Origin of the sequence: Pantoea sp. At-9b, assembly GCF_000175935.2 — a bacterium.
Classification (GTDB): domain Bacteria; phylum Pseudomonadota; class Gammaproteobacteria; order Enterobacterales; family Enterobacteriaceae; genus Pantoea.
This window is the reverse complement of sequence record NC_014837.1, coordinates 1614802-1671978: the sequence shown is the minus strand read 5'-3', so window position 1 is coordinate 1671978 and position 57177 is coordinate 1614802. Positions and strand designations below refer to the sequence as shown.

General features: G+C 54.6%; 62 protein-coding genes (2 of these 62 cut by a window edge). 21 read left to right on the top strand and 41 right to left on the bottom strand.

The annotated features are described in order from the left end of the window. The 7 genes from PAT9B_RS07620 to hinT all read right to left on the bottom strand — a co-directional run. On the bottom strand, positions 1-33 hold the 5' portion of the coding sequence (locus tag PAT9B_RS07620) for an NAD(P)/FAD-dependent oxidoreductase (RefSeq protein WP_190274645.1). Its footprint begins 1272 nt before the window's first position; 33 of the gene's 1305 nt are visible here — the first part of the coding sequence; it begins with the start codon at positions 31-33; its stop codon lies off the left edge, out of view. Positions 34-245: 212 nt separating this feature from the next. Further along, entirely contained in the window at positions 246-788 is a 543-nt protein-coding gene (gene ycfP / locus PAT9B_RS07615; RefSeq protein ID WP_013508676.1) for an alpha/beta hydrolase YcfP, read from the bottom strand. Positions 789-827: 39 nt separating this feature from the next. Continuing rightward, positions 828-1871, bottom strand: coding sequence for a beta-N-acetylhexosaminidase (gene nagZ, locus PAT9B_RS07610; protein ID WP_013508675.1), 1044 nt, complete (start codon positions 1869-1871; stop codon positions 828-830). 17 nt (positions 1872-1888) lie between these two features. Then, positions 1889-2704 (bottom strand): thiamine kinase, encoded by an 816-nt coding sequence (gene thiK, locus PAT9B_RS07605; protein ID WP_041525759.1) that lies wholly within the window; start codon positions 2702-2704, stop codon positions 1889-1891. Further along, positions 2691-3287, bottom strand: coding sequence for a penicillin-binding protein activator LpoB (gene lpoB / locus PAT9B_RS07600; protein ID WP_013508673.1), 597 nt, complete (start codon positions 3285-3287; stop codon positions 2691-2693). Before lpoB ends, thiK begins: the two co-directional genes overlap by 14 nt. Before the next feature lie 10 nt (positions 3288-3297). After that, entirely contained in the window at positions 3298-3663 is a 366-nt protein-coding gene (locus tag PAT9B_RS07595; protein ID WP_013508672.1) for a YcfL family protein, read from the bottom strand. 19 nt (positions 3664-3682) lie between these two features. After that, positions 3683-4033, bottom strand: a complete 351-nt coding sequence (gene hinT, locus PAT9B_RS07590; RefSeq protein WP_013508671.1) for a purine nucleoside phosphoramidase — start codon at positions 4031-4033, stop codon at positions 3683-3685. Between the two features lie 352 nt (positions 4034-4385). Between hinT and PAT9B_RS07585 the strand changes: the two genes are divergently transcribed. Together PAT9B_RS07585 and PAT9B_RS07580 are read left to right on the top strand one after the other, a co-directional pair. Beyond that, positions 4386-5978, top strand: coding sequence for an MFS transporter (locus PAT9B_RS07585; RefSeq protein ID WP_013508670.1), 1593 nt, complete (start codon positions 4386-4388; stop codon positions 5976-5978). A 9-nt stretch (positions 5979-5987) separates the two neighbouring features. Next, complete coding sequence (locus tag PAT9B_RS07580; protein WP_013508669.1) at positions 5988-7127, top strand: glycoside hydrolase family 105 protein; 1140 nt, start codon at positions 5988-5990, stop codon at positions 7125-7127. A gap of 49 nt (positions 7128-7176) precedes the next feature. Here the strand turns inward: PAT9B_RS07580 and ptsG are convergent, their stop codons facing one another. The 14 genes from ptsG to yceD form a co-directional block, all read right to left on the bottom strand. Then, positions 7177-8610, bottom strand: coding sequence for a PTS glucose transporter subunit IIBC (gene ptsG, locus PAT9B_RS07575; RefSeq protein ID WP_013508668.1), 1434 nt, complete (start codon positions 8608-8610; stop codon positions 7177-7179). Positions 8611-8898: 288 nt separating this feature from the next. Next, a complete protein-coding gene (locus PAT9B_RS07570; RefSeq protein ID WP_013508667.1) occupies positions 8899-9690 on the bottom strand; it encodes a metal-dependent hydrolase in 792 nt (263 codons plus the stop codon). A gap of 18 nt (positions 9691-9708) precedes the next feature. After that, on the bottom strand, positions 9709-10698 hold the full coding sequence (holB, locus tag PAT9B_RS07565) for a DNA polymerase III subunit delta' (protein ID WP_013508666.1): 990 nt from the start codon (positions 10696-10698) through the stop codon (positions 9709-9711). After that, positions 10695-11330: a dTMP kinase gene (tmk, locus tag PAT9B_RS07560; RefSeq protein WP_013508665.1), complete on the bottom strand. Its 636-nt coding sequence runs from the start codon at positions 11328-11330 to the stop codon at positions 10695-10697. The genes holB and tmk overlap by 4 nt, the downstream gene beginning before the upstream one ends. After that, positions 11320-12339: an endolytic transglycosylase MltG gene (gene mltG, locus PAT9B_RS07555; RefSeq protein ID WP_013508664.1), complete on the bottom strand. Its 1020-nt coding sequence runs from the start codon at positions 12337-12339 to the stop codon at positions 11320-11322. The genes tmk and mltG overlap by 11 nt, the downstream gene beginning before the upstream one ends. Further along, entirely contained in the window at positions 12336-13151 is an 816-nt protein-coding gene (gene pabC, locus PAT9B_RS07550) for an aminodeoxychorismate lyase (RefSeq protein WP_013508663.1), read from the bottom strand. The genes mltG and pabC overlap by 4 nt, the downstream gene beginning before the upstream one ends. A gap of 120 nt (positions 13152-13271) precedes the next feature. Further along, a complete protein-coding gene (fabF, locus tag PAT9B_RS07545) occupies positions 13272-14513 on the bottom strand; it encodes a beta-ketoacyl-ACP synthase II (protein ID WP_013508662.1) in 1242 nt (413 codons plus the stop codon). 87 nt (positions 14514-14600) lie between these two features. Continuing rightward, a complete protein-coding gene (gene acpP, locus PAT9B_RS07540) occupies positions 14601-14837 on the bottom strand; it encodes an acyl carrier protein (protein WP_013508661.1) in 237 nt (78 codons plus the stop codon). Between the two features lie 153 nt (positions 14838-14990). Continuing rightward, the gene (gene fabG, locus PAT9B_RS07535; RefSeq protein WP_013508660.1) at positions 14991-15725 is read right to left on the bottom strand and encodes a 3-oxoacyl-ACP reductase FabG; all 735 of its coding nucleotides are present in this window, start codon (positions 15723-15725) and stop codon (positions 14991-14993) included. Between the two features lie 10 nt (positions 15726-15735). Next, the gene (fabD, locus tag PAT9B_RS07530; protein ID WP_013508659.1) at positions 15736-16668 is read right to left on the bottom strand and encodes an ACP S-malonyltransferase; all 933 of its coding nucleotides are present in this window, start codon (positions 16666-16668) and stop codon (positions 15736-15738) included. A 15-nt stretch (positions 16669-16683) separates the two neighbouring features. After that, the gene (locus PAT9B_RS07525; protein WP_013508658.1) at positions 16684-17637 is read right to left on the bottom strand and encodes a beta-ketoacyl-ACP synthase III; all 954 of its coding nucleotides are present in this window, start codon (positions 17635-17637) and stop codon (positions 16684-16686) included. Further along, positions 17638-18678 (bottom strand): phosphate acyltransferase PlsX, encoded by a 1041-nt coding sequence (gene plsX, locus PAT9B_RS07520; RefSeq protein WP_013508657.1) that lies wholly within the window; start codon positions 18676-18678, stop codon positions 17638-17640. It abuts the gene before it with no gap. Between the two features lie 26 nt (positions 18679-18704). Continuing rightward, a complete protein-coding gene (gene rpmF, locus PAT9B_RS07515; protein ID WP_013508656.1) occupies positions 18705-18875 on the bottom strand; it encodes a 50S ribosomal protein L32 in 171 nt (56 codons plus the stop codon). A 14-nt stretch (positions 18876-18889) separates the two neighbouring features. Then, positions 18890-19411, bottom strand: a complete 522-nt coding sequence (yceD, locus tag PAT9B_RS07510) for a 23S rRNA accumulation protein YceD (protein WP_013508655.1) — start codon at positions 19409-19411, stop codon at positions 18890-18892. Positions 19412-19551: 140 nt separating this feature from the next. On the opposite strand from yceD, the gene PAT9B_RS07505 reads away from it, so the two are divergent. Next, entirely contained in the window at positions 19552-20136 is a 585-nt protein-coding gene (locus tag PAT9B_RS07505; protein ID WP_013508654.1) for a nucleoside triphosphate pyrophosphatase, read from the top strand. 11 nt (positions 20137-20147) lie between these two features. On the opposite strand, the gene rluC is transcribed toward PAT9B_RS07505, so the two are convergent. Further along, entirely contained in the window at positions 20148-21104 is a 957-nt protein-coding gene (rluC, locus tag PAT9B_RS07500) for a 23S rRNA pseudouridine(955/2504/2580) synthase RluC (RefSeq protein WP_013508653.1), read from the bottom strand. A gap of 573 nt (positions 21105-21677) precedes the next feature. Between rluC and rne the strand changes: the two genes are divergently transcribed. Next, complete coding sequence (gene rne, locus PAT9B_RS07490; protein WP_013508652.1) at positions 21678-24923, top strand: ribonuclease E; 3246 nt, start codon at positions 21678-21680, stop codon at positions 24921-24923. Between the two features lie 149 nt (positions 24924-25072). Here the strand turns inward: rne and flgL are convergent, their stop codons facing one another. From flgL to flgB, 11 genes are all read right to left on the bottom strand, one after another. Further along, positions 25073-26035 carry a flagellar hook-associated protein FlgL gene (gene flgL / locus PAT9B_RS07485; protein ID WP_013508651.1) on the bottom strand — a complete coding sequence of 321 codons (963 nt, stop codon included), beginning with the start codon at positions 26033-26035 and terminating at the stop codon, positions 25073-25075. A gap of 19 nt (positions 26036-26054) precedes the next feature. Then, complete coding sequence (gene flgK / locus PAT9B_RS07480; RefSeq protein ID WP_013508650.1) at positions 26055-27698, bottom strand: flagellar hook-associated protein FlgK; 1644 nt, start codon at positions 27696-27698, stop codon at positions 26055-26057. A 120-nt stretch (positions 27699-27818) separates the two neighbouring features. Then, positions 27819-28760 carry a flagellar assembly peptidoglycan hydrolase FlgJ gene (gene flgJ / locus PAT9B_RS07475; protein WP_013508649.1) on the bottom strand — a complete coding sequence of 314 codons (942 nt, stop codon included), beginning with the start codon at positions 28758-28760 and terminating at the stop codon, positions 27819-27821. After that, positions 28760-29866, bottom strand: coding sequence for a flagellar basal body P-ring protein FlgI (locus PAT9B_RS07470; protein WP_013508648.1), 1107 nt, complete (start codon positions 29864-29866; stop codon positions 28760-28762). Before PAT9B_RS07470 ends, flgJ begins: the two co-directional genes overlap by 1 nt. A 9-nt stretch (positions 29867-29875) precedes the next feature. Further along, positions 29876-30586, bottom strand: a complete 711-nt coding sequence (locus PAT9B_RS07465; RefSeq protein WP_013508647.1) for a flagellar basal body L-ring protein FlgH — start codon at positions 30584-30586, stop codon at positions 29876-29878. Positions 30587-30648: 62 nt separating this feature from the next. After that, positions 30649-31431, bottom strand: coding sequence for a flagellar basal-body rod protein FlgG (gene flgG / locus PAT9B_RS07460; RefSeq protein WP_013508646.1), 783 nt, complete (start codon positions 31429-31431; stop codon positions 30649-30651). 16 nt (positions 31432-31447) lie between these two features. Continuing rightward, the gene (locus PAT9B_RS07455) at positions 31448-32206 is read right to left on the bottom strand and encodes a flagellar basal body rod protein FlgF (protein WP_013508645.1); all 759 of its coding nucleotides are present in this window, start codon (positions 32204-32206) and stop codon (positions 31448-31450) included. 20 nt (positions 32207-32226) lie between these two features. Beyond that, complete coding sequence (gene flgE, locus PAT9B_RS07450) at positions 32227-33447, bottom strand: flagellar hook protein FlgE (protein ID WP_013508644.1); 1221 nt, start codon at positions 33445-33447, stop codon at positions 32227-32229. Positions 33448-33473: 26 nt separating this feature from the next. After that, complete coding sequence (flgD, locus tag PAT9B_RS07445; protein ID WP_013508643.1) at positions 33474-34148, bottom strand: flagellar hook assembly protein FlgD; 675 nt, start codon at positions 34146-34148, stop codon at positions 33474-33476. 12 nt (positions 34149-34160) lie between these two features. Continuing rightward, entirely contained in the window at positions 34161-34565 is a 405-nt protein-coding gene (gene flgC, locus PAT9B_RS07440; RefSeq protein ID WP_013508642.1) for a flagellar basal body rod protein FlgC, read from the bottom strand. A 2-nt stretch (positions 34566-34567) separates the two neighbouring features. After that, complete coding sequence (gene flgB, locus PAT9B_RS07435) at positions 34568-34981, bottom strand: flagellar basal body rod protein FlgB (RefSeq protein WP_013508641.1); 414 nt, start codon at positions 34979-34981, stop codon at positions 34568-34570. A 154-nt stretch (positions 34982-35135) separates the two neighbouring features. On the opposite strand from flgB, the gene flgA reads away from it, so the two are divergent. From flgA to flgN, 3 genes are all read left to right on the top strand, one after another. Continuing rightward, positions 35136-35795: a flagellar basal body P-ring formation chaperone FlgA gene (gene flgA / locus PAT9B_RS07430; protein WP_013508640.1), complete on the top strand. Its 660-nt coding sequence runs from the start codon at positions 35136-35138 to the stop codon at positions 35793-35795. Between the two features lie 105 nt (positions 35796-35900). Continuing rightward, positions 35901-36206, top strand: coding sequence for a flagellar biosynthesis anti-sigma factor FlgM (gene flgM, locus PAT9B_RS07425; protein WP_013508639.1), 306 nt, complete (start codon positions 35901-35903; stop codon positions 36204-36206). Between the two features lie 5 nt (positions 36207-36211). Then, complete coding sequence (gene flgN, locus PAT9B_RS07420; protein ID WP_013508638.1) at positions 36212-36643, top strand: flagellar export chaperone FlgN; 432 nt, start codon at positions 36212-36214, stop codon at positions 36641-36643. A 74-nt stretch (positions 36644-36717) separates the two neighbouring features. Here flgN and murJ read toward each other — a convergent pair whose 3' ends face one another. From murJ to rimJ, 4 genes are all read right to left on the bottom strand, one after another. Continuing rightward, positions 36718-38256 (bottom strand): murein biosynthesis integral membrane protein MurJ, encoded by a 1539-nt coding sequence (gene murJ, locus PAT9B_RS07415; protein ID WP_013508637.1) that lies wholly within the window; start codon positions 38254-38256, stop codon positions 36718-36720. 121 nt (positions 38257-38377) lie between these two features. Further along, on the bottom strand, positions 38378-39298 hold the full coding sequence (locus PAT9B_RS07410) for a Gfo/Idh/MocA family protein (protein ID WP_013508636.1): 921 nt from the start codon (positions 39296-39298) through the stop codon (positions 38378-38380). A 1-nt stretch (position 39299) separates the two neighbouring features. Further along, a complete protein-coding gene (locus PAT9B_RS07405; RefSeq protein WP_013508635.1) occupies positions 39300-39938 on the bottom strand; it encodes a DUF480 domain-containing protein in 639 nt (212 codons plus the stop codon). A 17-nt stretch (positions 39939-39955) separates the two neighbouring features. Continuing rightward, on the bottom strand, positions 39956-40546 hold the full coding sequence (gene rimJ / locus PAT9B_RS07400; RefSeq protein WP_013508634.1) for a ribosomal protein S5-alanine N-acetyltransferase: 591 nt from the start codon (positions 40544-40546) through the stop codon (positions 39956-39958). A gap of 247 nt (positions 40547-40793) precedes the next feature. On the opposite strand from rimJ, the gene mdtH reads away from it, so the two are divergent. The 10 genes from mdtH (at position 40794) to PAT9B_RS07350 (ending at position 48520) form a co-directional block, all read left to right on the top strand. Next, entirely contained in the window at positions 40794-41996 is a 1203-nt protein-coding gene (gene mdtH / locus PAT9B_RS07395) for a multidrug efflux MFS transporter MdtH (protein WP_013508633.1), read from the top strand. A 73-nt stretch (positions 41997-42069) separates the two neighbouring features. Further along, the gene (gene grxB, locus PAT9B_RS07390; RefSeq protein WP_013508632.1) at positions 42070-42717 is read left to right on the top strand and encodes a glutaredoxin 2; all 648 of its coding nucleotides are present in this window, start codon (positions 42070-42072) and stop codon (positions 42715-42717) included. A gap of 110 nt (positions 42718-42827) precedes the next feature. Then, positions 42828-43391, top strand: a complete 564-nt coding sequence (locus PAT9B_RS07385; protein WP_013508631.1) for a lipoprotein — start codon at positions 42828-42830, stop codon at positions 43389-43391. 146 nt (positions 43392-43537) lie between these two features. Then, positions 43538-44584 (top strand): dihydroorotase, encoded by a 1047-nt coding sequence (gene pyrC / locus PAT9B_RS07380; RefSeq protein ID WP_013508630.1) that lies wholly within the window; start codon positions 43538-43540, stop codon positions 44582-44584. Between the two features lie 68 nt (positions 44585-44652). After that, complete coding sequence (gene dinI, locus PAT9B_RS07375; RefSeq protein ID WP_013508629.1) at positions 44653-44898, top strand: DNA damage-inducible protein I; 246 nt, start codon at positions 44653-44655, stop codon at positions 44896-44898. 142 nt (positions 44899-45040) lie between these two features. Further along, positions 45041-45310 carry a hypothetical protein gene (locus PAT9B_RS07370; RefSeq protein WP_013508628.1) on the top strand — a complete coding sequence of 90 codons (270 nt, stop codon included), beginning with the start codon at positions 45041-45043 and terminating at the stop codon, positions 45308-45310. Between the two features lie 288 nt (positions 45311-45598). Then, a complete protein-coding gene (gene bssS, locus PAT9B_RS07365; protein WP_013508627.1) occupies positions 45599-45853 on the top strand; it encodes a biofilm formation regulator BssS in 255 nt (84 codons plus the stop codon). Positions 45854-45959: 106 nt separating this feature from the next. Then, positions 45960-47075 (top strand): N-methyl-L-tryptophan oxidase, encoded by a 1116-nt coding sequence (solA, locus tag PAT9B_RS07360; RefSeq protein ID WP_013508626.1) that lies wholly within the window; start codon positions 45960-45962, stop codon positions 47073-47075. Between the two features lie 292 nt (positions 47076-47367). Further along, positions 47368-47943, top strand: a complete 576-nt coding sequence (locus PAT9B_RS07355; RefSeq protein WP_190274655.1) for a cytochrome b — start codon at positions 47368-47370, stop codon at positions 47941-47943. 1 nt (position 47944) lies between these two features. Next, complete coding sequence (locus tag PAT9B_RS07350; RefSeq protein WP_013508624.1) at positions 47945-48520, top strand: YceI family protein; 576 nt, start codon at positions 47945-47947, stop codon at positions 48518-48520. 39 nt (positions 48521-48559) lie between these two features. On the opposite strand, the gene PAT9B_RS07345 is transcribed toward PAT9B_RS07350, so the two are convergent. Further along, positions 48560-49615 (bottom strand): rhodanese-related sulfurtransferase, encoded by a 1056-nt coding sequence (locus PAT9B_RS07345; RefSeq protein ID WP_013508623.1) that lies wholly within the window; start codon positions 49613-49615, stop codon positions 48560-48562. Between the two features lie 266 nt (positions 49616-49881). On the opposite strand from PAT9B_RS07345, the gene PAT9B_RS07340 reads away from it, so the two are divergent. The 3 genes from PAT9B_RS07340 to PAT9B_RS07330 all read left to right on the top strand — a co-directional run bounded on the left by PAT9B_RS07340 (position 49882) and on the right by PAT9B_RS07330 (position 52144). Beyond that, the gene (locus PAT9B_RS07340; protein ID WP_013508622.1) at positions 49882-50805 is read left to right on the top strand and encodes a Kdo(2)-lipid IV(A) acyltransferase; all 924 of its coding nucleotides are present in this window, start codon (positions 49882-49884) and stop codon (positions 50803-50805) included. A 560-nt stretch (positions 50806-51365) separates the two neighbouring features. Continuing rightward, positions 51366-51632, top strand: coding sequence for a hypothetical protein (locus PAT9B_RS07335; protein WP_013508621.1), 267 nt, complete (start codon positions 51366-51368; stop codon positions 51630-51632). Positions 51633-51745: 113 nt separating this feature from the next. After that, on the top strand, positions 51746-52144 hold the full coding sequence (locus PAT9B_RS07330) for a MysB family protein (protein ID WP_013508620.1): 399 nt from the start codon (positions 51746-51748) through the stop codon (positions 52142-52144). A gap of 3 nt (positions 52145-52147) precedes the next feature. Here the strand turns inward: PAT9B_RS07330 and PAT9B_RS07325 are convergent, their stop codons facing one another. The 3 genes from PAT9B_RS07325 to PAT9B_RS07315 form a co-directional block, all read right to left on the bottom strand. Next, positions 52148-52387, bottom strand: coding sequence for a YceK/YidQ family lipoprotein (locus PAT9B_RS07325; RefSeq protein WP_013508619.1), 240 nt, complete (start codon positions 52385-52387; stop codon positions 52148-52150). A 170-nt stretch (positions 52388-52557) separates the two neighbouring features. Next, positions 52558-55110: a glucans biosynthesis glucosyltransferase MdoH gene (mdoH, locus tag PAT9B_RS07320; RefSeq protein WP_013508618.1), complete on the bottom strand. Its 2553-nt coding sequence runs from the start codon at positions 55108-55110 to the stop codon at positions 52558-52560. Then, complete coding sequence (locus PAT9B_RS07315) at positions 55103-56638, bottom strand: glucan biosynthesis protein G (RefSeq protein ID WP_190274654.1); 1536 nt, start codon at positions 56636-56638, stop codon at positions 55103-55105. Before PAT9B_RS07315 ends, mdoH begins: the two co-directional genes overlap by 8 nt. A 267-nt stretch (positions 56639-56905) precedes the next feature. Between PAT9B_RS07315 and mdoC the strand changes: the two genes are divergently transcribed. After that, on the top strand, positions 56906-57177 hold the start of the coding sequence (gene mdoC / locus PAT9B_RS07310) for a glucans biosynthesis protein MdoC (protein ID WP_013508616.1). Its footprint extends 853 nt past the window's final position; 272 of the gene's 1125 nt are visible here — the first part of the coding sequence; the start codon lies at positions 56906-56908; its stop codon lies off the right edge, out of view.

Sequence of the window (57177 nt, the reverse complement as noted above, 5' to 3'; positions counted from 1 at the left end):
GACAATCACAATTTTTTTCATAGATGTAGTCAACAAAGACCCCCTCAAAGTTGTAAACCAAAAGTTAATTAATGGTTACTAAAAACCTTAATAAACATAGGGTTGGCGACATTAAATCGCGAGCTGAGGGCAGAATATCATGGCGGGATCGGGATATCACAACAAAATTGATGTACATCAATCTTTCAATGGCATTATCGGAATGTTACACAAACATTGCGCCGCAGGACGCGGCGCAGGCAGGATTAACCCAATGTTTTGAAGGCTTTTATGCGTTGAAGATGCGGTGCGATGTTGCTGAATTTATGACTGGCTGCTTCATCCCAGACAATCTCATAGAAGTGATGTAACTGCGCGGCACTGCGTTGATTATCCAGCGCTTCATCATGGCGTGACAGAATGGTCAGGCAATGATCGCGGTTTTTTTCCCGAAAGTTACTGACGCATTTGGTGGCGATGTCCGCGTACTCCTCCGGGCGATCAATTTTGCCTTCCATATTCTCTTCCGGGAACAGGTTCGGATTAAAGATCACCTGGCGAATGCCACACAGAAAGCCGATACGCTCGGCCCAGTATCCCCCCAAGCCGACGCCGCAAATCAGCGGTCGGTCATCGGCCGCCTGATGCAGCAGCTTGTCACACTCTTTGAGCAAAAACTGCATATCGTGTTTTGGGTGGCGGGTGCTGTAACTGATCAGCCTGACGTCCGGGTCAATAAACTGCAATTGCAGCACCTTTTCATGGTTGCCCGGACTGTTGGAATCGAAACCGTGCAAATAGATGATCATGATTATCCTCAGCGTGGTGAACGTTCCGGGCAGCGGCCATTATCTGCCCGACGCTTTATGTGCCAGCCAGCGGTGTTGCAGCTCACTGAGCTGGCGCTGATTTTGCTGCCAGCGCGTGCTGGCCTGTAGCGTGTCTCGCGTGAATCGTCCCTGATGGTATAACTGCGACACCCGTGTCGCCCCGATCGGGATCAAATTATCCAGCACGCTGATGGCACCCTGACGATGGTTACACACCAGAATCATGTCACATCCGGCGTTCAGCGACTGTTGTGCGCGTTCGGCATAGCTGCCCATCACCGCAGCCCCTTCCATCGACAAATCATCGGAGAAAATCACCCCGTCAAAGCCCAACTCTTCCCGCAACACGGTTTTCAGCCAGTAAGGCGAACCGCTGGCAGGCAACGGGTCCACCTCAGTATAGATAACGTGGGCAGGCATCACCGCATCTAACGCGCGCTCGTCAATCAGTTGCTGGAAGATCGCCATATCATGCTGGCGCAGGGTCGCAGCATCACGCGGATCGCGTGGCGTCTCTTTGTGGGAATCGGCACTCACCGCGCCATGGCCGGGGAAATGTTTGCCGGTGGTTTTCATGCCCGCTTCATGCATGCCCGCAATAAAGCGACGCGCGACTTGCAGCGCGATTTGCGGATCGGCATGGAAGGAACGATCGCCAATTGCGGCACTGATATGGCCAATATCCAGCACCGGAGCGAAGCTGATGTCGATATCCAGCGCAATCATCTCTGCCGCCATTTGCCAGCCAGCCTGCTGCGCCAGTTCTCCGGCAGTGGACAGATCGTGCAGTGCCGCGAATGACTGCATCGCCGGTAGCAAGGTGAAACCCTCACGGAAACGCTGTACGCGCCCGCCTTCCTGATCGACGGCGATCACCAGTCGGCTATGCGATGCCGCGCGGATCTGCCGCACCAGCTCGGCCAGTTGCGCCGGGTCATGATAATTGCGGGCAAACAGAATCAGCCCGCCCACCAGCGGATGTTGCAAAATTTCCCGCTCCTCGGCGTCAAGCTCGTAGCTTTCGACGTCAAGCATCAGTGGTCCGGGGTTATTCATCGTCATCATATAATCCTGTAAAATCAAAGGTCTTGCCAGCTGGCACGCGCCAGTTGTTCCAGCGTGTCATCCTGGCTCTGCTCGGCGCGCAGTTGATACCAGCTGGCCATGAGCAGTTGTAGCCAGGGTTGCCAGCGTTGTATGTGTTGATGTAACACCGCAGGGATCAGCTGTGCTGTCTCTGCGTAAGCGGCAATCCATGCGTCAGCCTGTGGTGGATCGACCACACAAATTGCAGCCAGTTCCAGTGCAACATCGCCGTCTGCGGCGTATTCCCAATCAATCAGCCGCAACCCGTTGGCGGTGACAAGCAGATTGCCGGGATGCACATCCATATGGATCGGTGCCAGACGCAGCGGGCGCGGCTCTCCCCGCGACAGCAGTTGCCGCAGCCGCCGCTGCCAGCGCCAGTTTCGCTGCTGACACAACTGCCAGTAACGCTGCAACAACGGCGCAAGTGACAGGCGATAGCCCGTTAGCGGCTGTTGATGCAGATGGTAGAGTAAGTGAATCACCGCCTCACGCCGGGCGCTAAAGGCGGCGGGCGGCAATGTTTCGCCTGGCAACCATTCAACCAGCAGCCAGGGTTCACGCCAGCCCAGTGCCCGTGGCGCCAGTTGCGAAACCTGTAGTTTATGCAACAGGCGAAATTCACGTTGACGATCAACAAACGGAATCGGTGCCGCGGGTGAACGTCGCGCCAGCAATACGCCTTGCTCGCCGGTGATGCGCACACTCTGCCCGCTCAGTCCAGGCAACGTGAAAAAATGACCGCCAGCTTGCGCCGTCGGCCATTGTTGTTCAATCAGATATTTCAGCTGACTATCAGGGCTGTGCAACACCGTTACCTGACCAGATGATTTCGCCGGTCTGTACCAACATCAGCTGCATTTGTAACGTCGGCGCTTTCACATCACCCGCCGCGTTGCTGTACAACACATATTGCGCATTAACGTTACGTGCCAGGCCAATCGCTTTGCTGCGCGAGTTGAGGCTGTCATCCGCCGATAAGCCCAACGCCTGTTTTGCCTGAGCCAGTTGCTCCGGCGTCACCAGCGTAAACTTGCCGTTGTTCGCCAACGCATTTTGGATAGCATCGGTGGCTTTGTCGCTCTGCAACGCGCCATTGGTGCTATTTTTGATGCGATCCACCATCAGCACGCTGCCCGGAGTGACCCCGGCTGATTGCACCATGTTAGCCACCAGCGGTTGTACACTGGCGCTCCAGTTGATGGTTTTCAACTTCGGCGGCTGCGGTACCGTTTCCGGCGGCTGTTGCGGCTGGGTCGGCGGTGGCACCGGCTGGGTGGGTGTGGTCGGCTGGGTCGGTTCGACCGGTGCCGGCGTTTGCTGTTTAATTACACAGCCGGTCAGCATCAGCGCAAATAATAGCGCGCCGGAACGTTGTAAACTGCGAATCACGAATTACTCCTCAGAGATAAAGATAGAGCCGCACCTTGCTGGCGGTCAGATTGCCGATTTGCGACGCGGCTTCCACGCTGCCATGCGCAGGGACGGTGAGCGTTTGTGCCGGTTCACGCGGGGTGATTTCCAGCCCTTTATCGTCGTACCAGTAATAACGATAGTGTAGGGTAACCGGCGTTTCGCGTTGATTATAAAGCACGCTGGAGGCACGCAGTTGCCCATCATTGCCCGCCAGCTTCGGTTCATCGGTGATGATACCGGCCGACAGCACTGATGATTCCATCACCAGCGACTGCGAAGTATTGATCATCGGCTTGTCACTGCTGCACCCCGCCAGGGTCAGCAACAACAGGCCGCTCAGCCATTGACGCATAGCAAGTCCTGCCTGAGGTTTAGTCAACCAGCATCGGACCCAGCGGTTTGCCGCCGACCAGATGCATATGAATATGGTAAACCTCCTGGCCGCCATGACGGTTGCAGTTCATGATCAGACGATAGCCATCTTCGGCGATCCCTTCATCACGGGCGATTTTCGCCGCCACGGTAATCATGCGCCCCAATGCCTGCTCATGTGCGGCCTGCACGTCATTCGCAGTGGGAATCAGCACGTTAGGGATGATCAGAATATGCGTGGGTGCTTTGGGCGCGATATCGCGGAAGGCGGTAACCAGTTCGTCCTGATAAACCACGTCAGCGGGGATTTCGCGACGGATGATTTTACTGAAAATGGTCTCTTCAGCCATGATGCATTTCCTTAAACCTGGAGTTTAGTCAGGCAGTATGCGGGAGGAATTCTATTTCTTTCAACCTCAGGACCACTTTTCTTACATTAAATGGCTGCGTTTACACCACTTTTCCACGCGAAAAATCGCGCGGCTACACAATTTTGGCATTTTCCCCACCACTAAAATGAAACGCTGTTTTATAAATTAGATTTATCACCCGCGTTTCTTTGTGATTTTGCCACTTGTGCAGCGAACCTTGCTAAATCGCGAAGGTTTAGCCCGGCTTCCCGCTCTACTTTCTAACCAATCCGAGCCAGCTGTCCGGAAGGATGAGGGATGTACACCACATTTGTCTCAGGGAGTACCTGCAATGCGCTCACGTAAGATTGGTCTGGGCCACTATCTGGCCTATGGTTCCGGGGATTTCCTCGGCGCTGGCACCACGGCACTGACTGCCGCCTGGTTGCTCTATTTTTACACCACATTTTGTGGGCTGACACCGATTGAAGCGACCTTTATCTTCGCCGCCGCACGCGTGCTGGATGCGCTGGTCAGCCCGTTAATGGGTTTTCTCACCGACAACTTCGGCTCCACCTGGCTGGGTAAGCGCTTTGGCCGCCGTAAGTTCTTTATCCTGCTCGGTATTCCTTGTGTCTTCAGCTATAGCCTGATGTGGATCGCCGACATGAGTTTCTGGTGGTATCTGCTGACCTACCTGCTGTTCGATATCGTCTACACCATGATTCTGGTGCCCTATGAAACACTGGTACCGGAGATGACCGATGATTTTAAACAGAAAACCCGCTTCTCGGGTGCACGTATCGCCCTGGCGCAGCTGTCAGCGATTCTGGCGGCATTTCTGCCGGGCATCCTGATTGCCTGGTTTGGCAAAGAGAATCCGTTGTCGTTTTTCTATGCCAGCCTGGTGTTCGCGGTGATCTGCGCACTGGTGCTGACGCTGGTATGGCGCTTTACCTGGGAGCGCCATCCGGATGACTTCTCAGCGGAATCACTGCGTGCCGAGCAGCAGAAATCCGGCCTGACGCTGTGGCAAAGCCTGAAACGCCTCTACATCGAACTCGGTTCGACGCTGCGCATTCGTATCTTCCGCCAGCATCTGGGCATGTATCTTGGCGGTTATATCGCGCAGGATGTCTTTAACGCGGTGTTCACCTGGTATGTGGTGTTTGTGTTGATGCAAAGCGCGCAGATTGCTTCCAGCCTGATGGGCACCATGGCCGTACTGCAATTTATCGCGGTGATGGTGATGATCCCGCTGTGTATCCGCCTCGGACCGGCACCGGCCTATCGCCTGGTGGTGGTGCTATTTGGCCTGAGCGCCCTCTCCTATGCAGGCTTGTGGTACACCGGCATGAACAACAGCATGGCGTTGCTGGTGCTGATATCTGGCTTTGCCGGGCTGGGCCGCGGGGGTATCAACTATGTCCCGTGGAACACCTATACCTATATCGCAGACGTGGATGAAGTGATCACCGGTCAACGCCGTGAAGGCATCTTTGCCGGCATTATGACCCTGACGCGTAAAGCCTCGCAGGCCGGAGCCGTGATGCTGGTCGGCATCGTGTTGCAACTGGCGGGGTTTGTCTCCGGTCAGGCCACGCAGGTACCGGCAGTGAGCCATACCATTTTGGCGATCCTCAGCATTGGCACCGTCTGCGTGCTGACCTGCGGTTTTCTGGTATCGCTGCGCTTTAAACTCAATTTACATACTCACACCGTGCTTCGCGAAGAGACGCTGAAGATGCGGGATGCCGGACGTCCGCTGCCGGAGCGCATCACGCCGCAGGCACGTGAGATTGTCGAAACGCTGGCCGGTATGCCCTACGAAAATTTATGGGGGAACAACAACGTTGGCTACCTCAATCGCCTCAAGCCTGCTGCACCGCCCCTGCCGCGCAGGCCTGGTGAGCTACCCCCTCTCCCTGCCCCTTCAAAACGATAGGAATAGACCATGACCGTATTTCCGGTAAAACAGAGTGACCTGTTACGTCAGCCCGAGTATCTGCTGCCACGCAAGGAATTGGTGCAGTTGATCCATCAGTTGACGCACAACCTGGTCAATATCAGCGACGAAAGCGGCGAGTTTTTGCTGCGCCTCGACGATGGCCGCGTAATTGATACCAAAGGCTGGGCCGGATGGGAGTGGACACACGGTATCGGACTGTACGGTATGCTGCATTTTTACCAGCAGACGGGTGATCAGGCCACGTTACAGATTATCGATGACTGGTTCAGTACCCGGCTGGCGGAAGGTACGCCCACCAAGAACGTCAACACCGTCTGCCCCTTTCTTACCCTGGCGTATCGCTATGAAGAGACAGGCAACGCCGCCTGGCGACCGGTACTGGAGCGCTGGGCTGAATGGGTGATGTATGAGATGCCGCGCACGGAAAACGGCGGCTTGCAGCACATCGTGTATAACAACGAGAATCCCCAGCAGTTGTGGGACGATACCCTGATGATGAGCGTGATGGCACTGGCGAAGATTGGGCAGTTGCTGGAACGGCCAGAATTTGTCGAAGAGGCCAGTTTCCAGTTTCTTCTGCATACCCAGTATCTGATGGATCGCCAGAGCGGTTTATGGTTCCACGGCTGGAATTTCAACGGTCGCCATAACTTTGCCGAAGCCCGTTGGGCGCGTGGTAACAGCTGGGTCACCATTGTCATCCCGGATTTTCTCGAACTGATGAACTGGCCTGAACAGCACGCCACCCGTCGTTTCCTGTTACAGGTGCTGGAGAGCCAAGTCAAGGCGTTGGCAGGCTGCCAGCACAGCAGTGGCCTGTGGCATACCCTGCTGGATGATCCGCGCAGTTACCCTGAAGCCTCAGCCACTGCCGGTTTTGCCTACGGTATTTTGAAAGCAGTGCGGAAACGTTATCTGTCACGCGACTATTTACCTATCGCGGAAAAAGCGTTGCGTGGGGTGATTGCCAATATTGATGAAGACGGCGAGTTGAAACAGGTGTCGTTTGGCACCGCGATGGGCAGTGATTTGGACTATTACCGTCAAGTGCCCCTGACCTCGATGCCCTATGGTCAGGCGATGGCGCTGCTGTGTCTGACCGAGTATTTGCGGGTGTATTTATAACAAAACGGCCCCCAATATGGGGGCCGTTCTTCATCGTTCGACGATGTGATTACATATTACGGATGTAATCATCCATTTCAGTTTTCAGGTTATCGGACTTGGTGCCGAAGATGGCCTGAACACCAGAACCTGCCACCACCACGCCACGCGCGCCGAGGCTTTTCAGTTCCGTCTGGTCAACTTTAGCCACATCCGCCACGCTGACGCGCAGACGGGTAATACAGGCATCAAGGTTAGTGATGTTCTCTTTACCACCGAATGCGGTAACCAGTTTACCGGCCATCTCGCTACCGGTGGCGCTGCTTTGCTCAACCGCAGAATCTTCACGGCCCGGCGTTTTCAGGTTCAGTTTGGCGATCAGCACGCGGAACACGGTGTAGTAGATCAGACCGTAGATGATACCCACAATCGGGAACAACCAGATTTTGCTGCTGTTGCCACTCAACACCACAAAGTCGATCAGACCGTGTGAGAAGCTGGTGCCATCACGCATACCGAGCAGGATACAGATCGGGAATGCCAGGCCAGCCAGAATGGCGTGGATGACATACAGGATCGGTGCCACGAACATAAAGGAGAACTCGATCGGCTCGGTGATACCGGTCAGGAACGAGGTCAGCGCAGCGGAGATCATGATACCGCCCACTTTGGCACGGTTTTCCGGTTTTGCGGAGTGCCAGATAGCGATCGCAGCGGCAGGCAGACCGTACATTTTGAACAGGAAGCCACCAGACAGTTTACCCGCAGTCGGGTCACCCGCCATATAACGTGGAATGTCGCCATGGAATACCTGGCCCGCCGCGTTGGTGAATTCACCAATCTGCATCTGGAAAGGTACGTTCCAGATATGGTGCAGACCAAACGGCACCAGCGCGCGCTCAACCACGCCGTAGATACCGAAAGCCACTACCGGGTTCTGATAGGCTGCCCACTGTGAGAAGTCCTGAATTGCGGTACCGACCGGTGGCCAGATGAAGGACAACAGCACACCCAGCACGATCGCCGCCAGGCCAGAAATAATCGGTACAAAGCGTTTACCGGCAAAGAAGCCGAGGTATTCCGGCAACTTAATACGGTAAAAGCGGTTAAACATATATGCCGCGATCGCACCGGCGATGATCCCGCCCAGTACGCCGGTATCGGCCAGATGTTTCGCTTCGATTTCAGCCGCAGGCAGATGCAGTACCAGCGGGGCCACTACCGCCATGGTTTTCACCATGATGCCGTAAGCCACCACCGCCGCCAGCGCGGAAACGCCGTCGTTGTTGGTAAAGCCAAGCGCCACACCAATGGCAAAAATCAGCGGCATGTTGGCGAACACCGAACCACCCGCTTCGGCCATTACATGCGAAACGACGGCAGGCAACCAGCTAAAGTTAGCTGAACCAACACCTAATAAAATACCGGCAATCGGTAATACCGACACCGGTAACATCAGCGATTTACCTACCTTTTGCAGGTTCGCAAATGCGTTCTTGAACATAGCGTGAAGCTCCTGAGTATGAGTGCATTTCGCGCAGTGCGCGTGGCCGAGGGGGGAGGACCCTCAACCGGGATGACGCTGAGCGTCTTTTGATTTATTACGAAGAGTAAAATAAATCGATTTTTCTTACTTTGACGGCTATCACGTTTCGCTCATGCGGCCGTCTGGCTTTCAGGTAATTCTGACTGACTTGCTGCTATTTACGACAATAAACAACTGGCTGTGCCCTTTCAGGCACAGCCAGTCTGATGAATTTCTGATTAATTACAGAGTTTGAAATAAAGTGCGTTAGCCGCCAAGACGGCTCATCGGCACATGAAACAGGCGGGAGAAATTCTCCGTAGTGGCGGCGGCCAGGGTTTCAATGTCGACGCCTTTCAGCACCGCCATATAATCGGCAACGTCGCGGGTAAACGCGGGTTGGTTCTCTTTACCACGGTGCGGTACCGGAGCCAGATAGGGGGAGTCGGTTTCCACCAGCATCCGATCGAGCGGAACATAACGCGCTGCATCGCGGATTTGCTCAGCGTTGCGGAATGTCAGGATACCGGAAAACGAGATATAGAAGCCCATATCCAGCAGTTTCTCCGCCGTCTCGCGGTCTTCGGTGAAACAGTGCAGCACGCCGCCGCACTTCTCCACCTGCTCTTCACGCAGGATCGCCAGCGTATCGTCACGCGCATCACGGGTATGCACGATAATTGGCTTATTCAGCGCAATACCGGTACGGATATGCTCACGGAAGGAGGCCTGCTGCTGCGCCTTGGTTTCCTGCTGATAGAAATAATCGAGGCCGGTTTCGCCCAGCGCAATCACACGATCTTCCGCCGCCAGACGACGAAACTCTTCCACATCGTAAGGCGTTTCCTGATTAAGTGGATGCACGCCACAGGCCAGCGCAATGTTATCGCGCTCACCCACCAGCGCTTTCAGGGTGTGGTAATCCGGCAGGGTGGTCGCGATGGCCAGCATAAATTTCACATCACGCGCCGCCGCTTTGGCGATCACATCATCCAGATCACGATGCTGCTTTTCATAATCCAGGCCATCAAGGTGGCAATGGGAATCAACAATAAACATACTTCTCTCTTTTTACCGTTATCCGAAGGTCGCCGGGGTGAGCAGACGACTCCAGCTCAACAGGCGATCGGTCAACATTAATTCACGATTGAGCGCCGCCACCTGTTGCAGTTGCTCGCGGCACTGCATCCATAGCTGTACGCTGGCATTCAGGGCGCTGCTGTTCATCTGCTGCGCCAGTAACGTCACCACATCGGGGCGATCGCCATTGCTCAGCCAACGGCTGGCACCCTGTTGCACCTTCATGGCATCGACCAGTAGCGAGAGCAGCCAGCCGAGGCGATCCGCAACATCATCGCTATTCAGGCAAGGCAGCAGTTGCAGGATGTCCTGTTGCAGCGCACCCGGCAGCGCGTTGCAAAGCGTCTGACGCGCCTGCCAGCGTTCAGGTTGCAACAGCGCCAGCGCCGCAGCGGGTGCGCCGTTACTCAAGCGCAGCGCCGCACGTAACGTCTCCTCCGGCTGCGAAAGCTGTTTTTGCAGCCATTGCAGGCTGTGGATCTCATCCGGTGGCGACAGATGCCAGGTCATACAACGGCTGCGCAAGGTGGCAAGCAGACGCGAGGGTTCGCGGGTGCTGAGGAAAAACCAGGTATTGGCGGGTGGCTCCTCCAGCGTCTTCAACAAGGCATTGCCCGCCGCTTCGGTCAATTGCGCCGCGTCAGGCAGCCACACCACCTTGGCCCCACCCTGCTGGGCAAAATGGTACAGCTTTTCCGTGACATCGCGTACCGCATCAATCCCCAGCGAGGATTTGCCTTTTTCGGCTTCCAGTCGATACCAATCCGGGTGCGTCTGCGCCTGCATCAACTGACAACCGTGGCAGTGTCCACAACTCTTCAGCCCTTCCGGTTGCTGGCACATCAGCCAGCGGCTGACACCCCATACCAGGGCATCATCACCCATCCCCTCAATCGCCTGAATCAGCAGCGCATGGTGCGCCTGACCGCTCTGATGACGGGTAATGATGCGCCGATAGGGTTGGTTCAGCCACGGATACCAGTTCATGCCGTTTGACCCACCAGCCAGTGGTGTATCGCCGCTTTGATTGACGCCGTCACCTCCGGCAATGTCTGAGTGGCATCAATGGTAATAATGCTGGGATCGGCGGCCGCCAGTGCCAGATAACGCTCACGCGTGCGCTCAAAGAAACGCAGCGATTCCTGCTCAATACGATCCAGCTCACCACGTGCACGGGCGCGCTGCAAACCGATTTCCGGCGTGACATCCAGATACAGGGTGCAATCCGGACGAAACGCGCCCAGTACCGCATCGCGTAGCGTGGTCATCAGTTGGGTATCCAGACCGCGTCCGCCGCCCTGATAGGCTTGTGATGAGAGATCGTGACGATCGCCGATCACCCAGGCTCCCCGCGCCAGCGCAGGCTTGATCACGTTTTCCACTAATTGCACGCGTGCGGCATACAACATCAACAGTTCGGCTTTGTCCGTCACCTGCTCGCCCTCAATGCCCTGCTTAACCAGCACGCGCAATTGTTCCGCCAGCGGTGTACCGCCCGGTTCGCGGGTAAACACCAGATCATCAATGCCCTGCTCGCGCAGCACCTCGACCACCGCATCACGCGCGGTGGTTTTGCCCGCCCCTTCAAGGCCCTCAATGACGATAAACTTACTTTTCATTTTTTTCCTTCATCGCCAGCCGATACGCCTGCACGGCTTTATTATGGCTGACCAGATTGGTGGTGAAGGTGTGACCACCTTTGCCATCCGCAACAAAATAGAGGTAATTGGTTTTTTCCGGGTGTGCTGCCGCTTCCAGCGAAGCCCGGCCCGGCATCGCAATCGGACCTGGCGGCATACCGCTGATGGTATAGGTATTGTAATCGGTTGGCGTGTCGAGATCTTTACGCGTTATCGTGCCGGTGTAGCTGTCACCCATGCCATAAATCACCGTCGGATCGGTTTGCAACTTCATACCAATCCGCAGACGGTTGATAAACACCGAGGCAACGCGCGCCCGTTCTTCACTGACACCGGTTTCTTTCTCGATGATCGAGGCCATCGTTACCAGATCCTGCTCCTTTTTATAGGGCAGATTATCCATGCGGCCCTGCCAGATTTCATCCACCAGTTTGTTCATGCGCATATGGGCGCGTTCCAGCAGCGCCACATCACTGGTGTTGGCGGTATAAAGGTAAGTGTCAGGATAGAACCCACCTTCCAGCTGGCTGGCATCGAGTTTCAACGCCTCTGCCACCGTCGCGAACTGATCATCTTTCAGGGTGTGTTTCAGATAAGGTGCGGCGCGCAGCTGCGCCAGCCACTCTTTGAGGCGCGAACCTTCAACGAAACGGACCGGGAACTGCGCTTCTTTACCGCTCGCCAGCAATTCCAGCAATTGACGGACCGTCATATTGCTTTCCAGGCGATAAGTACCGGCTTTAAAGCGCGCCAGTTCCGGCTCCAGCTTTAACAAGGGACCAAACCACGGGCCTGGCGCGATGACATGCTCGCTTTCCAGCTGTGCTTCAAGCGCCACCCGTCCGGTGCCCGCAGGCAGGGTAAAAATGGTTTCCTGGTGCAACGTCAAAGGTGTATCGGCGAAACGTTCAATCTGCCAATAGCTAAAGGCCGCAGCGAGGCCAATGATCACCGTGGCGCCGGCGATAATTTTTTTCATTCGAGTCATGATGCTTCCATTTTCTGGCAACTGGCGAACAGTTGCTGGTACAGCGAACGTGCGTTAAATGTCATGTCGTCAATGCTACGCACGGGTAAAACAGGCATCAGAGCATTGCATATCACCACTTCATCTGCGGCGAGTAGCCTCTCTCTGCTGCCTTCAATCAACTGGCAATCCTGGCCTGCGGCTGCCATCTGCGCCATCAGATAACGCCGCATAATCCCGGCAACACCCGCCTGCTCAAGTCGCGGGGTGAAGACAGCATCGCCCTCGCGCCAGAATAAATTGGCCGCACAGCATTCCACCACCGTCCCCTCAGTGTCAAGCACCAGCGCCTCGTCACCGTCTGTCTGGTCAAGATGCTGGCGGATCAGTACCTGTTCCAGCCGGTTTAGGTGTTTGATCCCTGCAAGCCAGGGATTGCGTCCCAGCCGAATCGGACTGGTTATCAGACGTGCGCCCTGCTGGTGCAGCGCGTGATAATGCTGCGGCCAAGGGGAAAGTGAAACAATACGTGTTGGCGCGCTGCATCCCGCACGGCTATAGCCGCGTCCCCCCGCGCCCGGGGTCAAAATGACTTTTAACACCGCCTGTGATTGGTGCTGCGCCGCGCTGCGCATTTCTGCTTCGAGCTGTGACCAGTCAGGCTCGGCCATCAACAACCGTTCACATCCCCACTTCAGGCGTTGCAGATGCGCCGCTAACAGCAGGATCTGTCCCTGTTGTACCGCCGCAGTGGTAAAACAGCCATCACCGAACTGCACCGCCCGATCGCGCGCAGCCAGTTGCGTCTGTTCTGCGCCATTTATCCACATCATAACGACCCCAATGAATTGACCTTGCTTTGAATATCATTGAAGGCCGTAAGATTCTATGCGACTGCGTGACAAAATATAAAAAAGGCCCGCATTGCGGGCCTCTGTCGGGAACGGTGCGACTTACACCTTGCGGAAAATCAGTGAACCGTTGGTACCACCGAAGCCGAAGGAGTTACACAGCGTGTATTCCAGACCGCTGACCTGACGTGCCGTATGTGGCACAAAGTCCAGATCACAACCTTCATCAGGATTATCAAGGTTGATGGTCGGTGGAACCGCCTGATCGCGCAAAGCGAGGATCGAGTAGATAGATTCTACCGCGCCCGCTGCACCCAGCAGGTGACCCGTCATCGATTTGGTTGAGCTGACCATCACAGAACTGGCCGCTGCGCCGAAGATCGATTTCACCGCTTGTGCTTCGGCTTTATCACCGGCTGGCGTCGAGGTGCCATGCGCGTTGACGTAACCGATCTGCTCCGCATTTAGCTGAGCATCACGCAGTGCGTTGACCATTGCCAGCGCCGCGCCTGCACCGTTTTCCGGTGGCGAGGTCATGTGGTAAGCATCGCTACTCATGCCGAAGCCAACCACCTCAGCATAAATTTTCGCACCACGTTTCTTCGCGTGCTCGTACTCTTCCAGTACCACGATGCCTGCACCGTCGCCCAACACAAAACCATCACGATCTTTATCCCACGGACGGCTTGCCGCCTGCGGATTATCGTTACGGGTGGAGAGCGCACGCGCCGCACCAAAGCCACCCACACCCAGCGGGGTACTGGCTTTTTCTGCACCACCGGCCAGCATCACATCGGCATCGTTGTAAGCAATGATGCGTGCGGCATGACCAATGTTATGTACACCTGAAGTACAGGCCGTGGCGATAGAGATGCTCGGACCTTTCAGGCCATACATAATCGTAAGATGGCCAGCGACCATGTTTACAATGGTAGAAGGCACAAAGAACGGGCTGATTTTGCGTGGACCGCCATTGACCAGCGAGGCGTGGTTTTCTTCAATCAAACCCAATCCGCCGATGCCGGAACCAATCGCCGCACCAAAACGACCAGCATTTTCTTCAGTTACGACCAGACCGGAGTCCTGCATAGCCTGTATGCCAGCAACGATGCCATATTGGATGAAATCATCCATCTTGCGTTGATCTTTACGCGAGATGAAGTCATCACAATTAAAATCTCTTACCAAACCTGCAAAACGTGTTGCATAGGCACTGGTATCAAAATGGTCGATCAGGGTAATGCCGCTCTGACCGGCAAGGAGAGCACTCCAGGTAGACTCTACGGTATTGCCGACAGGAGACAACATGCCAAGACCGGTCACAACTACACGACGCTTAGACACGTTCGTCCTCCAGGGAGGGATAAAAAAAAGCTATGTGGGACAAACTATAAAACTCAGGCGGTCGAGTGACCGCCTGAAGGATATTCATTAGCCTTGGTGGCTAGTGATGTAGTCGATCGCTGCCTGAACGGTAGTGATTTTCTCAGCTTCTTCGTCTGGAATTTCGGTATCGAACTCTTCTTCCAGAGCCATAACCAGTTCAACGGTGTCAAGAGAATCAGCACCCAGGTCGTCAACGAAAGAAGCAGCGTGGGTCACTTCTTCCGGTTTAACGCCCAACTGCTCGATGATGATCTTCTTAACTCTTTCCTCAATAGTGCTCATGCTATTAAATTTCCTATCAAAACTCGCTTTCGCGATGGTTTTCGTAGTGTATAAAATGTTGAAAAAGATGCAACAAAATCCCGGCTGGTCGAACCACGATTTTACGCTATTCTGCGGTTTTTACCGCAGATAATGCAAATTATTTCGTGATTATCAGACCATGTACATGCCGCCATTGACGTGGAGCGTCTCACCTGTGATATAGGCGGCTTCGTCAGAGGCTAAGAATGCAACAGCATTGGCGATTTCCTGTGGGTCACCTAAGCGACCTGCCGGAACTTCCGCCAAAATGCCCGAGCGCTGATCTTCGTTCAGTGCACGCGTCATGTCCGTTTCAATAAAACCCGGAGCCACGACGTTTACGGTAATGCCACGTGACGCAACTTCTCGCGCCAGTGATTTGCTAAAGCCAATCAAACCTGCTTTTGCTGCAGCATAGTTTGCCTGGCCCGCGTTACCCATGGTTCCAACTACAGAACCGATGGTAATGATACGGCCCACACGTTTCTTCATCATGGCACGCATAACCGCCTTGGAGAGGCGGAAGACGGATGTCAGGTTGGTATCGAGGATATCCGCCCACTCATCGTCTTTCATGCGCATCAGTAAATTATCACGCGTAATGCCTGCATTATTGACTAAAATGTCCACTTCGCCAAATTCTGCGCGCACTTTCTCGAGCACACTCTCAATGGAAGCAGCATCGGTCACGTTCAACAGCAGACCTTTACCACTGTCGCCGAGGTAAGCACTGATTGCCTCCGCGCCGCTTTCACTGGTGGCCGTTCCCACCACTTTAGCACCACGCGCCGCCAGCGTTTCCGCAATGGCGCGACCGATGCCGCGGCTCGCGCCGGTAACCAGCGCAACTTTACCTTCAAAGCCCATGATTTTCCTCTTATTCCTGTGTAAGCGCAGCGGTCAGTGAAGCAGGATCGTTCACTGCGGCTGCGGTCAGGCTGTCCACAATACGTTTGGTGAGACCGGTCAGCACTTTGCCCGGACCGATCTCCAGCAGCTGCGTCACGCCCTGGGAGGCAATAAACTCAACCGATTCCGTCCAGCGTACCGGACTGTACAATTGGCGTACCAGCGCGCTGCGAATCGCGTCAGCGGAGGTTTCACATTGCACATCAACGTTATTCACCACCGGCACTGACGGCGCATTGAAGCTGATCGCTTCCAGCGCGACGGCCAGTTTCTCTGCCGCAGGTTTCATCAGCGCACAGTGGGACGGCACGCTGACCGGCAATGGCAGAGCACGTTTCGCGCCCGCGGCCTTACAGGCGGCACCGGCACGTTCTACCGCTTCTTTGTTACCCGCAATCACCACCTGGCCCGGCGAGTTAAAGTTAACCGGTGAAACCACTTGCCCCTGCGCGCTTTCTTCACAGGCTTTACGGATGGCCGCGTCGTCAAGGCCGATAATCGCCTGCATCGCGCCAGTACCTTCCGGCACGGCTTCCTGCATCAGTTTGCCACGCAGCTCAACCAGTTTGATGGCATCGGCGAAATTCAGTACCCCGGCGCAAACCAGCGCGGAGTATTCACCCAGGCTATGCCCGGCCATGATCGCAGGCTGGGGCGCATTCTTGCTCTGCCAGACGCGATAAATCGCGACTGACGCCGCCAGCAATGCAGGCTGTGTCTGCCAGGTTTTGTTCAGTTCTTCCGCAGGACCCTGCTGAACCAACTGCCATAAGTCATAACCCAGTACATCAGAAGCTTCACGGAAAGTGGCCTCTACCTGCGGGTATTCAGCAGCCAAATCGGCCAGCATGCCCACGGTCTGCGATCCCTGTCCCGGGAACACCAAAGCAAATTGCGTCATCATTCGTTCCTGTAATCAAAAGCGAACCAGCGCGGAACCCCAGGTGAAACCACCACCAAAGGCCTCCAGCAGAATCAGTTGTCCCGGCTTGATGCGGCCATCACGCACCGCTTCATCCAGCGCACTTGGCACGGAAGCCGCAGAGGTGTTGCCGTGACGATCAAGCGTCACCACCACTTTGTCCATCCCCATACCGAGCTTTTTCGCGGTGGCGCTGATAATGCGCAGGTTGGCCTGATGCGGCACCAGCCAGTCGAGCATTTCGCGGTCGAGATTATTGGCCTGCAAGGTTTCATCAACAATATGTGCCAGTTCAGTGACCGCCACTTTGAAGACTTCGTTCCCCGCCATTGTCAGGTAGGCCGGTTGATCCTGATGTTCGCGATCCTGGTACGGCAGTGTCAGCAATTTGCCGTAACGGCCATCAGCATGCAGATGCGTTGAAATAATACCCGGCTCACTGCTCTGGCCCAGTACTACCGCACCCGCACCATCACCGAACAAAATAATGGTGCCACGATCGGCGGGATCCAGCGTGCGTGCCAGCGCGTCAGCACCAATCACCAGCGCATGTTTTACCGCGCCATTTTTGATGTACTGATCGGCTACGCTCAGGGCATAGGTAAAGCCTGCGCATGCGGCTGCAAGGTCAAACGCGGCACAGTCATTGATCTCCAGCATTTGCTGGATCATGCAGGCCGAACTTGGGAATGCGTGGCTGGAAGAGGTGGTCGCGACAATAATCAGACCCACGTCATTCGCTGCCACACCCGCCATTTCCAGCGCGCGCTGTGCTGCCGAATAGCCCATGCTGGCTACTGTTTCATCCGGCGCAGCAATGCGGCGCTCACGGATACCGGTACGGGTGACAATCCACTCGTCCGAAGTCTCCACCATTTTTTCCAGATCCGCGTTGGTACGCACCTGGCTGGGCAAATAACTGCCCGTACCGAGAATTTTGCTAAACATCTACGCTTTGTCACTCCTGGCTAATACAGTGTCCAGGCGCGCAGCAATCCGTTCCGGGACTTGCCGCCGCACCGCCTGCTCTGCCTGTTCTATCGCTACGGCAAACGCACGTTGATTCGCCGCGCCGTGGCTTTTGATCACCGTTCCGCGCAATCCTAACAGACAAGCGCCATTGTACTGGTCGGGGTTGAGATGACCGAAACGCTTCGCCAGACGCTTTTGGATCCAGCGTCCCAGCCACTTCAGCCACCAGGCCCGTTTTTTTCCTTCCCCTGACGATTTGAGCAGCGAAAGAAACATTCTTACCACACCTTCCATGGTTTTCAGCGTGACGTTGCCGACAAAGCCATCGCAAACCAGCACATCCGTCTTGCCGGTGAGGAGATCATTCCCCTCAAGATAACCAATATAGTTGATTTGCGGGGATTCCCGCAGCACCGCCGCTGCGGTGCGAATCGTTTCCAGGCCTTTGGTTTCTTCTTGTCCAATGTTGAGCAAGGCAACGCGCGGCTGATTAATGGCGAGCAATTCTTCGGCCACCACTGCGCCCATCACCGCAAATTGCACCAACATTTCACTGTCAGATTCCACATTTGCGCCCAGATCCAACACCACCGTTTTCCCCTGCTGCTGGTGCGGCAGTACAGTCATCAGCGCCGGACGCTCAATGCCGTCCAGCGGCTTGAGCAACAATTTGGCCAGTCCCATCAGCGCACCGGTATTTCCCGCGCTGACACAGGCTTGTGCCTTGCCCTCTTTCACCAGCTCCAGCGCGATACGCATGGAACTGCCGCGACTGTTACGAATCGCCTGTGAGGGTCTGGCATCACTTGCAATAACCGATTCGGCAGGGATCACCTGCACACGCCCCGCTACAGAGGAATCCGCTTTGGCAAGTAATGGCATGATTGTGTCGGGATTACCGACCAGAAGGAGAACCAGGTGCGAATGAGAGGCCAGTGCCTGCAAGGCTGCAGGCACTGTCACGCAGGGACCGAAATCCCCGCCCATGGCATCTATCGCCAGGGTCAAACGTGTCAAAGTATCGCCTTGCGTAACCGCAAGAATTACTTAGCGATAACCTTGCGACCGCGGTAGTAACCATCCGCAGTGATGTGGTGACGCAGATGAGTTTCGCCAGAAACTTTATCTACAGACAGAGTGGTGGTGGTCAGAGCATCATGAGAACGACGCATACCACGCTTAGAACGGGTGGGTTTATTCTGTTGTACGGCCATGGACCTTACTCCTATTACTTACGCTTTAAACTGGCTAATACGGCAAATGGATTTGGTTTTTCTGCCTCTGCAGGCAACTGACCAAATACCATGTCCGCGTCGGACACTTCACAGTGTTCAGAATCATGCACCGGAACCACCGGCAGTGCGAGGATGATTTCATCTTCAATCACCGCCAACAGATCGATCTCGCCAAAATCATCGACATCGACCGGTTCGTAGGCTTCCGGCAGTGCCTCGGCCTGCTCTTCAGTAGAGACAGGGCTGAAGCAATAGCTTATGTGAACCTGATGCGGAAACGGCTGGTTGCAGCGTTGACATAACAACGTAACCTGCACATCCGCTGTTCCTTGCAGAACCGCGAGGCGCTGGTTGTCAACCGCAAACGACATGGCACATTCAACATCACTGTCCACACTCACGACCGAGTCGGCCACACGCGCCACCAATTCAGGTGAATAAACGCCATGATAATCAAGGCGTTTTTGCGCAGCGCGTACCGGATCGAGCGTCAGGGGTAATTTTACCTTTTGCATAGGGCGCGAATATTAACTTTGTAACGTCATAGAGTCAAAGAAAAAGGCCGTTTTACAGCATCTTTCACCCGTTAGTCGCATCCAGTGCGGCGCACAGTTTAAAATGACTGTCACCTTTACGCTATCTATTCTGCAAAAAAATGACGACATCGCTGGTTTTAGCCTCAACCTCACCCTTCCGTCAGGCTTTATTAAGCAAGCTTGGCCTGCCTTTTATCTGCGCTGCACCGCATACTGATGAGACGCCACACCCCGGCGAAGCGGCTGATGCGCTGGTGCAACGCCTCGCCCTGGCGAAAGCCGAGGCGCTGGCGACAGCGTATCCGAATCATTGGATCATCGGTTCCGATCAGGTATGCGTGCTGGACGGACAAATCACCGGCAAGCCGCTCAGCACAGAGAACGCCTGCCGACAACTGGCGGCCGCCAGCGGCAAAGCCATCACCTTTTATACCGGCCTGGCGCTGATCCAGCCACAAAGCGGGCGGCAGTTTCTCTGCTGTGAGCCTTTTACCGTCCATTTCCGCTCCCTGAGCGCAGCAGAAATTGCCGGCTATGTTGCCAAAGAGCAGCCACTGCACTGTGCTGGCAGTTTCAAAAGCGAAGGTTTGGGGATTTGTCTGTTTGAACGGCTGGAGGGACGCGATCCCAATACCCTGATTGGTTTACCGCTGATCGCGTTGAACGCAATGCTACGCGAAGCGGGCATCAACCCATTGTGCTGATGCCCGGTGCGTCAGGCTTTTTTCTGGCGCAACTGCGTAAGACAATGCTTCAAAGCGCCGTCCAACGGCGCTTCCATCCGCAATGTCTCACCGGTGTTGGGATGGGTAAAGGTCAACGCCGCCGCATGCAGGAACAGGCGGGACAGCCCGGTCGCTGCCAGTTGGCGTTCAAATTCACGATCGCCGTAGCGATCATCAAAGGCAATCGGGTGGCCCGCATGCAGAGTATGCACACGAATCTGGTGGGTACGGCCGGTAACCGGGCTGGCTTTCACCAGGGTGGCAAAGCCAAAACGCTCCTCAACTTTAAAGCGCGTTTCTGAGGGTTTGCCTTCAGCACTGACACGCACCACGCGCTCGCCACTTTGCAGGATATTCTTCAGCAACGGTGCCTGGACCACTTTCAGATGCGATGGCCAGTCACCCCGCACCAGCGCCAGGTAATCTTTTTGCATACCTTTTTCACGCAGTTGCTCATGCAGGGAACGCAGCGCTGACCGTTTTTTCGCGACCAGCAAAATCCCCGAGGTGTCGCGATCAAGGCGATGCACCAATTCGAGGAAACGCGCTTCCGGCCGCAAGGCACGCAACCCTTCGATCACACCGAAGCTTAAGCCGCTGCCGCCATGTACCGCTGTACCGGAGGGCTTATTCAGCACCAACAGATAATCATCTTCGTACAGGATGGCATCGGCCAATGAAGCCACTTTCTCCAGCTTCGGCGAGACCGCCTGTTCTTCACGTTCGGCAACCCGCACCGGTGGGATACGGATCTCATCGCCCTCTTCCAGCTTATATTCAGGCTTGATGCGTTTTTTATTTACCCGCACTTCACCTTTACGCAGGATGCGATAAATCATACTTTTCGGCACACCCTTCAATTGGGTGCGCAAAAAGTTATCAATGCGTTGTCCGGCATTTTCAGCCGTGATGGCGACAAATTGTACGCCGGGATTCTCTGTTTTCATGGCGGCGATTCTAAATAGTGTCCCTGGATAGCGCCACCCCTTTTTCTGTGCTTAACTCTCTGGTTGTCGCGGCGCTAAAGGGTCGAAATGCTGACTTTTTCAACAATGCGATGATAACCCCTGCAAATGAACAGGTTAAGGATGCATAAACTTCACAGCTCGGCAAAAGTCGCCTTGCTATATGTTGGTCAGCAATGGAATAATGCAGGGGTTTCTGTCCTGGAAAGATTCAGGCAGAAGAAAGAGCGAAATAAGTCATTTTGCCGGATTAAACGGACACGCAGCAATGGCGTAAGACGTAATGTTAAATCAGGCACTTAGCGGGCTGCGGGTTGCAGCCAGGACGACAGACTGGGATGTGTGGATTTTTGAATACTCTGTAGCACTTCCACCTTCAGGCGCTGGATTTCCTTATGAAAAACAGGCCACCGACAAGATTTGCGCCCCTTTAGCCGCCGACAACCGTGAGGTTGACGTCTGTGCATTAAAGACACGGGGCCATCGGTTGATTCTCGTCCAGGGTAACGATGCCCGCAGCTTTGTCACTCATGAGAGAATAACGAGTAAGTCACGATGAAAAGAATGTTAATTAACGCAACTCAGCAGGAGGAGTTGCGCGTTGCCCTGGTTGACGGACAACGTCTGTACGATCTGGATATCGAAAGCCCCGGACACGAACAGAAAAAAGCCAATATCTACAAAGGTAAAATCACCCGTATTGAACCCAGCCTGGAAGCTGCGTTTGTTGATTACGGTGCTGAGCGTCACGGTTTTCTCCCTCTGAAAGAAATTTCCCGCGAATATTTCCCCGCCAGTTACAACGCGCACGGACGTCCCAACATCAAAGATGTCCTGCGTGAAGGCCAGGAAGTTATCGTTCAGATTGATAAAGAGGAACGGGGTAATAAAGGCGCGGCACTGACCACCTTTATTTCACTGGCCGGTAGCTATCTGGTGTTGATGCCCAATAACCCGCGTGCGGGTGGGATTTCGCGCCGTATCGAAGGCGATGACCGTACCGAACTGAAAGAAGCGCTGTCCGCACTGGAACTGCCGGAAGGTATGGGCCTGATTGTGCGTACTGCGGGTGTTGGCAAATCTGCCGAGTCATTGCAGTGGGACCTCAGCTTCCGCCTGAAACACTGGGAAGCCATCAAGAAAGCCGCAGAAAGCCGCCCGGCACCGTTCCTGATCCATCAGGAAAGCAACGTGATCGTGCGCGCCTTCCGCGACTATCTGCGCCAGGATATCGGTGAAATCCTCATCGATAACCCGAAAGTACTGGAACTGGCACGTCAGCATATCGCCGCGCTGGGTCGCCCGGACTTCAGCAGCAAAATCAAGTTGTACACCGGTGAGATCCCGCTGTTCAGCCACTACCAAATCGAATCGCAAATTGAGTCCGCCTTCCAGCGTGAAGTCCGCCTGCCTTCTGGCGGTTCGATTGTTATCGACAGCACCGAAGCCCTGACCGCGATTGATATCAACTCAGCACGTGCTACGCGCGGTGGTGATATCGAAGAGACCGCCTTCAATACTAACCTGGAAGCGGCCGATGAAATCGCCCGTCAGTTGCGTCTGCGTGACTTGGGTGGCCTGATCGTTATCGACTTCATTGATATGACTCCCGTGCGCCATCAGCGTGCGGTGGAAAACCGTCTGCGCGAAGCGGTACGCCAGGATCGCGCACGCATCCAGATCAGCCATATTTCCCGTTTTGGCTTGCTGGAGATGTCGCGTCAGCGCCTCAGCCCGTCGTTGGGCGAGTCCAGCCATCACGTCTGCCCGCGTTGTAGCGGCACAGGTACCATTCGTGATAACGAATCGCTGTCACTGTCCATTCTGCGTCTGATTGAAGAAGAAGCGCTGAAGGACAACACCAAAGAAGTTCATGCGATTGTGCCGGTTCCGGTGGCTTCCTACCTGCTGAACGAAAAACGTGATGCCGTCAGTGCGATTGAGAAGCGCCAGGGTGGCGTGCGCGCCATCATCGTGCCGAACGATCAGATGGAAACCCCGCACTATTCCGTACTGCGCGTGCGCAAAGGTGAAGAGACTCAGACCCTGAGCTACCACTTGCCGAAGCTGCACGAAGCAGAAATGGCGTTGCCGTCGGAAGAAGAACAGGCAGAACGTCGCCGTCCGGAACAACCGGCCCTTGCCGCCTTTGTGATGCCGGATGCACCGCCTGCCCCGGTCGAAGTGGCTGAAGAGAGCCAGCCGGTGGTGAAAGCCGAGCCGAAAAAAGCCAAGCCTACCGCCACTGTCGCGGCACCGGCGGCATCAACCGGCTTTATGGCACGCCTGCTGGGTGGACTGAAAAAACTGTTTGTGGGTGATGCCCCTGCCGCGGCACCTGAAGCCAGCGAGAAGCAGGAAAGCAAAGCGACCGACGGTGAAAATGGCCAGCAGCGTGGCGATCGTCGCAACAACCGTCGCAATAATCGCCGTGAGCGCACGCCGCGCAACGCCGAGAACGCACCGGTACGCGAAGCGCGTGAACCGCGTGAGCCACGAGAGCCACGTGAGCCTCGCGAAGCGCGTGAAACCACCGAGAACCGCCGCAACAAACGCCAGAACGAGCCGCGTGAAGAACGCAGCCCGGCACAGAGCGAAGAAGCACGCCAGCAGCGCGAAGAGCAGCAGCAACAGCGTCGCGAACAGCGTGCAGAACGTCAGCGTCGTCGTCAGGAAGAGAAACGCGCCCAGCAGCAGGAGCAGAAAGCCGCTGAGCCGGTCGTTCAGGCCGATATCGTTGATGAGGCCGCACAGGAAGAAGAACGCATTCAGGTCATGCCGCGTCGTAAACAACGTCAGCTGACACAGAAAGTGCGTTTTGGCGATGAAAGCGAAACCGTAAACGAAACGGTTGCCGCGCCGGTTGAAACTGCGCCGCGCGCCGTGGTCAACGACGAGCCGGAAGCGACCAATGATGAGCAGGATGATGTGGATAACCGTGATAGCGCGAATATGCCGCGTCGCTCACGCCGTTCACCGCGTCACCTGCGTGTCAGTGGTCAGCGTCGCCGTCGTTATCGCGATGAGCGCTATCCGACCCAATCGGCTATGCCGCTGGCGGCAGCTTCAGCTTCACCAGAAATGGCTTCTGGCAAAGTCTGGGTGCGTTATCCGGTTGCACAAACCAATGAGGAACTGGCAACGCAGGATGTTCTGAACGAGACGCCTGATTACAGCCGCGAAGAGACCGCAGCTGCTGTTGCCTTACCTGCCAGCGTTGAACCTGTGCAAGAAGAAGTGGCCGCAGAGCAAAACGTCGAAGCCGTTGTGCATCAGGCTGAACCGCAGGCGCACACTGACGTGCCAGTGGTGAATACTGAAGACACCAGCCCGATTGAAACACCGGTCAATGAACAACCGGCCGTGATTTCCGCCGCTGATGAAGTGGTCGCGGAAGAGACTGCCGCCCAGGCCGAGCCGGTAGTGGATGTTGCCGCTGAGGTGGATGAAGCGGTTGCTGCCGCCATCGTCGCACCGGCTGAGGTCGCGCCGGAAGTGAGTGCACAGGTAGAAGACGTGCTGTCCACACCGGTTGCCGCAACAGCCCCGGCTGAACCCGTTGCAGAACCTCATGCGCCGGTTGCGGCACGTGATACGGTGATCAACAACGCGGAAGTCCGCTGGAAGCATTTCGCTTCGGCACCGATGACCAAAGCACCGGCACCGGCCTGGCAGCCTGAACCGGTTCGCCATAGCGACTGGGTGCGCCCACCGTTCGAGTTTGCGGGCCGTGGTTCCGCTGGCGGACATAGCGCCACGCATCAGGCAACCGCTCCGGCAACCAAGCCAGAAAGCGTCTAAGCTCGCTAAACGTCATAACCCAACCCCGGCCAGTCCGGGGTTTTTTATTGGTCGGAAAAAATATCAGGCAAAAAAAATCCCACGGCCGGTAAGGGACGTGGGAAAAAACAAGCGCACCCGGTTTAAGTACGCTCAAATTTGTCGGTCAGTTACGAATTCATCTGGAACAGTGACATCTTCGACATCTGGGTAAAGACCGTATACGAGGCTTGCAACGCCGTCTGCTGCATGGTGTAGCTGGAGATTGCCGAGGTGTAATCCACATCCACCAGGTCACTCATTTGTGACGCCATAATGGTATCGCGGTCATCACCCTGCGCATCCAGCGTGTCCAGCTCAGACATCTTTGAGCCTACCGCAGAACGCACGCTCAGCACGTTGTTCAGTGAGTTGCTCAAACCGCGGTTGGTCTTATCCATCGCATCCTGGAAGGTTTGTTTGGTGGCATCGTCAGCGTTGTCCTGTGGCACTTTCAACGCGGCAATCGCACTGTCGAGCATATTGAACAGGTTAGTTTCACTGGCGCTACCGTCCGGCTCTGCTTTGGCATTGCTGGTAATTGACATAAACACCGAGGTGCCGGTGTCGCCGACCGACATGGTGCGGCTGTCATCCACTTTTTGCGTAATCGGATTGCTACCGCCGACATAGGTCACGCCAGTGCCATCATCAGTGAATGGCTCGGTATCGGTTTGATAGCCGGCAAAAATATAGTTGCCGTTACCGTCTTTACTGTTAGCCAGGCCCAGCAATTGCGAGCGGATACCTTCCAGTGACGTGGCGATCGAAGCCCGGTCATCATCACTCAACGTACCGGTTGAACCCTGAACAATTAGGGTCTGCGCATCCTGAATGCTGCTGGTGACGCTGGAAAGCGTATTTTCTTCCATTGACAGACTCTGGTTGGCAAAGCTACGCGCGGTGGCGTACTGGGCGCTTTTGGCCTGAGTCTGCGACAACACCACAGCGCGCGAGGCCGCAATCGGGTCATCAGAAGGGTTAGTCACGCGGCGACCGCTGGAAAGCTGTTCACCGACTTTGAGCCAGGAAGCTTGCGAATCCGTGATACCGCGCACCTGCTGGTTAAAAATCATATTGGTACTAAGACGCATGGTTTTTTATCCTCTCTGCTTAGCCGAGGCTATCGATCAACGCGTTGAAAATGGTGCTGGCGGTTTGCAGCACCTGCGCGTTAGCCGTGTAATATTGCTGATATTTGGTCAGGTTGGCGTACTCTTCATCGAGGTTGACGCCCGAAATTGACTGCTGACGGTCACTTAACTGACTCACCACACTTTCCTGAGTGGTACTGGTGGTTTCCAGCGTACTGGTTTTGTTACCCACCGTACTGACGATGCTGGCATACGCCTCGGCCAAGGTGGCGTTACCGTTCACCAGTTTGCTGTCCTGCAAATCCAGCAGTTTTTGCGCATTGGTATTATCGCTGGCACCATCCACCGCACCTGCCGCCGCAATCTGTGACTCATCAGTGATCGCCACTGACATATCACCAATCACGTTCTGCACCGGTTTTACCAGGAAGCTGTCTTTCGCCGCAGGCGTACCACTTACGGTTAACTGAAGACCATCAAAGCTCAGCGTGGTGTTACCATCGGCATCAGTTCCCTGCGTCGCCGTCACGCTAACGTTGTCCGACTGACGGGTAACCGACCAGTTGGTGCCGTCGTAGCTGACGGTGTAGTTTGAGGCTTTCAGCGCGCTGGTGTCGGTCCATTCAGCGGACAGCGTCGTGCTGGAGGTATTCTTGGTGTTGCTCAGGACTTCCGGGCTGCCGATGTTAAAGAAATCAGTGCCCTGATCACCGTTGCTGTCATACCCTTCTTTATGGATGGTATTGAAGCTGGTGGCAAAGGCAGCGGCAAGCTGACCGAGCTGGTTCTGAGCGGTGTCCAGATCCTGGGTACGGAACGCCAGCAGACCACCCAACGAACCGGTTGTCAGGGTTTTCTCAGCAATTTCTACGTTACCCGCCTGCTTATCAACATAACCGACGGTGATACGTGAAGGGTCACTGCTGGAAGGCATCGCCACCAGCGAAGTGGTTTTACTGCCATTGACCAGCGTGGTGCTGCCCATTGAAACGATATAGCTGCCATCCTGCTGCGACACCGTGACACCGACGATATCATTCAGGCTGCTCACCAGTTGATCACGCTGATCCAGCAGGTCATTCGGCGCCGTGCCATCTCCGGTGGTCAGTTTGGCAATCTGGGTGTTCAGGTTGGCAATCTGGCTGGTATAGGTATTGATCTGGTCAACGCTGGAGGTGATATCGGTGTTGACGCTGGTCTGCATATTGGTCAGATATTGTGCTGTTGTCTGGAACTGGTTGACCAATCCCTGGGCATTACTCAGCATTGACTGACGCGCTGACGGATCGTCGGCGTTACTGACCACGTTTTGTACGTTGGTGAAGAAGTCCTGAATCGACGTTGACAGGCTGGTGGTCGAGGTCGATAACAGATCGTCAATATTTGAGATCTGAGAATATTGGGTATTTTGCGCATTATACGTCGCACTGGCACTGCGTAACTGCGCAGTGATGAACTCATCATATTCACGCTGCACACCCGTCACCGTCACCCCATTACCGTAGTAGCTGTTCCCGCTCAGCGTGCTGTTAGCCTGCCCGAGGATAGTTGTCTGGCGCGTGTAGCCCGCCACGGTATAGTTGCTGATGTTGTTACTGGTGGTGCTTAATGCGGCCTGTGCGGCGCTCAGCCCGCTCATCGCTGAGTTGATTATACTGGACATCTCGGTTCCTTAATTTCCCGTTCACCGGGCTGGCTGTCATCAGTGCGGTTACCGGGGCGTGGAAACGCCCGGGGTGTATGAAGGTTATCGGCGTGCTTAAGTGAAACTTGAGGCAAAAAATCAGAACAAATCGGTCAAATCCTGGCTATACGCCTTCACGACTTTTTCACCCATGTTCTTGAATTGCTGGATCATTCCTACCAGTTTCTGCGCATAGCGTGGATCTGTCGCATAACCGGCAGCTTGTAACGCCTGCGCGCCCTGCTCCGCCGTCTGGGCATTAGCCACGGCGGCGTAACGCGGGTTGTTCGACAGGAGTTTGACGTAATCCGTCAGCGCCTCCAGATAGGAGCCGTACACACGGAAAGTGGCGCGGACTTTTTTCGCTTCGCCGTGTTCATATTCGGTGGTCATGATGTCGGTGGTTTCACCTTTCCAGTCACCGCTGGCCTTGATACCGAACACGTTGTAACTCGGCTTGCCGTCGCGCGTCAGAATCTGGCGCTGCCCCCAACCGGATTCCAACGCGGCCTGCGCCAGAATCAGATGGTGCGGAATGCCGCTTTCGTCACTCGCGACTTTGGCGGGTTGCGCTAGCTGAGCAATAAAGTCGCTGCTGTCGCCGGACAAACTGCCGGGTGATACCGGCAGTCGTGGCATCGCTTTGCGCACCATTTGCTCCAGCTGAACCGGCGCCATGCTGCTGTAAATAAAGCTGTTATCCAGCTTCATCGGGACAGTGCCCGCACGTTCATCGGGCTCCTGGGCGGGTTGCATCTGTTTGACGATAGTGTCCGCCAGCCCAAGGCCACGTTTGCCCATCTCCTGCGCAATCTGCTGATCGTACATCGAGGTGAAAAGCCGCGTCTGGTCGTTGCTGAGCAGGCCATCTTTCGGCAACGCTTCACGCATGCTTTTCAGCATCATCTGGACGAACATCCCCTCAACCTGCTTCGCCACCTGTAAGGCTTTACCTTTCGGGTCCTGACTGGCTTCGCGTTTCAGGTCATTGAGCGAGCGGCTGTCATAAGCCGCATTCATCAGCGATTGCGTATCACTCATCAGATAATTTCCAGTTTGGCGCGCAGACAGCCCGCACTCTGCATCGATTGCAGAATCGACATCAGATCAATCGGTGTTGCACCCAGCGCATTCAGCGCGCGCACCACATTATTGAGATTGGCACTGGCGTTGACGTGTTGCAGCGCACCGCCACTCTGGCGCATATCAATCTGCGTCTGATTGGTCGTCACCGTTTGACCACCGGCGAACGGCGTATTCGGCTGATTGACGTTCTGCTGCTGATTGACCGTGACCGACAGGTTGCCCTGCGCGACCGCACAGGTGCTCAGCGTCACTTCGCGGTTCATCACCACCGAACCGGTACGTGAGTTGATGATCACTTTGGCGTCTTCCAGCGGTACGGAAACGTCAAGATTCTGGATGTCCGACAGGACGCGGACCTGAGAACTGTTGTTCGGCGACACCCGAATCTGCACGGTACGCGCATCCAGCGGCTGAGCGTAACCATAGCCGCCGCGATTGATGGCATCCGCAATCCGCTGTGCCATGGTGAAATCTTCATTGTTGAGTTGCAGGTTGATGGTGTTCTGGCTGCCGAAGTTGCTTTGCAGCTCACGTTCCACCGTCGCACCATCAGTAATGCGACCACCGTTCAGCTGGTTAACCTGTACGCTGCTGCCACCGGCCGCGGCACCCGCGCCCCCCACCAGGATGTTACCTTGCGCCAGCGCATACACCTGGTTATCCACGCCTTTCATCGGCGTCATCAGCAACGTACCGCCGCGCAGGCTTTTCGCGTTACCCAGCGACGACACCACCACATCAATGTTCTGTCCCTGACGGGCGAAGGCCGGCAGTTTCGCTGTGACCATGACCGCCGCCACGTTTTTCAGCTGCATATTGGTGCCGGAAGGTACGGTGATCCCCAGCTGCGACAGCATGTTGCTGACGGTTTGCGTGGTAAACGGTGTTTGCGTGGTCTGGTCACCCGTACCGTCCAGACCCACCACCAAACCGTAACCAATCAACTGGTTGTCGCGCACGCCCTGTACGGTGGTCAGATCGCGGATGCGGTCAGCATGGGCGATTAGGCTGAATCCAAGCAGCAAGCTCAGCGTCAGACGCAGCAGAGTGTTCATTTTCATCGTAACCTCTTACATCGGCGAAACGTTCAGGAAGAAACGCTGGAACCAGCCCATCGTCTGCGCCTCATTGATATAACCATTACCGACATACTCAATACGTGCATCGGCCACTGCTGTTGACAGCACCGCGTTACTGGCGCTGATGGTGCGGGGGTTAACCACACCGGAGAAACGAATAAATTCGGTTCCCTGATTAATCTCGATCTGTTTCTCACCCACCACGCGCAGGTTACCGTTGGACAGCACCTGGTTAACGGTAACGGTGATGGTGCCGGTAAAGGTGTTGTTAGCGGTGGCGCCGCCTTTGCCGGTAAAGTCGTTTTTGCCTTCGCCATCAAGACCCACTTTCTCACCACTCGCACCGACCAGACCATTCAGGCCGGTTGGGACGGTCGTCAGACCAAAGCTTCCACTGCCATCACGACTGGCATTGGCAGACGAGCTTTTGCTGGCGCTGACGTTTTCCTGCAAGGTAATGGTCAGGGTATCGCCAATGTTGCGTGGACGGCGGTCCTCAAACAGCGGCTGATAGCCGTAGTTGAGCGGTGCAACGCCCTGAAAAATGGAACCATTGACCACGGGTGGCGCAGAAGGCGTTGGCTCAGCCGTTGTCGAACCTTGTACCAGAGGCGTGCGCGGGATTAACGCACAACCGTTGAGGGTCAGCAGCGATAACGCTACCAACCAATGACCAGGCTTGAGAATCACTTGCTTCGCCACGGAGTTCTGACCTTATTCATGTTCTTAATCAGGCCAGCCAGGCTGGCCCAACGACACCAGATTTATAACTGGGTTAACTTCGCTAACATCTGATCGGAGGTGCTGACCGCTTTACTGTTGATCTCATAAGCGCGCTGCGTCTGGATCATGGAGACCAGCTCTTCCGCCACGTTGACGTTCGAGGTTTCCACATAACCTTGATACAACAGGCCCGCACCGTTCTGCCCCGGCGTGCTTTGCGTCGCCGCACCGGATGCCTGGGTTTCCTGGTAGAGGTTTTCACCCAGGCTGTCGAGACCGGCATCATTCATAAAGGTACTGAGCGTCAACTGGCCGACCTGCGTCGGGTTGGTCTGGCCCTGCTGTGTCACGCTGACGATGCCATCGCGCGATACGGTGATACTGGTGGCGTTGGCAGGAATGGTGATACCCGGCTGCACGGTATAGCCGGAGTTGGTCACCAACTGACCATTCTGATCCACCTGGAATGAGCCATCGCGGGTATACGCTGACGTGCCATCCGGCATCTGCACTTCAAAATATCCCTGGCCGTTAATCGCCAGATCTTTTGAGTTGCTGGTCTGCGACAGGTTGCCCTGGGTGTGCAGACGTTCAGTGGTCACCGGACGCACACCGGTACCGATCTGCATGCCAGACGGTAAGGTGGTTTGCTCGGATGACTGCGTGCCCGGCTGACGCACGGTTTGATACATCAGGTCTTCAAATACCGCACGCGAACGCTTAAAACCGTTGGTGCTGACGTTCGCCAGGTTGTTAGCGATGACGTCCATGTTGGTTTGCTGGGCATCAAGACCGGTTTTCGCAATCCATAAGGAACGAATCATTGTTTTATCCTCAGCCTTAGCTGCTCATGTTGAGCAACTGGTTGGCTTTTTGTTCGTTTTCATCGACGTTTGAGATCACCTTCATCTGCATCTCAAAACGTCGGGCGTTGGCGATCATATCGACCATGGTTTCCACGGGTTTAACGTTACTGCCCTCCAGCACCCCCGGCGACACTTGCACGTTGACGTCTTGCGCCAGCGCTGCGCCTCGGGTGGCCTGGGTTTGTGCTGTGGGGCGGAACATCCCGTCGTCACTACGTTGCAGCTCCTGGCCGGTGGCCTTAACCAGCTTCAGACGACCAATCTGTACCGTGGCGTTGGGGGCATCACCGGGGTTACGCGAGGTGATAGAGCCATCCGCTGCAATGGTCAGTTCTGCGCCTTGTGGCACGGCAATCGGCCCGCCATCGCCCATCACGGGATTGCCCTGGATTGTCAGGATGCCGGTGGAGCTGATTTGAATGTTACCGTTGCGGGTGTAAGCCTCGCTGCCGTCAGCGGTGCGTACCGCCAGCCAGCCGTCCTGCCCCACCGCCACGTCGAGCGCACGACCGGTGTTGTCCATCGCTCCTGCACTCATATCGGCCCCTGGCGTAGACGCCGTCACCAGCGTGCGTGTCGGCAGCGACCAGCCATTGACCGGCACCGCGCGGTACGCTTCCAGTTGGGCACGAAAACCCGGCGTGGAGGCGTTGGCGAGGTTGCTGGCCGTGACGGACTGCTGCTCCAGCGTCTGGCTGGCGGCCCCCATCGCGGTATATATCGCGTGATCCATAATGCAATCCCGTTAGTGAATTAACGTAAGTTGACCAGGGTGTTGAGGATCTGGTCCTGGGTTTTGATGGTCTGCGCGTTCGCCTGATAGTTGCGCTGCGCGACGATCATGTTGACCAGTTCCTGGCTCAAATCCACGTTGGAGGCTTCCAGCGCGCCGGCAGTCAGCGAGCCGAACGTCCCGGTACCTGCAGTGCCGATCGCCGCCTGGCCAGAAGAACTGGTGGCGCTCCACACGTTGTCACCTTCGGACTGCAACCCTTCCGGGTTAGAGAAGCTCGCCAGAACGATCTGTCCCAGCAGCTGAGTTTGCTGGTTGGAGTACGTACCGGTGATGGTGCCGTCGTCGTTGATGGTGTAGGTGGTCAGATCGCCCGGCGCATAGCCATCCTGAGTCGGGTTACCGAAGGTGGTGGTGCCGGTGTTCTGTTGCAGGCTGCCCTGCATGTTCAGGGTGATGGACTGGCCTGCCGCTGCACCGTTGGTGCCGTCGATGCTCAGTGCCACGGTGGTTGCACCGGTGACACCGCCGACGCTGGTCAGGTTGCCGCTGCTGTCAAAGGTCAGGTCGAAATCACCGGCAGACGCGCCCGTGGTGGAATCGACAGCGTGGACGGTCCAGGCGTTATCACCGGTTTTGACGTAGTACATGTCCAGAGTGTGATCGTTACCCTGTGAGTCATACACCGTCATGGTGCTTTTGGCGTTGTAGCTGTCAACGTTCGATGAATCAAACGTGGTCACACTCGGGATATCACTGGTGGAGTTGAGGTTGGCGACCTGAGTAGCGGTAGTCGTCGCTTTCGCTGACATCTGAGTGGTCGGGATGCTCAGCGCTACCGGGTTCGCACCGGTCTGGATGGTGGCCGGTGAACCACTTGCCGGATAGCCGGTCACATACAGCCCTTGGGTGTTGACCAGGTTACGGTTTTCATCCAGCGTGAACTGGCCGTTACGCGAGTAGTACACCGCGCCGCTGCTGTCGGTCATACGGAAGAAACCGTTGCCACTCAACGCCACGTCCAGGCCACGGCTGGTGGTGGTGGTGGTGCCGTCGTTAAAGTTCTGGATCACTGCGGCAACTTTGGTGCCCAGGCCCACGTCAGAACCGGCGAACAGGTCGGCAAAGGCGATGGTGCTGGATTTAAAACCCGCTGTCGCGGAGTTGGCGATGTTGTTGCCAATGACATCAAGGTTGCTTGAAGCAGCACTCAGGCCGCTCACCGCTTGGGAAAAAGACATGTTAATTTCTCCGGATTACAGGTTGATTAGAGAATCTGACGTACTTCATCAAGGGTCGCGGTGCCCATGGTGCCGAGGTCCAGTGTCGAGGTGTCATCCGTTGTACTGACGCCACTGACGTAGGCGTAATTCAGCGGCTGAGCCACCAGTTGGGTGCTGCCATTGCTGGCGGCAATCGAAACGGTATATTTGCCATCCGGTGCCGTTGAGCCGTCGGTCAGCGTGCCATCCCACGAGAAGGTATGGACGCCTGACGACAGTGCACCGAGGTCAATGGTGCGCACGGTGGCACCGGTTGAATCTTTGATGGTGGCGGTAGTGGACGTTGACGCAGTGGTCAGTTCCACACCAAATGGCGTCGTCGTGCCGCTGCCTACAAGGATCTGGCTGCCATCCACCATCACGCCATGACCAATGAGCGTGGTACTTTGCAGGTTCTGGCTGGTGCTGATTTGTCCGGAGATCGATCCCAGAGTGGTATTGAGTTTTTCAATGCCACTCAGGGTGTTGATTTGTGCCAACTGCGTGGTGAGCTGGCTGTTATCCATCGGGTTAGTCGGGTCCTGGTTCTGCAACTGCGTCACCAGCATGGTCAGAAACTGGTTTTGTAAGTCTTCAGCACTGTTGCCGGTGCTGCTACTGCTGGAAGAACTGAGGACCGTGGGGTCCAGGTTTTCGTTAACGCCTACCGCGATACCCATTGTGTTTCTCCGTTACTGACCCATGGTCAGCGTTTTCATCATCATTGATTTCACGGTGTTCAGGACCTCAACGTTGGCCTGGTAACTGCGTGAGGCCGACATGGTGTTCACGGTCTCTGCCACCACGTCCACATTGGGCATCTTGACGTAACCTTTCTGGTCGGCCATGGGATTGCCCGGGTCGTACACCAGTTTGGCTGGTGAAGGATCGTCCACCACCCCCGCCACCTTGACGCCACCGGTCGCCATACCCGGTGCGGCATCGGTCTGGAACACCACCTGTTTCGCCACATACGGCTGACCATCCGGTCCGGTGACGCTGTCGGCGTTTGCCAGGTTACTGGCGCTGACGTTGAGGCGCTGCGATTGCGCTGTCATGGCCGACCCGGCGATATCAAAGATATTTAGCAATGCCATTGTTATTGCCCCTGCAGAACACTCATCATGCCCTTGATCTGGCTACTGATCAGGGTGAGATCGGTTTGATATTTCAGGCTGTTATCAGCGAACTGCGTACGTTCCCGGTCCATATCCACGGTGTTGCCATCCGCGGCAGGCTGATCGGGAATGCGGTACAGCAGATCCATCGACGGCTGTGAATTGGTCTGCGCCTCAATGTGGCGAGCAGACGTCACGTTGAGTGCCAGACTGCTGCCCTCGGAGCGACCGTTTTCCATCACCTTGCTGAGCTGGCTGGCAAAGTCGATATCCCGAGCCTGGTAGCCCGGGGTATCGGCGTTGGCAATATTGGATGCCAGGATCTCCTGACGCTCCGCTCGCAAGTTGAGGGCTTCTGTACCAAATCGCAGCGCGGCATCGAGTTTGTCGAGCATGCTTCCTCCGCGAATGAGAATTTCGAGCTGACAGCTTAATTGGGGAAAAGCAAGGGCTATCGTCTGAATAGCGCCAAAAACATTGGCTATTTTTGACATTGAATTTTTGGCGTGAGGAGTAGACTCAGTGCCATCTTCAGTCAGGAGGCGTGTTATGCGCAGATTTCCAACCTTACTGGCCCCACTTTTGCTGGCCCTGTCTTTGCCTGGCCAGGCTGCGGATCTCACCGCGCAGCTGACACAATTTTTTAAAGCGCGCGATCCGCAACATGCGGCGGGGATGACCGTGCAGGTGCGTACACCGCAGGCACAGTGGCCAGACTGCGCTGCGCCGCAATTTGTGTTGCCCGGCAACAGCCGCCAGTGGGGTAACATGAGCATTGCCACCAATTGCGGGCAGAATCGCCGATATATCCAGGTGCAAGTGCAGGTCACGGGGCTTTATCTGGTGGCAAATCATCAGTTGATGCGTGGCAGTAACGTCACTGCCAGCGATTTTCGTTTACAATCCGGGCGGCTGGATACGTTGCCCGCGCGGACTTTATTCAGCGCGGACAGCGTGGCCGATGCCATCGCGATGCGCGATATCACCCCCGGGCAGCCGGTAACCGCCACCATGGTGCGTCTGCCATGGCGAGTCAAAGCGGGACAAAATGTGATTGTGGTTGCCAGCGGCAACGGTTTTGATGCCAGCAGCGAAGGGCAGGCACTGAATAATGCCACCACCGCGCAAATGGTCAGAGTACGGATGGGCAATGGTCAGGTGGTCAGCGGCCGGGTCGGCGAGGATGGGAATATTCTTATATCGCTATAAAGCGCTAAAGAACCCTGTTTTTCTGCCGATAGTGAAAGCAACAAAGAAATTACCCTATGCTGACTCAGTTGGCTTATCCCCAACTGACCTTACAGGAGCAAGACCATGAGCATCGACAGAACCCAGCCTATTCAGCCGCCCAGCACTGTTCAGACCCGTGACAATGCTGACAACGGCAGCAAAGTGCGCCAGAGCACCACAGCCGCGACCACCAGCACCAGCGAAAGCGGTGCCCAGGTGAAACTGAGCGCTGCGCAGGCGCAGCTGACACAACCGGGCAGCAGCGACATCAATACGGCGCGCGTTGAGCAACTGAAAACCGCCATCCGCAATGGCGAATTGAAAATGGATACCGGCAAGATCGCCGATGCGCTGATTGCTGATACCAAGGCGTATTTAGAGGGTAATTAATCCCGATGAACAATCTGTTGACCACGTTAGATAAAATGCAGGAAGTGCTCTCTTCTCTCCGTGAAGTGATGAATGAAGAGCAGCAACAACTGGCTTCCGGCCTGATTAACGGCAACCTGTTGCAGCGCATTACCGAAGATAAAAGCGCGCTGCTCTCGACGCTGAATTATCTTGACGAGATGCGCCGCACGACCGAACAAAGTGTCGGTACGCAGGCACCCTATCGTGGCAACAGCGACATGGCGCGTCGCTGGACCGCTATTCAAAAGCATACCTGTCAACTGCGGGACGCCAATACGCACAATGGTTTGCTGCTTCAGCAGCAGATGCGTTTTACCAATGATGCCTTGTCGGTGTTGAAGCCGCACCAGACGCAGGCATTCTATGGACCGGACGGATTAGGTAAAGGTCAGTCAACACTGAGCCGCAAAGGGTAACCGTTCGACGTTCAGAAGTAAAAAAGCCGCCATCGCTGATAACGAGGCGGCTTTTCTATTACGTCAACAGCTGATTATGCCTGCGTGCGGCGGGCAAAATCTCGCGGGCGGAACCCCATCAGTCCCAGCATCAAAAAATACGCTCCGCCGCCCACGGCACAGACCGCCGCCAGACGCAGTAAACGCCACCACATCTGCCCCACTTCCCATGACGGCATCACATACAACAACCCCACCAGCGCCGCCGCCATCGCGACCACCGCAATCAGCAGACGGACTAAAAAGCTAAACCAACCGGGTTGCGGCTGAAAAATCTGTTGCTTGCGCAGTTGCCAGTAAAGCAGTGCCGCATTGAGGCAAGCCGCCAGTCCGATCGACAGCGACAAACCGGCATGTTTCAGTGGACCGATAAACGCCAGGTTCATCAACTGCGTCATCACCAGGGTAATGATGGCAATTTTGACCGGCGTTTTGATGTCCTGGCGCGAATAGAACCCCGGAGCCAGCACTTTCACCACGATTAACCCCATCAGCCCGACGGAATAAGCAATCAACGCCCGCTGGGTCATCGCCGCATCAAACGCGGTAAATTTCCCGTACTGGAATAACGCCACGGTCAGCGGACCGGAAAGAATGCCCAGCGCGACGGCACTCGGCAGCGCCAACAGGAAGCAAAGGCGTAAACCCCAGTCCATTAACCGTGAATATTCATCGTGATTATTGCTGGCAAAGCTTTTCGCCAGTGATGGCAGCAGGATGGTGCCCAGCGCCACGCCCAACACACCAGACGGAAATTCCATCAGGCGGTCAGCATAATACATCCATGAAACGGAACCCGAGACGAGGAATGAAGCAAAGATGGTGTTGATAATCAGAGAGATCTGACTGACTGAAACGCCAAGGATCGCCGGCCCCATCTGACGCATCACGCGCCAGACACCCGCATCACGCAGGTTAACGCGCGGCAGCACCAGCATGCCAATTTTCTTCAGATGCGGCAGTTGATAGAACAACTGCAACACGCCCCCGACCACCACAGCCCATGCCAGCGCCATCACTGGCGGATGGAAATGTGGCGCGGCGAATAACGCGAAGCCAATCATGCTGATATTCAGCAATGTTGGCGCAAACGCCGGTACCGAGAACCGATTCCAGGTATTGAGGATCGCCCCGGCCAATGAAGCCAGTGAAATCAGCAAGATATAAGGAAAAGTGACGCGCAGCAGCGAACTGGTAAGCGCAAATTTATCCGCCGTATCGGCAAAGCCTGGTGCCGTCACCACAATCACCCAAGGCGCGGCAATCATGCCCAATACCGTCACCACGGCCAATACCAGCGTCAGTAAGCCGGAGACGTAGGCGACAAAGACCCTTGTCGCGTCCTCACCCTGTTTGCTTTTATATTCAGCAAGAATGGGAACAAATGCCTGCGAAAAAGCCCCTTCGGCAAAGATGCGCCGCAGCAGGTTGGGCAGTTTAAAGGCGACAAAGAAGGCGTCGGTAGCCATCCCGGCACCAAATACCCGCGCCACAATGGCATCGCGGGCAAAGCCCAGCACGCGGGAAAACAGGGTCATCGAACTGACCGCTGCCAGCGATTTCAACAAATTCATAATTGGCGGCGCATCCTGAAAAGAGTCGGATAAATGAGCAACTTAGCGCGGACATTCGAAAATGTCCGGCGATAGTCTACTGCCACGGCGGGAAATGACCAGCATTGAGTGTTACAAGGGATTATTCCTGTTCGGCATCACGCCACAGCTTTTCCACCAGCCGCTGCGCCACCAGCGCCTGTTCACCACTGGTTTCAGGCATCGTCTGATTTTGTACGCACTGAATAAAATGGTGAGCCGCCCCGGTAAATCCGCGCTGTGTCAGATGGCTTTGCCACGCCGGAGGGGCTTCCAGACGTAATCCCGCGCGGTTCTCCTGTTGCCAGTCACGCATTTCTGCCACCTGGATAGCATCGCCATCACAAATGGCACTGACCACTTCACGCTGCGTCCCGGCACGGCGATGCATACTGGTGGTCACTTGCAGCGCACCGGCGGAAAAATGGTGTTCCGCATACAGCATCGCCCCGTGCTCGTTGGTCTGGATATAACCGTGCAGGCGCGTCAGTTTACCACCGGCCAGCCATAACGCCGTGTCAACCACATGCAGATAATCGTCCAGCAGGGTAAAACGCAAATCCTGTGGCCCAACGCTGTCAGCACGGTGTTTTTCTATCCGCAGCGACGCCGCACGCGCCATTTCAGCGTGCAGTTGTTGATAACGGGGGGCAAAACGGCGGTTGAACGCCACCATCAGTTTACGTTTGCGCTTTTCTGCCAGCGCGACCAGCGCTTCCGCCTGCTGTAGCGTCTCGGCCAGGGGCTTATCGACGCAGACATCTTTATCTGCCAGCAGCAATGCTTTGACCACTTCGTAATGTGAAGCGGTGCTGCTGTGCACAAACACCGCGTCGCTGGCGGCGGCCAGGGCATCAAGCTGGCCGAAACACGGAATGCGATAGCTATCGCAAATCGGCTGCGCTTTGGCCTGATTGGGGGAAAATGCCCCGGCCAGTTGCCAGCCTTGTGCTTGCGACAACACCGGCAGCCAGGCTTTTTGCGCAATACCACCTAAGCCCACGATACCAATACGCAGTGTCATCTCAATGCTCCTGTTGCAGCAGTTGTTCCAGTTGCGCCTGCAACCGGGCCACGGTCTCTTCCAGTTGTGCGACCCGCGCCTCAAGCGCCGGGGTTTCTGCCTCGCTTGTCGTCTCCGTCGTGTCGACCACCTCGCCGCCAAACAGATGCATATAGCGACTTTCACGTTTACCTGGCTCGCGTGCCAGACGCACCACCATCGGGCCATCATCACGGGAAGTTAAACCGTTTAGCGTCTGTTCCACTTCATTCATATCACTGAATTCATGCAGGCGACCGCTGCGGGTACGTAACTCGCCGGGCGTCTGCGCCCCTCGCAGAAACAGCAGCGTCAATACCGCCACTTCCGCACTGCTGAGTTGCAGATTGCCAAAGGCTGAATTGCAAAAGCGTTGTTCATATTTACTGACACGCTGACCAAACCCGCTGTTGGAGGTCACCAGATGCTTTTTCACCAGCTCATCCAACTGGGACTGCACCTCGCTCTCGCTCAGGTTCATCACCGGTTCACGGTTGGATTTTTGATTACAGGCGGTCACCACCCCATTGAGCGACAGGGGATATTGATCCGGTGTGGTGACCTGTTTTTCCAGCAGGCAACCGATTACGCGCAACGCCTGCGCGGATAACGCCATTTTCATTGTCGTGTTCCCTTTTATTATCCGCGGCGGTCCGGAGTCCACTCGCGCCAGGTTAAGGCTGTCAGAACATGATCCTGCCAGCGGCCATCAATTAACAGGTAATCTTTGGCGTAACCCTCTTTTTCAAATCCCAGACGTGCCAGCAGATCGCCGCTGCGTTGATTATGCGGCATGTAGTTCGCCATGATTCGGTGCATATGCTGCTGGCGCTGCATATAGCGAATAGCACTTTGCAGGGCCTCGAACATCAGTCCCTGCCCTTGCCATTTCTCACCTAATGAGTAACCCAGATAACAGGCGTGAAAAGAGCCTCGCAGGACGTTGCTAAAGTTAGCAACCCCCCGGACTTCACGCTCTTCCTGATCCATCAGCACAAAATAAAACGCCGAGCCTTGTTTATGCATGTCGGCGATCAGTCCCAGACGCGCCTGCCAGCCTGACGGATAACAATGGCTTTCATCGCGTACCGGTTCCCACGGCTTGAGAAAAACACGGTTTTCCGCGTAGTAATCCGCCAACCGCCAGGCGTCACGCTCATGGACTAAACGGACCACCAAACGATCGGTAGTGAGGCGCACGCGCGGCCCAGCAGAACGATAGCCAAACATCTTGACTCCTGAAATCCAAGACTTAAGAAGGAAGTACGCCATCGGCGTTATATCTCACTATAACCGCCACCCTGCCTGCGGTAAAACACCGTTTCCCGCGCTCAGGTATTCATCCTTGTCCAGGATTAATTTCTTTACCGATTCGATGAAAAAATATCATCCTGATAATCCTGTTTTTCCTGCCAGCACAGGCAGAAAATAGACCATCTGGTCTCTTTTCTCCTCTCCACCTTGCTCAGGATTAAGCATGTCTCGGGTTGCGCGGGCACGACGCCTCGGTAAAACATTTTTATTAGTAGATAACATGTTGGTGGTGTTAGGATTTTTTGTCGTATTTCCTCTCATCTCTATTCACTTTGTCGAACAACTCGGCTGGGCCGCGCTGATGGTCGGGATTGCGCTCGGCCTGCGTCAATTTGTACAGCAGGGCTTGGGCATTTTTGGTGGGGCGATCGCCGACCGTTTTGGCGCGCGTCCGTTGATCGTCACCGGCATGCTGATGCGCGCGGCCGGTTTTGCCTGTATGGCGCTGGCGCATGAACCCTGGTTGCTGTGGCTGGCCTGCCTGCTATCGGGCCTGGGCGGCACCTTGTTCGATCCCCCGCGCAGCGCGATGGTGGTGAAACTGGTGCGTGCCCGCGAACGTGGCCGCTTCTTCTCCCTGCTGATGATGCAGGACAGCGCGGGTGCGGTATTGGGCGCGCTGATCGGCAGCTGGTTACTGGCGTGGGACTTCCGGCTGGTGTGTTGGGTCGGCGCGGCGGTATTCGTCAGCGCGGCATTATTCAATGCGATTTGGTTACCGGCCTGGCGCATCTCCACTGAACGTATCGCGATGCGCGAAGGCATGCATCGTGTCTGGCAGGACAAGCGTTTTCGCCTGTATGTACTGACGCTGACCGGCTATTACATCCTCGCGGTGCAGGTAATGCTGATGCTGCCGGTGATGGTGAATCAGGTCGCGGGCGCACCTGCGGCGGTGAAATGGATGTATGCCATTGAAGCGTTGCTCTCGCTGAGTCTGCTGTATCCGTTGGCACGCTGGAGCGAGAAACGTTTCCGGCTGGAAACTCGCCTGATGGCAGGGCTGTTTCTGATGACCATCAGTCTGCTGCCGGTGGGCCTGACATCTACCCTGCCGTCGCTGTTTTTCCTGATTGCGGTGTTCTACCTCGGCTCGATCATTGCCGAACCGGCACGCGAAACCCTGAGTGCTTCGCTTGCCAGCCCACGCGCCCGTGGCAGCTACATGGGGTTCAGCCGTCTCGGGCTGGCGATCGGTGGTCTGATTGGTTACTCCGGCGGTGGCTGGATGTTTGATGTCGGCCAGCAACTGTCGTTACCGGAGTTGCCGTGGATGTTGCTCAGCGCGGTGGGTAGCGTGACGCTACTGGCATTGTGGTGGCAGTTTCAGCCACGCTCGGTGGCCCCAGCGTTGTACAGCAGCTGATTTCTCTCCCATACTTCCCGCACGTCTGTAAAAAGGGTGACGTCGGTCACCCCGGGAACCGAGGAGAAACAGGATGAAACTCTACATCTACGATCACTGCCCTTTCTGCGTCAAAGCGCGCATGATTTTTGGTCTGAAGAATCTGCCGATTGAACTGGTCGTGATGCTAAACGACGACGAGAACACACCGAAAAAACTCATTGGTCAAAAGATGGCCCCTATCCTGCAAAAAGCCGATGGTAGCGCCATGCCAGAAAGTATGGATATCGTTCGCCTGGTGGATAAACAGGATGGCGAAACCTTGCTGAATGGCAAGGCCAATCCCGCCATTACTGACTGGCTACGTCATGTGAACAGTTACGTGAATAAACTCCTGCTGCCCCGCATCGCCGACGCGGCTTTTGCCGAATTCGCCACGCCTGAAGCCCGTCACTATTTCCGGGAGAAAAAGCAGGCCAACATCGGTGACTTCAGCGAACTGCGCAAGCATGCGCCGGGTCTGATTAAAAACATCAATGATGACCTTCGTCAGTTGGACAAATTGATTGTCAAACCCAATGCGGTCAACGGTGAACTGTCAGAAGATGATATCAATTTGTTTCCGTTGTTACGCTCGCTGACCCTGGTCGCCGGCATCGAATGGCCGAGCCGGGTGGCGGCCTATCGGGACAATATGGCGAAACAAACGCAGGTCAATCTGCTCTCTTCTATCGCTGCCTGACCCTTATGATGAGAAACGTTGCGACGTTTCTCATCTCTCTCCTGGTGACACTCGCCCCTGATTCAGGCAGGCTATGGCACGTTTGCCGTATCATTCAGGATGAGGAAAGTATGAAGAAGGCTTTTCCAGGGCTGATGGCCCTGCTTTTTGCCGTGCTGCTGGCCGGCTGTAATCAATTGACGCAATACACCATCAGCGAGCAGGAAGTTAATCAGGCGCTGCAAAAACACAACAATTTCGAGAAGGATATTGGCGTCTCGGGACTGGTGAATGCGCATATTGTGCTGACGGATTTGAGCAGCCAGATTGGCCGTGAAGAACCGGGTAAAATTACGCTGTCGGGTAAAGCCAACATTAACGTCAGCTCATTATTTGGTCCACAGCAAGCCGAAATGCAGTTAAAAATGAAGGCGCAACCGGTATTCAATGCGCAACAGGGCGCGATTTACCTGAAGGATCTGGAGATTGTTGATGCCCAAGTGCAACCGGAAAAAATGGCGTCGATCATGAAAACGCTGACGCCTTATCTCAATGAGTCGCTCAAGCGTTACTTCAATGAAAAACCCGCGTATGTGCTGAGCGAAGACCGTAGCAAAGGCGAAGCGCTGGCGAAAAAATTCGCGAAAGGCCTGGAAGTGAAACCGGGTCAGCTGGTGATCCCGTTTACGGATTAATTTCCTTGTCCTGAAATGTCGCGGAGCGATTTATCGCGCCGCGACAAAACAGCAACAAAATCCCGTGCAAACGGTTGCCCACACCCTTATGATTACTCCCCGGCCTAAACGTGCCTTTCGTTTTCTACCTAGCCGGAGCCTTTTGAATGACAGCCCAACCCCAGCAAATCACGATTCGCCGCCCTGACGACTGGCATATCCATCTGCGCGATGGCGCGATGCTTCAGGCCGTGTTGCCTTACACCAGTGCGGTGAATGGTCGTGCGATTGTCATGCCAAACCTGGTTCCGCCGGTTACCAGCGTTGCCGCAGCGATGGCCTATCGCGATCGTATCCTCGCCGCGCTGCCCGCAGAACATGCCTTTACCCCGTTGATGACCTGCTACCTGACCGACTCTCTCGATCCCGATGAGATAGAACAAGGCTTTCGCGCCGGGGTGTTTACTGCCGCCAAACTGTACCCGGCCCACGCCACGACCAACTCCAGTCATGGCGTAACCAATATCGCTTCCATCGCCCGTGTGCTGGAGCGCATGCAGGACATCGGCATGCCGATGCTGGTGCACGGTGAGGTAACCGATTCCCACATCGATATTTTTGACCGCGAAGCACGTTTTATCGAAACCGTGCTGGAGCCGTTGCGCCAGCAATTCCCTGGCCTGAAAGTGGTGATGGAGCATATCACCACCAAAGAAGCCGCCGACTACCTCGCTGCCGGGAATGAACGGCTGGGCGCGACGATCACACCACAGCATCTGATGTTTAACCGTAATCATATGCTGGTGGGCGGTGTGCGCCCTCACCTGTATTGCCTGCCGATCCTGAAGCGCAATATCCATCAGGAGGCGCTGCGTAAACTGGTCGCCAGCGGCAACCGTCGTGTGTTCCTGGGGACGGACACTGCGCCGCATTTGCGTCATCTGAAAGAAGCCAGCTGTGGCTGTGCCGGGGTATTCAACGCACCGACATCGTTACCGGCCTACGCCACGGTGTTTGAAGAACTGGATGCGTTGCAGCACTTTGAAGCATTCTGTTCTGAAAATGGTCCGAACTTCTATGGTTTACCGCTGAATGAAGGGACGCTGACGCTGGTACGTGAGCCGTGGACCGTTGAGCAGACCGTTGCGGTCGCCGATGATACGCTGGTGCCGTTCCTCGCCGGTGAGACACTCAACTGGCGCGTTATCGACTAATATTTTGTTGCTTGCCTTCGGGATAATTATACTGTACAAATAACCAGTATATTATTCCGGAGGTGTTTATGCGTGTTGAAATTACCGTAGCAAAAACTCAGCCCCTTCCTGCGGGCGCCCTGGATGCGCTAAGCGCAGAGCTTACCCGCCGCATCTCCCGAGATTTCCCAGACGACGAACATCATGTCAAAGTCCGCTATGCCAGCGGCAATCAACTCAGCGTGTTTGGTGGTTGCAAAGAGAATCGCGAACGTATCAGCGATATTTTGCAGGAAACCTGGGAAAGCGCTGACGACTGGTTTATTACCGATTAACCGCCACTGCGCAGTTTTTGCCGGGTTTCGCCACCCGGCTTTTTTGTTTTATTTCCGCCTCGCCAGACATTGCCTCTGCATCTAGAATCATTTTTAATCCCCCTATTCTTGCACTTCGTCATGCTGACAGGAGACGTTTTAGATGACTCACGATAAACCGGAAGAGGCAATGACGTTTGGCGAGCTGCTGGCATTAATCAGTGAGCAGCAACGCCGCTTAACCGTGCTGGAAAATGCCTTTGCCAATCTGACCTTTTGTCTGGACGATCGCGCCAGCCAGCTACTGGTCCACAATCTGACGCTTGAAGCGCAAAACCAGAACCATGACGAGCAGTTACAGCAGCAATTTGCCCGTCTGGCCGAAGAGATCCAGAAGTGCGTGGGCAGCCTTCAGGGCCAGGAAAAGGGCTAACTTCACAGTTTTTATCGGCTCAAGAGTTTTCCTAAAGCCAGGCAACATTGCTGCCGATAATCTCTTAAGCGTCGGCCATGGGTCGCGGGGATAAATACCCACACGTGCAGGTGTGTTATTATTTTTAAAAAGACGCATCTCAAAAGCATTTATTTTGTGTTTTTTTTCACCACCACATTTTTTAACTATTGTACCGTTCGTTTCATGTTATAATTATCTCGCTTGTGCAAGAACAGCCGCATTGAACCTCAAGAAGCACTTCGTTTAACGAGTAAAAAGGAGGTTATAATGGACAGAAATAAAGACGTCATTCAGACTCATCCATTAGTGGGATGGGACATTAGCACCGTTGACAGCTATGACGCCATGATGATTCGCCTGCACTCGCTATCATCGCAGGACCAGAAAGAAGAAGAAGCTGATGTTGGCCCTACCTACTGGCTGACCACGGATGTGGCCCGACAGTTTATCTCGATACTCGAAGCTGGCATTGCGAAAATTGAGTCCACAGAGCAATACCTACGTGATAATCAAAAGCATTAATCTCTGGCATCGCGTGTAAGGGGCACCCTCAAGGGTGCCTTTTTCATGGGAGCACTCTTTTGATATGCTGCTGAAAAAGTTCAGCGTTTTTCAGGAGTGATGTCATATGGTTTATGATCTGATTGTGGTCGGCAGTGGGTCAGTCGGTGCCGCCGCCGGGTACTACGCAACTCAGGCGGGCCTCTCGGTATTGATGATCGATAGCGCCCACCCGCCCCATTCTCAAGGCACCCATCACGGTGAAACCCGTTTAATCCGTCATGCTTACGGCGAAGGCGAACGTTACGTTCCGCTGGTGCTGCGCGCGCAAACCTTGTGGGATGAGCTGGAGCGTAACAGCGGTGAGCGGATCATGCATCGTAGCGGCATTCTCAATCTCGCCCCCCTCTCCTCAACATTTATTCAAAACGTCATCGACAGCGCACGGGTCTGGCAACTGGATGTAAAAATTTTACAGGCCGATGAAGTCCGCAAACGCTGGCCGCAATTTGCCGTGCCTGATGGCTACATCGGGGTATTCGAGCCAAATTCCGGCTTTCTCAAATGCGAAGAGGCGGTACGTAGTTGGGTGAAACTGGCGGAACAGGCGGGTTGTGCGCAACTGTTTAACTGTCCGGTGACGGCAATCGGCCGCGATGGCGATCTGCAACAGGTGACGACCAGTGAAGGGGTATTTCGCGCCCGTAAACTGCTGGTCAGCGCCGGTACCTGGGTCAGCCAACTGGTGGCGGATTTACCGGTGACGCCGGTGCGTAAAGTGTTTGCCTGGCATCAGGCGGATGGCCGTTACAGTGAAAACAACCAGTTTCCCGGCTTTACCGTGGAGATGACCGACGGCAGCCACTTCTATGGCTTCCCGGCTGACAATAATGCGCTCAAAGTCGGTCGTCATGACGGTGGTCAGGTTATGCAGACACCGGCAGATCGCAAGCCGTTCGGCAGTGTTGCCGCCGATGGTAGCGAAGCCTTCCGCTTTTTGCGCCAGTTTCTGCCCGGGGTGAGCGTTTGTTTGCATGGCGAAGCCTGTAGTTATGACAACACGCCTGACGAGGATTTTATCATCGATACCCTACCAGGTGAGCCAAACCGTTTAATCATCACCGGGCTAAGTGGTCATGGTTTTAAATTCGCCAGCGTGCTGGGTGAACTGGCCAGTGAATTTGCCCAAGACAAACCTTTTTCTTTTGATATTACCCCGTTCTCACTGACACGTTTTGCCTGATCAGCCCTGGCCGTTACCCCTGTGGTAACGGCCATGCTGACACTCCATGACATAAACTCACAAACATTTAATTAGCGGCTTAAATCACAGCGCAAAAAGTGTAGTAATTAATTTCAACGCGTTATTCCCCTGACGCTCCTGCGTAGTTATTCAATAATTCTGAGCGCCATGCGCAAAATCCGCCATAAATCCCGAATAGTTATTGCGCAGTTTATAGAAAAGTAAGGATGATTGATTTTATATTTCAATATATGGATGCTGATTGCCAGTTATTTCCGTACAGGATTTACCGATCATGTGGCGAAATTCCCCACAGCATTTTGGTTTGATATCTATCTTATTACACTGGCTAATGGCGCTCGCCATTTATGGCATGTTCGCGCTCGGTCTGTGGATGGTCGGACTCGGTTACTACGACAATTGGTATCACAGCGCACCCGAAATTCACAAAAGTATCGGCATCCTGTTATTTGCGGCCCTGCTGCTGCGCTTAATGTGGCGCGTGTTTTCCCCTCCTCCCGCACCGCTGAGTAGCTATTCCACCCCTGTCAGGTTGGCAGCCATTGCCGCTCACTGGCTGTTGTACAGCCTGCTGCTGGCCATTTTAGTCAGCGGCTACCTGATCTCCACCGCTGATGGTAAGCCGGTCTCGCTATTTGGCTGGTTTGAGGTGCCCGCGCTGGTTGCCGGTGCAGCAGAGCAGGCCGATATGGCGGGTGATATTCATCTCTGGCTCGCCTGGGCAGTGGTCGTGCTGTCGCTATTGCACGGCCTTGCCGCGCTAAAACACCACTTTATTGATCGTGATATCACGCTGCAAAGGATGCTGGGTTGCCGCATCCCGTTAACCTCTGAAAAGGAAAAGTGACATGCTAAAGAAAACCCTGCTGATGCTCTCCGGTGCTGGCTTACTGGCTGCCAGCCTGACGGCCAATGCCGCAGACTACAAGTTCGATAAACAGGGGCAACACGCCTTCGTCCAGTTCCGGATCCAACACCTGGGCTATAGCTGGCTGTATGGCAGCTTTAAGGATTTCGACGGCAGTTTTACCTTTGATGAAGCCAATCCGGCAGCCGATAAAGTCAATGTCACCCTGAATACCAATAGCCTGGATACCAATCATGCTGAGCGTGATAAACACCTGCGCAGTGCGGACTTCCTCAACACGGACAAATTCCCGCAGGCCACTTTTGCCTCTACCGCAGTCAAGAAAGAGGGGGATCACTATAAAATCACCGGCGATCTGACGCTCAATGGCGTGACCAAACCGATTACGCTGGATGCGCAGTTGATTGGTGAAGGGAAAGATCCGTGGGGTGGCTATCGCGCTGGCTTTGAAGCCACGGGTGAAATCGTGCTGAAGGCGTTCAATATCAGCAAGGACCTGGGGCCCGCATCGCAAAAAGCTGAACTGATTATTTCAGTCGAAGGGGTTCGTCAGTAACACAGGGGCAGCCTGCAACACACCAGGCTGCCCAAGGTGTTATTTCTTCTCTGGCAGCGGAATCGCCATGGTCATGTTGAGCAAACCACGTGATTTATTGAAGACTTTGTTGCCATTTTCCCGACCAGCACGACGTGCGCGCTGTTCTTCGGGTGACAACGTAGACTCTTCCATGCAGATCGGGCTGCAACAATTGTGGAATTTCTCGGCACAGCTTGGGCACTGAATAAACAGCAGATGGCAGCCGTCATTGACGCAGTTGGTGTGCGTGTCACAGGGAGCACCACACTGATGGCAGTTTGACAGCACATCATCGGAAATACGTTCACCCATGCGCTCGTCAAAGACAAAGTTTTTGCCTTTGAAACGCACCGGTAAGCCCTGCTCACGCGCCCGGCGGGTATATTCAATGATGCCGCCTTCAATGTGATAAACATCATCAAAGCCGTTGTGTTTCATCCATGCACTGGCTTTTTCGCAACGAATGCCGCCGGTACAATACATGACGATTTTTTTATCTTTCTGATCTTGCAACATATCAACCGCCATCGGCAGCTGATCGCGGAAAGTATCAGCAGGCACTTCCAGCGCGTTATCAAAATGCCCCACTTCAAATTCATAGTGGTTACGCATATCGACAAACACCGCATTCGGATCGTCCAGCATCGCGTTGACGTCGGCGGCTTTCAGATAGTTACCCACGTCGCTGGCATCAAAGCTGTTGTCTTCAATACCGTCAGCCACGATGCGATCGCGCACTTTCAGGCGCAACACCCAGAATGACTTCCCATCATCATCCAGCGCGATGTTCATACGCAGATTGTTCAGTGCTGGATCAAAGCCATAGAGAAAAGCCTTCATGCTTTCATACTGGCTGGCGGGGACGCTGATCTGCGCATTGATGCCTTCATGGGCAACATAGACACGGCCAAATACCTTGAGTTGGGTTAACCCGATGTATAGCGCATCACGAAATGCCTGCGGTTCGGCAATCTGGAAGTATTTATAAAAAGAGACTGTAGTGCGCGGCTCGGTTTCAGCCAACATGCGTGCCTTCAGCTCTTTATTGGAAACAAGGTTGTGTAACACTGGCATGGTGTTCGTTCCTGTTAGCAATGGGGAAAAATGAGCGCGCACATGATACCTGAATTCACCGTAATGCAAAGCCTTTGCCGTGATTATCCGACAAGGTGACGCAAGCCGCATTTTTGTGCGGTGATTATAGTTTAATGCGATTGCGCGAATTCAGACATTGTCGGGGCGGCTATGCTTGATTTCAGTCAGAGAGAAAAAATGGCACAATAGCGACAAATAACAGGAACCAGTACCGCTGGTACAAGACGCAGGATAATGACATTTCAATGACTCAACTTCCCCAATTTTCCCGTGAACTCCTTCATCCACGCTACTGGCTTACCTGGTTTGGTATCGGGATTCTCTATTTATTGGTGCTGCTGCCTTACCCGGTTTTATATGTTATCGGCTGCGGATTAGGCCGCATTGCCAGACGTTTTCTCAAGCGTCGTGTCAAAATTGCACAACGCAATCTGGAGCTGTGCTTCCCGGATATGCCGGTCAGTGAACGTGATGCCATGGTGAAACACAATTTTGAATCGGTGGGCATGGGACTGATCGAAACCGGGATAGCGTGGTTCTGGCCGGACTGGCGCATTCGCAAATGGGTAAATTGTACCGGCCTGGAGCATATTGACTCCTCCCTGGCTGCCGGACGCGGCATTTTGCTTATCGGGATGCATTTTCTCACCCTTGAACTGGGTGCCCGTGTTTTCGGCATGAACAATCCCGGCATCGGCGTTTATCGCCCGAATGACAACAAATTGATCGACTGGTTGCAAACCTGGGGTCGGATGCGTTCGAATAAAAGCATGCTCGACCGTAAGGATCTGAAAGGTATGATCCGCGCCATGAAAAACAACGACATCATCTGGTATGCACCGGATCACGACTATGGCCCGCGTAGCAGCGTGTTTGCACCGTTTTTTGCCGTTGAGGATGCCGCCACCACCACCGGGACACATATGTTGATCCGTCTGGGAAATCCCAGCGTGGTGCCCTTTCTGGCACGTCGTCTGCCCCATGGCCGTGGTTATGAATTAAAAATCCTGCCGGATATCCGGGACAAATTCTCACTGGAGAACGAACTCGACACGGCAATTTGTATGAATAAAGTGGTAGAAGAAACGGTACTGCTGGCCCCTGAACAATATATGTGGCTACATCGTCGTTTTAAAACCCGACCAGAAGGGCAACCTTCACGTTATTAATGTGACGCGGGACACACCAGCTGTCCCGCTCCCCCTAAACTGAAATTTGCCTTAATTCATGACATTATCCGTTATCTTTAGGTCAAAACTGTACCAAGCTTAATTCGAGCCAGCACATTTTCTCAGACCAATCTTTTTTAGAGTTTCATCAGATTAAAATCAGAAAACAATGACCGATACTTAAGCCTGTCACCGTGCGCATCTCTGATTTACCCAGCACCCTATTGATTTTGTCGCTAAACATTAAAATAAAACTTATCAATAAGCATGCCGTCCTTTGGACCTGAATTTTTCTGATTCCAGGCATATTCCTATTTAATATTGCTGAATTCTTTGAATTCGCTAATCAATGCAGGAAAATTAACTTAATTTACAAGACATTATCCTAATCGCTCTCTTGCTTATTACCTTTATAACAAATGTGGTGATCACTTATTCCTTTCTGGAATTTGTGAGTGAATTCGATTCCAGTTAGTTTCGTTTATGACAGTTAGTTCAATAACTGTTCAAAAAAAATAATAAAGATTACACACAGCAAATATACCGCAGGAACTCATAATATGAATAAAGGCATCTATTATTATGTGACGGTCAGTACCGATCAGGATAATTATCATCTACTGCATCGGAAAGAGTGTAAGCGTCTGCCCGAAAAGGAGGATATGGTATTTATTGGTACACTCTACAATTTAAATCAGGCTTTATCGATTGCGCGCATTAATTTTAAAAAGGTGAAACCCTGTATTAAATGCTGTATTCGTTATTCTGCGCCAATTATCCGCGAATCTGTACGACCTGTGCTGCATTTTCCCCAGAAAATGCACTAACCGTTCGGGCGGATCTCTCACCTTATCCGCCCGAACGTTATTCCTGACCTTCACCTGGTGATTTTTCGTCTATCCTTCTCTGAAATCCCTATTCAACAGGCAAGGAGATCGCGATGAGCATGTATAGCACCTTAGTTGAAGCCATCGAAGCAGCGCGCGAAGAATTTCTCGCCAGCCAACCCGGTTTGGATGAGGACGATGCTGTCGTCAACCAATTCGCGCTGCAAAAGTATGTGATGCAGGATGGCGATATCATGTGGCAAGCCGAGTTTTTTGCTGACGAGGACGGACAAGGTGAATGTCTGCCGATTCGCAGCGGTGAAGCGGCTCAGGCCATTTTTGATAATGACTATGACGAGATAGAACTGCGCCAGGAGTGGCAGTCTGAAAATACGCTGCACGAATGGGATGAGGGAGAGTTTCAGCTCGAACCTCCCATGGATAGCGAAGAAGGTGAAGCAGCAGCGGCCGAATGGGACGACGATAACAGTGACTCTGACCGCTGGGCCTAACCGTTATTCGTAAGGACCGTGATGGGCATCCACCGGCAATAACAGTGTGTCCATCACCAGCGACAACGGCAAGTCGAGGATGGTGAGCATACGCCATGCACCGTCCCGCACATCCCACTGCACCCCTGGATAATATTGATTGCCATGCCCCTGCCCCGGCACGGTACGACTGATGATGCTGCCACATCCACTCAGCAATATGATGGCAGCACCGACGACAGTTAATTTCAGGAAACGATTCACAACACTTACTCACAATGGCCTGACGCCATTTTAGCCGTCAGCATGGGGGAATAACCACACCCAACAGCGTAAAGATTGCGTTAGTCGGAACACTCTTGCTGTTGCGACACCAATAAAAAAGCCGCGGTCGTAACACGACAGCGGCTTTTGGCCGGGTTAATCACCCGCTATCACGACTGCTGTGGCAGTGCCTGCGGGTTTAACTTCAGTTTCTGATAGCTATCCACCCACTCATGGTATTTCTCTGCACTTTCCCACAGACGTGTATGCACACGTGCCAGCACCACCGGATCGCTAATCAGCTGTAAACGCTGTTCGCGATTCAGTTTTTCCGGTGCATCACTCAACGCCTGATCAACACGACGATCGCGCGCATGATCGAGGATGGTACTGTGCAGGTGACGTGACGTTGCCATCGCCGTCGCCAGTGCGTTAAATGCCGGGTTGAACAGCGCATGCATAAAGCCATTTTTCAGCGCACGTTCGCGGTTCAGTTGCAGATAGTTGTCGGTATCGACCAACTCTTTCGGCGGATCGTACTCTTCCGGGATCAGGAACAGTTTCGCACGTTTGCTCTTCAGACCGATGGTGGCACGGCTCGACATAACGGAAACGAACGGTGACAGAATCAACGAGAAGACAATCGGCGACAACCACCACAGGAAGTTCAGATCCAGCACACCCATGCCGACGGCCCAGACAATCCCCAGCAGCATCTGCGAACCGTGACGACGGAAAGCTTCACTCCAGGGTGTCGCGTCATCGTCACGCTGCGGTGAATTCCACACCACTTCCCAGCCGAGGAATGCGCTAACCACAAACACGGTATGGAACAGCATACGCACCGGTGCCAGCAGGACCGAAAACAGCATCTCCAGCAGCAACGAGAAGAACAGTCGCACTGCACCGCCGTAAGGTTTCGCGCCTTTGAACCAAATCAGCACCACGCTGAGCAGTTTCGGCAGGAACAGCAGCACCAGGGTGGTGGAGAACAGCGCAATCGCCAGGTCGGGACGCCACTGCGGCCACACCGGGAACAACTGGCGTGGTTGCAGGAAGTAGGTCGGTTCCATCAGCGTATGCACCACCTGCAAGGCGGTGGAGAGCGCCAGGAACATAAACCACAGCGGAGCCGATAAGTATGACATCACGCCCGTCAGGAACACCGCACGGTGTACCGGATGCATCCCTTTAACCAGGAACAGACGGAAGTTCATCAGGTTACCGTGACACCAACGACGGTCACGCTTCAGCTCATCCAGCAGGTTAGGCGGTAACTCCTCGTAGGAACCCGGCAGATCGTAGGCAATCCATACGCCCCACCCTGCGCGACGCATCAGCGCTGCTTCGACAAAGTCATGCGACAGAATCGAACCGGCAAAGGAACCTTCGCCCGGCAGCGGTGCCAACGCACAGTGCTCGATAAACGGCTTCACACGAATGATGGCGTTATGGCCCCAATAGTGGGATTCGCCCAACTGCCAGAAGTGCAACCCGGCGGTAAACAGCGGACCATATACACGGGTCGCAAATTGCTGACAACGCGCGTACAGCGTATCCATACCCGACGCTTTCGGCGACGACTGGATAATACCGGCATTCGGGTTGGCTTCCATCATGCGGACCAGACCGGTGAGACATTCACCGCTCATCACGCTATCGGCGTCCAACACCACCATGTAGCTGTAGTTGCTGCCCCAGCGGCGGCAGAAATCATCAATGTTGCCGCTTTTACGTTTTACGCGACGACGACGACGGCGATAGAAAATCTTGCCCGCCCCGCCGACATCCCGCACCAGCTCCATCCAGGCTTTCTGCTCGGCAATGGCGATATCCGCATCATAGCTGTCACTCAGAATGTAAACGTCAAAGTGTTCTGCATTGCCAGTACGTTTGACCGATTCCCAGGTCGCACGCAAACCGGCGAACACGCGTTCCACGTCTTCGTTACAAATCGGCATGATCAGCGCGGTACGATGCGCCGGATTCAGTGGCTCATCACCCGTTGTCGAATAGGAGATGCTGTACTTGTCACGCCCAATCAGCAATTGCAGGAAGCCCATCAGCGCGGTCCAGAAACCGGCGGACACCCAGCAGAACAAAATGGCGAACAGGAACAAAATACCGGTTTGCAGGATATACGGCAGAATCAACTCCACCGACTGCAACCAGTTCTGATTGAACAGCTCCATCGGATCGAGCAGCGTCCAGCCTTGGTAGGGCAGGATGGTTTTCATATACCAGGTGGCGACCACGGTCTGGAACAGCGTCAGAATCAGCAGCACATAACGGCGCATCGAACCCACATGACGCCACTTATCTTCCGCTTTTTGCTCTTCGGCCGTCTTGTAACGCGGCGTGGATTTGTGCCCACGTAATGAATCCCAGGCACGCGCCAGCGGGTTGGTTCGCCAGGCTTCCGGGAACATCAGCGAACGCGTAATCTTCGGCATCGCCTTCAGGGTAGTACGATCGAGATAATCTTTACCCAACTGCTGGCCATCAGCCAGTGAATCCGGCCAGGCCATTTGCACACGGGACGACACCGATTTCAGCGGGGCGTCATCCGGGCGCTCGCTGGCAGCAACATCGTGCCCCAGCGACGTATGAATAGCGTGGAACGCCTGCGCATTTTGCAGCGATGCGCTCAGGCGGGCGCGACCTGCCGCATCGAGCGGCAGGGCTTCCACGTAAGATTGAGGTGTAAAAGTCGAGTTATTCATTGGCAGGTAGCTGATAGCTCCAGGTTTCCGTCAATGTCTTGTCGCCACTAACCAGCGCCGCACGCATTTCCGTCGGCTGCTTGTTGTCTTTCACGCGCAGACGCAGCACCAGACGCCAGCCTTTGGTGACCGGGTTGTAGCGCACGCTCTGCTCCACCACTTCAGCGTTATTACCCACGCTGACCTGCGGTGCAACCTGCGTGTTTTCTGGCAGTTTGCTCATCGCCCGGCCCACAAAATCAACGGTAAAGGCGATGCTGCCATCCGGCTGACGCACGAGGTTTGACTGCTTCACATCGCCGGCGGAACGCAGGGTATCTTTCACCCAGGCAACATCATCCGAGTGCAGCAGGTTCTCGTCACGGGTAAAGTGCAGACGATACTGGAAACTCATCTCTTTGCCCGGTTCAGCCAGTTTTTCTGGCGTCCAGAAGGCCACGATGTTGTCGTTGGTTTCATCCGCTGTCGGGATTTCCACCAGCTCAACGCGACCTTTACCCCAATCGCCTAACGGCTCGACCCAGCCGCTTGGGCGCAGATCATAGCGATCGTCGAGATCCTGATAATGGCTGAAATCACGACCACGTTGCAGCAGACCAAAGCCTTTCGGGCTTTCGATGGTAAAGGTACTGACGGCCAGGTGTTTCGGATTGTTCAGCGGACGCCAAATCCATTCACCGTTACCGGCATGGATAGACAGGCCGTTGGAGTCGTGCAGCTCCTGGCGGAAATTGCTGACCGGTGACGGCTGGTTAGCCCCGAACAGGAACATACTGGTCAGCGGCGCGATACCCAGTTTGCCGACGTTGTCACGCAGGTAAACTTTGGATTGCACATCCACGGTCGATTCTTTGCCCGGACGGACGATAAAACGGTAGGCACCGGTGGCACGTGGCGAATCCAGCAGTGCATAAATCACCAGTTGCTTGTCCTGCGGTTTTGGTCGCTCGATCCAGAACTCTTTGAAGCGTGGGAACTCTTCGCCCGATGGCAACGCGGTGTCGATCGCCAGACCACGTGCCGACAGACCGTAGACCTGGCCTGCGCCAATCACACGGAAGTAGCTGGCACCGAGGAAGCTGGTGATCTCATCGTCTTTACCCTTTTCGTTAAGCGGATAAAGTACTTTGAATCCGGCAAAACCCAGGTTTTTCACCGAGTCAGCATCATGCTTGACGTTGCCGAAGTTGAAATAGTCCGGGTTATACTTGATTTCACGTACCGTACTGGCGGTGACTTCGTTGATTTTCACCGGGGTATCGAAGTACATACCCTGATGATAGAACTCAAGTTTAAACGGCGTGCGCAGTTTGCCCCAGTAGGCTTTGTCGTGGTTAAACTGGATCTGCTGATAGTCAGCAAATTTCATTTCACGAAACTGAGAGGGTAAATTGCTCTTCGGCGCTTCGAAGCTTTTGCCCGCCATCGCCTGAGCCTGTTTTGCTACATCATCAAGGTTGAACGCCCAGCTATTATTCGCGTACAACGCCAGCAGAACTGCTGCGCCTACCCAGCGCATCTTCTTCAGTCCGGCCATATTCTTTTCTAAAGTCAGCACATCCCCCCCTTTCGTGTGCTTAGATCAAACCCGCTTATCTTAAAGGATTATTCGTTTTTCCGACAGCGTATGTAAAAGATTGTTCCCCTTATTTGTAAGTGGAAAATGCGCTTTTAGGATAATTAGACGATACAGAATCAACCTATAGTATACCCCGTTTACAGCCGGTAGAATTTTCCTCCGGCATAATCCGGTTTCAGGGCGAAACCGGCCAGGACACAGAACAATTGGATGCTTATGACTGCAGCAAAATCCGAACGCGAATATTTTCTCGATTCGATTCGAGCTTATTTAATGTTATTGGGCGTGCCCTTCCACGTCTCCCTGATTTACTCGACGCAAAAGTGGGCAGTAAATAGCCAGGATGCCTCGATGTGGCTGACGGTGTTCAATGACTTTATTCATGCTTTCCGTATGCAGGTGTTTTTCGTCATTTCCGGCTATTTTTCCTACATGCTTTACCTACGCTACAAGCCGCAACGCTGGCTGAAGGTGCGTCTGGAGCGCGT

Coding starts and splice junctions, on each gene's coding strand:
- flgK (WP_013508650.1), bottom strand. CDS start 27,698: ATGTCCAGTATAATCAACTCAGCGATGAGCGGGCTGAGCGCCGCACAG.
- PAT9B_RS07585 (WP_013508670.1), top strand. CDS start 4,386: ATGCGCTCACGTAAGATTGGTCTGGGCCACTATCTGGCCTATGGTTCC.
- PAT9B_RS07350 (WP_013508624.1), top strand. CDS start 47,945: ATGCTAAAGAAAACCCTGCTGATGCTCTCCGGTGCTGGCTTACTGGCT.
- yceD (WP_013508655.1), bottom strand. CDS start 19,411: ATGCAAAAGGTAAAATTACCCCTGACGCTCGATCCGGTACGCGCTGCG.
- PAT9B_RS07330 (WP_013508620.1), top strand. CDS start 51,746: ATGAGCATGTATAGCACCTTAGTTGAAGCCATCGAAGCAGCGCGCGAA.
- PAT9B_RS07410 (WP_013508636.1), bottom strand. CDS start 39,298: ATGACACTGCGTATTGGTATCGTGGGCTTAGGTGGTATTGCGCAAAAA.
- PAT9B_RS07580 (WP_013508669.1), top strand. CDS start 5,988: ATGACCGTATTTCCGGTAAAACAGAGTGACCTGTTACGTCAGCCCGAG.
- pyrC (WP_013508630.1), top strand. CDS start 43,538: ATGACAGCCCAACCCCAGCAAATCACGATTCGCCGCCCTGACGACTGG.
- rne (WP_013508652.1), top strand. CDS start 21,678: ATGAAAAGAATGTTAATTAACGCAACTCAGCAGGAGGAGTTGCGCGTT.
- PAT9B_RS07345 (WP_013508623.1), bottom strand. CDS start 49,615: ATGCCAGTGTTACACAACCTTGTTTCCAATAAAGAGCTGAAGGCACGC.
- mdoH (WP_013508618.1), bottom strand. CDS start 55,110: ATGAATAACTCGACTTTTACACCTCAATCTTACGTGGAAGCCCTGCCG.
- PAT9B_RS07525 (WP_013508658.1), bottom strand. CDS start 17,637: ATGTTTAGCAAAATTCTCGGTACGGGCAGTTATTTGCCCAGCCAGGTG.
- grxB (WP_013508632.1), top strand. CDS start 42,070: ATGAAACTCTACATCTACGATCACTGCCCTTTCTGCGTCAAAGCGCGC.
- fabD (WP_013508659.1), bottom strand. CDS start 16,668: ATGACGCAATTTGCTTTGGTGTTCCCGGGACAGGGATCGCAGACCGTG.
- hinT (WP_013508671.1), bottom strand. CDS start 4,033: ATGGCTGAAGAGACCATTTTCAGTAAAATCATCCGTCGCGAAATCCCC.
- bssS (WP_013508627.1), top strand. CDS start 45,599: ATGGACAGAAATAAAGACGTCATTCAGACTCATCCATTAGTGGGATGG.
- flgN (WP_013508638.1), top strand. CDS start 36,212: ATGAACAATCTGTTGACCACGTTAGATAAAATGCAGGAAGTGCTCTCT.
- PAT9B_RS07385 (WP_013508631.1), top strand. CDS start 42,828: ATGAAGAAGGCTTTTCCAGGGCTGATGGCCCTGCTTTTTGCCGTGCTG.
- fabG (WP_013508660.1), bottom strand. CDS start 15,725: ATGGGCTTTGAAGGTAAAGTTGCGCTGGTTACCGGCGCGAGCCGCGGC.
- flgB (WP_013508641.1), bottom strand. CDS start 34,981: ATGCTCGACAAACTCGATGCCGCGCTGCGATTTGGTACAGAAGCCCTC.
- flgG (WP_013508646.1), bottom strand. CDS start 31,431: ATGATTCGTTCCTTATGGATTGCGAAAACCGGTCTTGATGCCCAGCAA.
- flgM (WP_013508639.1), top strand. CDS start 35,901: ATGAGCATCGACAGAACCCAGCCTATTCAGCCGCCCAGCACTGTTCAG.
- flgD (WP_013508643.1), bottom strand. CDS start 34,148: ATGGGTATCGCGGTAGGCGTTAACGAAAACCTGGACCCCACGGTCCTC.
- rluC (WP_013508653.1), bottom strand. CDS start 21,104: ATGAAAACAGAGAATCCCGGCGTACAATTTGTCGCCATCACGGCTGAA.
- mdtH (WP_013508633.1), top strand. CDS start 40,794: ATGTCTCGGGTTGCGCGGGCACGACGCCTCGGTAAAACATTTTTATTA.
- solA (WP_013508626.1), top strand. CDS start 45,960: ATGGTTTATGATCTGATTGTGGTCGGCAGTGGGTCAGTCGGTGCCGCC.
- nagZ (WP_013508675.1), bottom strand. CDS start 1,871: ATGACGATGAATAACCCCGGACCACTGATGCTTGACGTCGAAAGCTAC.
- mltG (WP_013508664.1), bottom strand. CDS start 12,339: ATGACTCGAATGAAAAAAATTATCGCCGGCGCCACGGTGATCATTGGC.
- murJ (WP_013508637.1), bottom strand. CDS start 38,256: ATGAATTTGTTGAAATCGCTGGCAGCGGTCAGTTCGATGACCCTGTTT.
- PAT9B_RS07470 (WP_013508648.1), bottom strand. CDS start 29,866: ATGAAAATGAACACTCTGCTGCGTCTGACGCTGAGCTTGCTGCTTGGA.
- PAT9B_RS07570 (WP_013508667.1), bottom strand. CDS start 9,690: ATGTTTATTGTTGATTCCCATTGCCACCTTGATGGCCTGGATTATGAA.
- PAT9B_RS07370 (WP_013508628.1), top strand. CDS start 45,041: ATGACTCACGATAAACCGGAAGAGGCAATGACGTTTGGCGAGCTGCTG.
- rimJ (WP_013508634.1), bottom strand. CDS start 40,546: ATGTTTGGCTATCGTTCTGCTGGGCCGCGCGTGCGCCTCACTACCGAT.
- tmk (WP_013508665.1), bottom strand. CDS start 11,330: ATGAAAAGTAAGTTTATCGTCATTGAGGGCCTTGAAGGGGCGGGCAAA.
- flgJ (WP_013508649.1), bottom strand. CDS start 28,760: ATGAGTGATACGCAATCGCTGATGAATGCGGCTTATGACAGCCGCTCG.
- flgE (WP_013508644.1), bottom strand. CDS start 33,447: ATGTCTTTTTCCCAAGCGGTGAGCGGCCTGAGTGCTGCTTCAAGCAAC.
- PAT9B_RS07505 (WP_013508654.1), top strand. CDS start 19,552: ATGACGACATCGCTGGTTTTAGCCTCAACCTCACCCTTCCGTCAGGCT.
- pabC (WP_013508663.1), bottom strand. CDS start 13,151: ATGATGTGGATAAATGGCGCAGAACAGACGCAACTGGCTGCGCGCGAT.
- holB (WP_013508666.1), bottom strand. CDS start 10,698: ATGAACTGGTATCCGTGGCTGAACCAACCCTATCGGCGCATCATTACC.
- acpP (WP_013508661.1), bottom strand. CDS start 14,837: ATGAGCACTATTGAGGAAAGAGTTAAGAAGATCATCATCGAGCAGTTG.
- PAT9B_RS07340 (WP_013508622.1), top strand. CDS start 49,882: ATGACTCAACTTCCCCAATTTTCCCGTGAACTCCTTCATCCACGCTAC.
- rpmF (WP_013508656.1), bottom strand. CDS start 18,875: ATGGCCGTACAACAGAATAAACCCACCCGTTCTAAGCGTGGTATGCGT.
- PAT9B_RS07595 (WP_013508672.1), bottom strand. CDS start 3,663: ATGCGTCAATGGCTGAGCGGCCTGTTGTTGCTGACCCTGGCGGGGTGC.
- dinI (WP_013508629.1), top strand. CDS start 44,653: ATGCGTGTTGAAATTACCGTAGCAAAAACTCAGCCCCTTCCTGCGGGC.
- PAT9B_RS07335 (WP_013508621.1), top strand. CDS start 51,366: ATGAATAAAGGCATCTATTATTATGTGACGGTCAGTACCGATCAGGAT.
- PAT9B_RS07455 (WP_013508645.1), bottom strand. CDS start 32,206: ATGGATCACGCGATATATACCGCGATGGGGGCCGCCAGCCAGACGCTG.
- flgL (WP_013508651.1), bottom strand. CDS start 26,035: ATGCGTCTTAGTACCAATATGATTTTTAACCAGCAGGTGCGCGGTATC.
- ptsG (WP_013508668.1), bottom strand. CDS start 8,610: ATGTTCAAGAACGCATTTGCGAACCTGCAAAAGGTAGGTAAATCGCTG.
- PAT9B_RS07405 (WP_013508635.1), bottom strand. CDS start 39,938: ATGAAAATGGCGTTATCCGCGCAGGCGTTGCGCGTAATCGGTTGCCTG.
- flgC (WP_013508642.1), bottom strand. CDS start 34,565: ATGGCATTGCTAAATATCTTTGATATCGCCGGGTCGGCCATGACAGCG.
- ycfP (WP_013508676.1), bottom strand. CDS start 788: ATGATCATCTATTTGCACGGTTTCGATTCCAACAGTCCGGGCAACCAT.
- flgA (WP_013508640.1), top strand. CDS start 35,136: ATGCGCAGATTTCCAACCTTACTGGCCCCACTTTTGCTGGCCCTGTCT.